Source organism: Mycobacterium sp. P2_H7 (assembly GCF_056403275.1).
On sequence record NZ_JBFUFU010000027.1, the window covers coordinates 1 to 45,903 of the forward strand.

The 45,903-nt window shown below is 64.8% G+C and carries 51 protein-coding genes and 4 pseudogenes; 12 read left to right on the plus strand and 43 right to left on the minus strand.

Annotated features, from left to right (window positions below; genetic code table 11):
- Nucleotides 1-204: pseudogene (locus AC1DY7_RS29460) on the plus strand (glucose-6-phosphate dehydrogenase (coenzyme-F420)); the annotation flags it as partial.
- Between the two features lie 372 nt (nt 205-576).
- On the opposite strand, the gene AC1DY7_RS29465 reads toward AC1DY7_RS29460, so the two are convergent.
- The gene (locus AC1DY7_RS29465; RefSeq protein WP_477497298.1) at nt 577-1,740 is read right to left on the minus strand and encodes an acyl-CoA dehydrogenase family protein; all 1,164 of its coding nucleotides are present in this window, start codon (nt 1,738-1,740) and stop codon (nt 577-579) included.
- A gap of 227 nt (nt 1,741-1,967) precedes the next feature.
- Here AC1DY7_RS29465 and AC1DY7_RS29470 point away from each other — a divergent pair, with 227 nt between their 5' ends.
- A complete protein-coding gene (locus tag AC1DY7_RS29470) occupies nt 1,968-2,807 on the plus strand; it encodes an enoyl-CoA hydratase/isomerase family protein (RefSeq protein ID WP_477497299.1) in 840 nt (279 codons plus the stop codon).
- A gap of 51 nt (nt 2,808-2,858) precedes the next feature.
- Here the strand turns inward: AC1DY7_RS29470 and AC1DY7_RS29475 are convergent, their stop codons facing one another.
- From AC1DY7_RS29475 to AC1DY7_RS29485, 3 genes are all read right to left on the minus strand, one after another.
- Complete coding sequence (locus AC1DY7_RS29475) at nt 2,859-3,917, minus strand: LLM class F420-dependent oxidoreductase (protein ID WP_477497300.1); 1,059 nt, start codon at nt 3,915-3,917, stop codon at nt 2,859-2,861.
- 771 nt (nt 3,918-4,688) lie between these two features.
- On the minus strand, nt 4,689-5,591 hold the full coding sequence (locus tag AC1DY7_RS29480) for an SDR family NAD(P)-dependent oxidoreductase (RefSeq protein ID WP_477497301.1): 903 nt from the start codon (nt 5,589-5,591) through the stop codon (nt 4,689-4,691).
- Nucleotides 5,591-6,211 carry an SAM-dependent methyltransferase gene (locus tag AC1DY7_RS29485; RefSeq protein WP_477497302.1) on the minus strand — a complete coding sequence of 207 codons (621 nt, stop codon included), beginning with the start codon at nt 6,209-6,211 and terminating at the stop codon, nt 5,591-5,593. The genes AC1DY7_RS29480 and AC1DY7_RS29485 overlap by 1 nt, the downstream gene beginning before the upstream one ends.
- 94 nt (nt 6,212-6,305) lie before the next feature.
- Between AC1DY7_RS29485 and AC1DY7_RS29490 the strand changes: the two genes are divergently transcribed.
- Nucleotides 6,306-6,992 (plus strand): TetR/AcrR family transcriptional regulator, encoded by a 687-nt coding sequence (locus AC1DY7_RS29490; RefSeq protein ID WP_477497303.1) that lies wholly within the window; start codon nt 6,306-6,308, stop codon nt 6,990-6,992.
- Between the two features lie 180 nt (nt 6,993-7,172).
- On the opposite strand, the gene AC1DY7_RS29495 is transcribed toward AC1DY7_RS29490, so the two are convergent.
- The 8 genes from AC1DY7_RS29495 to AC1DY7_RS29530 all read right to left on the minus strand — a co-directional run bounded on the left by AC1DY7_RS29495 (nt 7,173) and on the right by AC1DY7_RS29530 (nt 12,287).
- Nucleotides 7,173-7,790 carry a TetR/AcrR family transcriptional regulator gene (locus AC1DY7_RS29495; RefSeq protein WP_477497304.1) on the minus strand — a complete coding sequence of 206 codons (618 nt, stop codon included), beginning with the start codon at nt 7,788-7,790 and terminating at the stop codon, nt 7,173-7,175.
- Nucleotides 7,787-8,317 (minus strand): PPOX class F420-dependent oxidoreductase, encoded by a 531-nt coding sequence (locus tag AC1DY7_RS29500; RefSeq protein WP_477497305.1) that lies wholly within the window; start codon nt 8,315-8,317, stop codon nt 7,787-7,789. Before AC1DY7_RS29500 ends, AC1DY7_RS29495 begins: the two co-directional genes overlap by 4 nt.
- Nucleotides 8,318-8,329: 12 nt before the next feature.
- The gene (locus AC1DY7_RS29505; protein WP_477497306.1) at nt 8,330-8,848 is read right to left on the minus strand and encodes a nuclear transport factor 2 family protein; all 519 of its coding nucleotides are present in this window, start codon (nt 8,846-8,848) and stop codon (nt 8,330-8,332) included.
- Nucleotides 8,845-9,132, minus strand: a complete 288-nt coding sequence (locus AC1DY7_RS29510) for an enoyl-CoA hydratase/isomerase family protein (protein ID WP_477497307.1) — start codon at nt 9,130-9,132, stop codon at nt 8,845-8,847. The genes AC1DY7_RS29505 and AC1DY7_RS29510 overlap by 4 nt, the downstream gene beginning before the upstream one ends.
- Before the next feature lie 369 nt (nt 9,133-9,501).
- Nucleotides 9,502-10,401 carry an LLM class F420-dependent oxidoreductase gene (locus AC1DY7_RS29515; protein WP_477497308.1) on the minus strand — a complete coding sequence of 300 codons (900 nt, stop codon included), beginning with the start codon at nt 10,399-10,401 and terminating at the stop codon, nt 9,502-9,504.
- A gap of 47 nt (nt 10,402-10,448) precedes the next feature.
- On the minus strand, nt 10,449-11,183 hold the full coding sequence (locus tag AC1DY7_RS29520; RefSeq protein ID WP_477497309.1) for an NADPH-dependent F420 reductase: 735 nt from the start codon (nt 11,181-11,183) through the stop codon (nt 10,449-10,451).
- A gap of 25 nt (nt 11,184-11,208) precedes the next feature.
- Nucleotides 11,209-11,574 carry a MarR family winged helix-turn-helix transcriptional regulator gene (locus tag AC1DY7_RS29525; RefSeq protein WP_477497310.1) on the minus strand — a complete coding sequence of 122 codons (366 nt, stop codon included), beginning with the start codon at nt 11,572-11,574 and terminating at the stop codon, nt 11,209-11,211.
- 164 nt (nt 11,575-11,738) lie between these two features.
- On the minus strand, nt 11,739-12,287 hold the full coding sequence (locus AC1DY7_RS29530) for a TetR/AcrR family transcriptional regulator (RefSeq protein WP_477497311.1): 549 nt from the start codon (nt 12,285-12,287) through the stop codon (nt 11,739-11,741).
- Between the two features lie 358 nt (nt 12,288-12,645).
- On the opposite strand from AC1DY7_RS29530, the gene AC1DY7_RS29535 reads away from it, so the two are divergent.
- The 3 genes and pseudogenes from AC1DY7_RS29535 to AC1DY7_RS29545 all read left to right on the plus strand — a co-directional run.
- Complete coding sequence (locus tag AC1DY7_RS29535) at nt 12,646-14,130, plus strand: LVIVD repeat-containing protein (RefSeq protein ID WP_477497312.1); 1,485 nt, start codon at nt 12,646-12,648, stop codon at nt 14,128-14,130.
- Between the two features lie 35 nt (nt 14,131-14,165).
- Nucleotides 14,166-14,741, plus strand: a complete 576-nt coding sequence (locus AC1DY7_RS29540; protein ID WP_477497313.1) for a DUF305 domain-containing protein — start codon at nt 14,166-14,168, stop codon at nt 14,739-14,741.
- 387 nt (nt 14,742-15,128) lie between these two features.
- A pseudogene (locus AC1DY7_RS29545) lies at nt 15,129-15,363 on the plus strand (DDE-type integrase/transposase/recombinase); the annotation flags it as partial.
- Nucleotides 15,364-15,398: 35 nt separating this feature from the next.
- On the opposite strand, the pseudogene AC1DY7_RS29550 reads toward AC1DY7_RS29545, so the two are convergent.
- The 5 genes and pseudogenes from AC1DY7_RS29550 to AC1DY7_RS29570 all read right to left on the minus strand — a co-directional run.
- Nucleotides 15,399-15,648: pseudogene (locus tag AC1DY7_RS29550) on the minus strand (toprim domain-containing protein); the annotation flags it as partial.
- 102 nt (nt 15,649-15,750) lie between these two features.
- Complete coding sequence (locus AC1DY7_RS29555; RefSeq protein ID WP_477497314.1) at nt 15,751-16,728, minus strand: NADPH:quinone oxidoreductase family protein; 978 nt, start codon at nt 16,726-16,728, stop codon at nt 15,751-15,753.
- Complete coding sequence (locus AC1DY7_RS29560) at nt 16,725-17,750, minus strand: phosphotransferase family protein (RefSeq protein ID WP_477497315.1); 1,026 nt, start codon at nt 17,748-17,750, stop codon at nt 16,725-16,727. The genes AC1DY7_RS29555 and AC1DY7_RS29560 overlap by 4 nt, the downstream gene beginning before the upstream one ends.
- Complete coding sequence (locus tag AC1DY7_RS29565; RefSeq protein ID WP_477497316.1) at nt 17,747-19,048, minus strand: acyl-CoA dehydrogenase family protein; 1,302 nt, start codon at nt 19,046-19,048, stop codon at nt 17,747-17,749. Before AC1DY7_RS29565 ends, AC1DY7_RS29560 begins: the two co-directional genes overlap by 4 nt.
- A 2-nt stretch (nt 19,049-19,050) precedes the next feature.
- Complete coding sequence (locus tag AC1DY7_RS29570; protein WP_477497317.1) at nt 19,051-19,698, minus strand: TetR/AcrR family transcriptional regulator; 648 nt, start codon at nt 19,696-19,698, stop codon at nt 19,051-19,053.
- Nucleotides 19,699-19,864: 166 nt separating this feature from the next.
- Here AC1DY7_RS29570 and AC1DY7_RS29575 point away from each other — a divergent pair, with 166 nt between their 5' ends.
- Genes AC1DY7_RS29575 through AC1DY7_RS29585 form a run of 3 tightly spaced genes read left to right on the plus strand, consistent with a single transcriptional unit; the run spans nt 19,865 to nt 21,650 of the window.
- Complete coding sequence (locus AC1DY7_RS29575) at nt 19,865-21,145, plus strand: cytochrome P450 (RefSeq protein WP_477497318.1); 1,281 nt, start codon at nt 19,865-19,867, stop codon at nt 21,143-21,145.
- A gap of 11 nt (nt 21,146-21,156) precedes the next feature.
- A complete protein-coding gene (locus AC1DY7_RS29580; protein WP_477497319.1) occupies nt 21,157-21,354 on the plus strand; it encodes a ferredoxin in 198 nt (65 codons plus the stop codon).
- Nucleotides 21,351-21,650, plus strand: a complete 300-nt coding sequence (locus AC1DY7_RS29585) for a DUF1330 domain-containing protein (RefSeq protein ID WP_477497320.1) — start codon at nt 21,351-21,353, stop codon at nt 21,648-21,650. Before AC1DY7_RS29580 ends, AC1DY7_RS29585 begins: the two co-directional genes overlap by 4 nt.
- A 244-nt stretch (nt 21,651-21,894) precedes the next feature.
- Here AC1DY7_RS29585 and AC1DY7_RS29590 read toward each other — a convergent pair whose 3' ends face one another.
- From AC1DY7_RS29590 to AC1DY7_RS29655, 14 genes are all read right to left on the minus strand, one after another.
- Nucleotides 21,895-22,458 carry an isomerase gene (locus tag AC1DY7_RS29590; protein WP_477497321.1) on the minus strand — a complete coding sequence of 188 codons (564 nt, stop codon included), beginning with the start codon at nt 22,456-22,458 and terminating at the stop codon, nt 21,895-21,897.
- Nucleotides 22,455-23,684 carry a cytochrome P450 gene (locus AC1DY7_RS29595; RefSeq protein ID WP_477497322.1) on the minus strand — a complete coding sequence of 410 codons (1,230 nt, stop codon included), beginning with the start codon at nt 23,682-23,684 and terminating at the stop codon, nt 22,455-22,457. The genes AC1DY7_RS29590 and AC1DY7_RS29595 overlap by 4 nt, the downstream gene beginning before the upstream one ends.
- Nucleotides 23,681-24,853 (minus strand): cytochrome P450, encoded by a 1,173-nt coding sequence (locus tag AC1DY7_RS29600; RefSeq protein WP_477497323.1) that lies wholly within the window; start codon nt 24,851-24,853, stop codon nt 23,681-23,683. The genes AC1DY7_RS29595 and AC1DY7_RS29600 overlap by 4 nt, the downstream gene beginning before the upstream one ends.
- Nucleotides 24,850-25,260 (minus strand): hypothetical protein, encoded by a 411-nt coding sequence (locus AC1DY7_RS29605; RefSeq protein ID WP_477497324.1) that lies wholly within the window; start codon nt 25,258-25,260, stop codon nt 24,850-24,852. Before AC1DY7_RS29605 ends, AC1DY7_RS29600 begins: the two co-directional genes overlap by 4 nt.
- The gene (locus AC1DY7_RS29610; RefSeq protein WP_477497325.1) at nt 25,257-26,315 is read right to left on the minus strand and encodes an NAD(P)H-dependent amine dehydrogenase family protein; all 1,059 of its coding nucleotides are present in this window, start codon (nt 26,313-26,315) and stop codon (nt 25,257-25,259) included. Before AC1DY7_RS29610 ends, AC1DY7_RS29605 begins: the two co-directional genes overlap by 4 nt.
- Before the next feature lie 10 nt (nt 26,316-26,325).
- Nucleotides 26,326-27,378 carry an NAD(P)H-dependent amine dehydrogenase family protein gene (locus tag AC1DY7_RS29615; RefSeq protein WP_477497326.1) on the minus strand — a complete coding sequence of 351 codons (1,053 nt, stop codon included), beginning with the start codon at nt 27,376-27,378 and terminating at the stop codon, nt 26,326-26,328.
- A complete protein-coding gene (locus AC1DY7_RS29620) occupies nt 27,375-28,592 on the minus strand; it encodes a cytochrome P450 (RefSeq protein ID WP_477497327.1) in 1,218 nt (405 codons plus the stop codon). The genes AC1DY7_RS29615 and AC1DY7_RS29620 overlap by 4 nt, the downstream gene beginning before the upstream one ends.
- Before the next feature lie 12 nt (nt 28,593-28,604).
- Nucleotides 28,605-29,030 carry a hypothetical protein gene (locus AC1DY7_RS29625; RefSeq protein WP_477497328.1) on the minus strand — a complete coding sequence of 142 codons (426 nt, stop codon included), beginning with the start codon at nt 29,028-29,030 and terminating at the stop codon, nt 28,605-28,607.
- Between the two features lie 14 nt (nt 29,031-29,044).
- The gene (locus AC1DY7_RS29630; RefSeq protein WP_477497329.1) at nt 29,045-29,773 is read right to left on the minus strand and encodes a hypothetical protein; all 729 of its coding nucleotides are present in this window, start codon (nt 29,771-29,773) and stop codon (nt 29,045-29,047) included.
- Nucleotides 29,770-29,901 (minus strand): hypothetical protein, encoded by a 132-nt coding sequence (locus AC1DY7_RS29635; protein ID WP_477497330.1) that lies wholly within the window; start codon nt 29,899-29,901, stop codon nt 29,770-29,772. The genes AC1DY7_RS29630 and AC1DY7_RS29635 overlap by 4 nt, the downstream gene beginning before the upstream one ends.
- Before the next feature lie 15 nt (nt 29,902-29,916).
- The gene (locus AC1DY7_RS29640) at nt 29,917-30,711 is read right to left on the minus strand and encodes an AAA family ATPase (protein WP_477497331.1); all 795 of its coding nucleotides are present in this window, start codon (nt 30,709-30,711) and stop codon (nt 29,917-29,919) included.
- Entirely contained in the window at nt 30,708-32,243 is a 1,536-nt protein-coding gene (locus AC1DY7_RS29645; protein WP_477497332.1) for a nitric oxide reductase activation protein NorD, read from the minus strand. The genes AC1DY7_RS29640 and AC1DY7_RS29645 overlap by 4 nt, the downstream gene beginning before the upstream one ends.
- 151 nt (nt 32,244-32,394) lie before the next feature.
- On the minus strand, nt 32,395-32,997 hold the full coding sequence (locus AC1DY7_RS29650; RefSeq protein WP_477497333.1) for a TetR/AcrR family transcriptional regulator: 603 nt from the start codon (nt 32,995-32,997) through the stop codon (nt 32,395-32,397).
- 56 nt (nt 32,998-33,053) lie between these two features.
- Nucleotides 33,054-33,785, minus strand: coding sequence for a hypothetical protein (locus tag AC1DY7_RS29655; protein ID WP_477497334.1), 732 nt, complete (start codon nt 33,783-33,785; stop codon nt 33,054-33,056).
- 209 nt (nt 33,786-33,994) lie between these two features.
- Here AC1DY7_RS29655 and AC1DY7_RS29660 point away from each other — a divergent pair, with 209 nt between their 5' ends.
- Nucleotides 33,995-34,783 carry an SDR family NAD(P)-dependent oxidoreductase gene (locus tag AC1DY7_RS29660; protein WP_477497335.1) on the plus strand — a complete coding sequence of 263 codons (789 nt, stop codon included), beginning with the start codon at nt 33,995-33,997 and terminating at the stop codon, nt 34,781-34,783.
- A 25-nt stretch (nt 34,784-34,808) separates the two neighbouring features.
- On the plus strand, nt 34,809-35,882 hold the full coding sequence (locus AC1DY7_RS29665) for an NAD(P)H-dependent amine dehydrogenase family protein (protein WP_477497336.1): 1,074 nt from the start codon (nt 34,809-34,811) through the stop codon (nt 35,880-35,882).
- A gap of 24 nt (nt 35,883-35,906) precedes the next feature.
- Here the strand turns inward: AC1DY7_RS29665 and AC1DY7_RS29670 are convergent, their stop codons facing one another.
- From AC1DY7_RS29670 to AC1DY7_RS29710, 9 genes are all read right to left on the minus strand, one after another.
- Nucleotides 35,907-36,581 (minus strand): alpha/beta fold hydrolase, encoded by a 675-nt coding sequence (locus AC1DY7_RS29670; RefSeq protein ID WP_477497337.1) that lies wholly within the window; start codon nt 36,579-36,581, stop codon nt 35,907-35,909.
- Between the two features lie 2 nt (nt 36,582-36,583).
- Nucleotides 36,584-36,778, minus strand: a complete 195-nt coding sequence (locus AC1DY7_RS29675) for a ferredoxin (RefSeq protein ID WP_477497338.1) — start codon at nt 36,776-36,778, stop codon at nt 36,584-36,586.
- A gap of 61 nt (nt 36,779-36,839) precedes the next feature.
- On the minus strand, nt 36,840-38,042 hold the full coding sequence (locus AC1DY7_RS29680) for a cytochrome P450 (RefSeq protein ID WP_477497339.1): 1,203 nt from the start codon (nt 38,040-38,042) through the stop codon (nt 36,840-36,842).
- A 115-nt stretch (nt 38,043-38,157) separates the two neighbouring features.
- On the minus strand, nt 38,158-39,000 hold the full coding sequence (locus AC1DY7_RS29685; RefSeq protein WP_477497340.1) for an NAD(P)-dependent oxidoreductase: 843 nt from the start codon (nt 38,998-39,000) through the stop codon (nt 38,158-38,160).
- Nucleotides 39,001-39,007: 7 nt separating this feature from the next.
- Nucleotides 39,008-39,826: an NAD(P)-dependent oxidoreductase gene (locus AC1DY7_RS29690; protein ID WP_477497341.1), complete on the minus strand. Its 819-nt coding sequence runs from the start codon at nt 39,824-39,826 to the stop codon at nt 39,008-39,010.
- Entirely contained in the window at nt 39,826-40,674 is an 849-nt protein-coding gene (locus AC1DY7_RS29695; RefSeq protein WP_477497342.1) for an alpha/beta hydrolase, read from the minus strand. Before AC1DY7_RS29695 ends, AC1DY7_RS29690 begins: the two co-directional genes overlap by 1 nt.
- Nucleotides 40,667-42,325, minus strand: coding sequence for a thiolase C-terminal domain-containing protein (locus tag AC1DY7_RS29700; protein WP_477497343.1), 1,659 nt, complete (start codon nt 42,323-42,325; stop codon nt 40,667-40,669). Before AC1DY7_RS29700 ends, AC1DY7_RS29695 begins: the two co-directional genes overlap by 8 nt.
- Nucleotides 42,322-42,618 carry a ferredoxin gene (locus AC1DY7_RS29705; protein ID WP_477497344.1) on the minus strand — a complete coding sequence of 99 codons (297 nt, stop codon included), beginning with the start codon at nt 42,616-42,618 and terminating at the stop codon, nt 42,322-42,324. The genes AC1DY7_RS29700 and AC1DY7_RS29705 overlap by 4 nt, the downstream gene beginning before the upstream one ends.
- Nucleotides 42,619-43,890, minus strand: a complete 1,272-nt coding sequence (locus tag AC1DY7_RS29710; RefSeq protein WP_477497345.1) for an NADH-ubiquinone oxidoreductase-F iron-sulfur binding region domain-containing protein — start codon at nt 43,888-43,890, stop codon at nt 42,619-42,621.
- A gap of 45 nt (nt 43,891-43,935) precedes the next feature.
- Here AC1DY7_RS29710 and AC1DY7_RS29715 point away from each other — a divergent pair, with 45 nt between their 5' ends.
- Nucleotides 43,936-44,409 carry a hypothetical protein gene (locus tag AC1DY7_RS29715; protein WP_477497346.1) on the plus strand — a complete coding sequence of 158 codons (474 nt, stop codon included), beginning with the start codon at nt 43,936-43,938 and terminating at the stop codon, nt 44,407-44,409.
- A 37-nt stretch (nt 44,410-44,446) separates the two neighbouring features.
- Here AC1DY7_RS29715 and AC1DY7_RS29720 read toward each other — a convergent pair whose 3' ends face one another.
- The 3 genes and pseudogenes from AC1DY7_RS29720 to AC1DY7_RS29730 all read right to left on the minus strand — a co-directional run.
- A complete protein-coding gene (locus AC1DY7_RS29720) occupies nt 44,447-45,340 on the minus strand; it encodes an alpha/beta fold hydrolase (RefSeq protein WP_477497347.1) in 894 nt (297 codons plus the stop codon).
- Nucleotides 45,337-45,729 (minus strand): Rieske (2Fe-2S) protein, encoded by a 393-nt coding sequence (locus AC1DY7_RS29725; RefSeq protein WP_477497348.1) that lies wholly within the window; start codon nt 45,727-45,729, stop codon nt 45,337-45,339. Before AC1DY7_RS29725 ends, AC1DY7_RS29720 begins: the two co-directional genes overlap by 4 nt.
- Nucleotides 45,730-45,732: 3 nt before the next feature.
- Nucleotides 45,733-45,903 (minus strand): annotated as a pseudogene (locus AC1DY7_RS29730) (amidohydrolase family protein); the annotation flags it as partial.

A 45,903-nucleotide genomic window follows, 5' to 3' on the forward strand; every position in this document is an offset into this window, starting at 1 on the left:
AAGGCCGCCGACGAACTGCCCATCGAGCAGGTCGCCAAGCGCTGGATCGTCGCGTCGGATCCGGACGAGGCCGTCGAGAAGGTGGCCGACTACGTCAAGTGGGGACTGAACCACCTGGTGTTCCACGACCCCCGGCAGGATCAGCGCCGATTCCTGGAGCTGTTCCAGCGGGATCTGGAACCGCGGCTGCGCAAGCTGGGATAGCCGCCCGACTGGGGAACAGGCGTGCTCGCTGGGGATCGACATCGTTGTTCGCCGCTCTCACAACCGGTTTCGCCGCAGACCCAGGCACGTCCCGGTACTTCTGTGGAGAATACCCGCACACGGTTGGGATTACGCCGATGCCGGCCGTCTTCGGCATCCAAACACCACCGCCCTCCCGTCGGAAACAGGCTTGCTTCGTTGCTCGGCGTTGAGCCAACCTTCCGAGCGGGTGGCGACGTCGCGATTGCGCGGCTCAGTATTTCCTCGCCCCCCAACGGCCATGGCCGAATCGGTACGCCCAGGCGAGCTTGCGCGAGACAGGATCCAAGGGGTCGACACCCCTCACAGGTCAGTGGCAGGTTGGACGAAGGATTAGGTTTGCGGGAACTTTCGATTGGGGAAGAGGCCTGCAGCTACGCCGTTTCGCAAGACTGCCGGCGCGCCGCCGGCTACGACGTTGGTGACGCAATCGCGATGGATTCGCTGAATCGCGAAGTCGGTGGTGGGTCCGTAACCACCGTGTAGTTCCATCGCCTTGAGTGTGATCTGTGGACCTACCGTCGCGCCGAAAAGCTTGGCCTGGGTAACTTCCGCCAGCTGTGGAAACCGGCCGTCGATTGCGCCGGCCGCGGCTCGGTAGGCCAGTAGTCGAAGCGCCTCGATCTGCACCCACATGTCGGCAAGACTGTGATAAACGGACTGGAAGTCGATGATCGACTTCCCGAAGGCCTGCCGCTGCTGGGTGTAGCGGGCGGCCTCGTCGTAGGCCGCCTGGGAGAAGCCCAGCCAGAACCCGCAATTGTGTAGGCGTTCCAGGTTGAATGCGGTCATCAGTCGAGCGAACTGTCCTGGCCCGACGATCACGTTCTCGATCGGCACCCGAACGTTCTCAAGGATCATGTCCCCGTGGGCGATTCCCCGGTCGCCGATGAAAGTCGGACCGCGTTCGATTCGCACCCCGGGCATCGACGTCTCCACGATCACCGCGCCGATGCCCCTGGCGCCCGGTGTGTCGTCGAACCGAACGAAGGTGGCATTCAAGTCGTTCACGCCCGACCCGGTCAAAAAGTTCTTGGTGCCGTTGAGGATCAGTTCATCGCCATCTCGAACAGCGGTCGTAGTGAGGTGGGTCAGCGCGGATCCTGCGTCGGGTTCGGTGAGCGCGATGTTGCAGGCGCGGCGCCCGGAGACGATGTCGTGGAGGTATTTCTCCTTCACTATCGAGTCGCCCAGGAGCAGCATCGATGGGCCGGGCCCGCTGGTGCAGAACACAGGCTCGGGCGGTAACCATGACTGCGCGTGCCGGAAGAGCGCTTCCACCACAATCAGATAGTCGACCGCGTCACCACCCTTTCCGCCGTATTCCCGTGGCATCGCAACGCCAAGGAGGTCGGCGGCCGCTACGCGGTCGAAGATTTCAGAGTAAGGGGCGTCGTCCGTCTCATCCCAGCCTCGTGCCTCCGCGCGCAGTGAGTCGCCCACCTCGGCAGCGCGTTGCTGTAGCGCGCGCTGTTCTTGGCTCATCTCGAACTTCATCACACGCCCCGGTCCGCACGTCGGCGTGCCGGCAACCCGATGCTGTCATCGGTCCAGACGGGCGTCGCTATCGACTGCATATCCACCTCCGTTGTCAAAACGATCGTTCAATAGAGACGCTGTGTCGCTCGACGAGGCGGTCGTCGAAACACTTGCTTAGAAAGTCCACTTTATGGCATCGTTTCAGATTAGTAAACGATCGTTATCCGGCCTGGAGTGTCCGGTCGGTGGTGAAGGCGAAAGGCGGCGCCATGTCCAGCGTGCAATCGGACTCTGCGCCAGAATCGGGCGAGCTCCGTGAAACCCGGGTCTCTGCGGTCGCGGTGTTGACGATCAACCGCCCGGCGCGGCGTAACGCACTGACGCCGGAGGTGCTCGATGGGCTGCGCGTTGCCCTGCGACGCCTCGAAGGCGAGCCCGAGGTCCGGGCGGTTGTGTTGGCAGGTGCAGGCGGCGCTTTCAGTTCCGGCGCCGACCTGAAGTCGAGTTCGCTGGGAGCCAAGAGCTTGCTGCTCGACCACTACCACCCCTTGATATGCACCCTGCTCGACCTGGAGCTCCCAGTGATCGCGGCGCTCACCGGAGTCGCTGCGGGAGCCGGCGCGTCCCTTGCCATGGCATGTGACTTCAGAGTGGCGGATCCGCGGGCATACTTTCAGCTCTCCTTCACCAAGATTGGTCTCATCCCCGACGCCGGTTCTCTCTGGTTGCTGCCAAAGCTTGTCGGACGTGCCCGTGCTTTGGAACTGGCCATTCTGGCACGCGATCTGCCGGCCGGCGAGGCGCTCGGATGGGGCCTGGTGACTGAGGTATCCGAGGTGGATCGCTGCCTCGACGCGGCGATCGAGTTCGGACACCGGTTCGGCGCCCTCTCTTCGAGCGTGGGCGCCGTGAAAGCAGCCATGCATGAAGGCACCGACGCCGACCTTCGATATTTTCTCGGTTACGAGGCGGAATTACAGGAGCAGATGCAACAGCGACCTGACTTCGCGGAGGCCCTCGAGGCATTCCGCGAACGGCGGACACCCCGATTCGGGCCACGCCAGCGGCACGCCGGTAGTCGATAGACCAGCGACGTCGGGCCGGCCCCGGAGCAGTCCCTTAGGTGGACGCAATGTTCACGCGGTAGCTGGAACCGTGTCGGTACCCGCAACGATCTCCGCCATCAGTTCGATGGCGGCAGTCTGTGTGGTGTCAAGGTGTAGTGCGGTGATCCCGGAGTCGGCCCACATTTTGAATCGGTTACGGATCCGCGCCGGGGGGCCGAACAGGCCCTGGTCATCGACGAACTCGTCTGGAACGGCGGATGCCGCCTCTTCCTTGCGTCCTGCCCGGAACAGCTCCTCGATACGCGCCGCGGCATCCGTGTAGCCCTGTTGTTCCATGGCGCGCTTGTGGAAGTTGACCGTCGGGTGTCCCATGCCGCCGACATACAGTGAAACGCCAGCCTTGACGGTCCGCAGGGCGCTCTCCACGTCGTCGGTGACGGTCACCCCTGCCAATGCCTCGAAATCGAAGTTCTCCCAGGACTTGCCGTTGCCGGCACGCTGAAAGCCCTCCTCGATGTGTCGGCGGAAGCGCGGCATTTCGCGTGGGACAAATCGCGCCGGCAAAATTCCGTCGCACAGTTCACCGGTGAGTCGGAGCATCGAGTCCGAACGGGCCCCCAGGTAGATTGGGATCTTGTGGCTCGGGTGCAGGATTGAACGTAGCGGCTTGCCAAGACCGGTAGCGCCGATGCCGGTGTACGGGAGCGAGATCTCGCGACCGTCGTGCGACACCGGCCCTTCGCGGCGAAAGACCTTCTGCATGATTTCGATGTAGTCACGGAGACGCCAGTAGGGCTTGCCCCACGGTTGCCCGTACCAACCCTCGACGATCTGCGGTCCGGAGACGCCAAGACCGGCTATGAACCGGCCGCCGCCTGCGAGCGCGTCCACTGTCATGGCTTGCATCGCGCACATCGTCGGCGGCCGGCCGGCCAACTGCATGATGGCGGTTCCCAGCTTGATCCGCGAGGTTTGCGCCGCGATCCATGCCAGCGGCGTTATGGCATCGGTGCCATATGCCTCGGACGTCCAGACGGAATCGAAGCCGAGCCGTTCGGCACGCTTCACCAGATCGATCGAGAAGTCCGCGCGCGCACCCGAGTAGCCAAGGTAAAGACCGAGTTTCATGTGTTCTCCTCCATGCCGGTCGCGAGGCTACGACCGGTTTCTGGGGCTCCGCGCGGGCGGCGAACTACCCGCCAAGCCGGATGCGAAAGGCAACCCGTACCTCTTCACTGACCACCGTAGCGCAAGTAAGCGAACGTTTTTGACATTTTGTCGGTATATATGCCAGTCCACGCGGATATTTCTGTGCCGGTATGAACGATCGTTTATCGCAAGGAGACGCCAACTAAGGCGCTTGAATGTCGAGGAGCAGTGATCCTGCGTCACGCGAAGCAACGACAAGGGCAGGTCAGAAGGCCAGTCAGACGTGGGTCTTCGGAGACGTACTCGAAGTTGCGCCCGCCGGTGGCCTCCCGCACGAGGTTGGCCCCGCCTGCGAGTTGCACGGCAAAGCCCTTCGCCCTGGCTTGCCGCCCGACACTCCACCAAGAACCTGGAAGGCATGGGACGTGCCCTTCGAAGAACGCGTCCTGGCCCCCGGTAGCCGACACGCGGTGGACGGCTTTGCCTGAGTACGACATTCGTGGGGAGAGCAGGTGGCAGGTGACCAGTTCGCCGCGGAGCTGGACGCTGATCTCGCCGACGTCGAGTTCGGCTTCGCGGCCCGGTAGGTGTGTCTAGGAAATGAACGCCGAGATATCGGCGCGGCCGTGGTGAAGCTCTCGGCTTGACATGCCCGCGCGGGCGTCGCGGCGGATGACCGCATAAAGCTCGACCCGAGATTGTGGGCTCATCGAGGAGTCCTGTTCCATGTCGTTGGTTCCACCTGAGGCCCTATCGCCAATCAGGGTAGATATCCATGTAGCCCTTGGTGCCCAGGAGGTCAGCGGTAGCCTGCCACAGCTTTTGTCGGGTGGCGGGGTCGTTGGCTGGCGCGACGGGCGTGATGAGGCGAGCGGTCTTGCCGGAGTAGTAGCCCCCTGAGTTGAGGCCGCGTTCGGTGGTGACGCGCACGATGAGGCTGGCGCCGTTGTGCGGATTGCCGATACTGAAGGTGTGCAGGAGGCGTTCAAGTGCTGCCGCGAAGCGTAATTCGCGGCCCAGGCTGGTGGTGTTGTAGCCGGGGTTGAGGCACATCGCGTCGACGGTGGTGTCGGAGAGGCGTTCGGCTAGTTCGAGGGTGAACATGATGTCGAGCAGTTTGGTCTTGCCGTAGATCGGAGATGACTGCAGAGCCTTGAAGGGTTTGGTGCTGGCGAGATCTTGCGGTATTCGCAGAGTGCCGTGGCGGCGTGATGCCTCGGAAGCGACGGTGACGATTCGGGCGCGCTCGGCGCGCCGCAGGGCCGGTAGGACAGTGCCGGTGAGCAGCCATGGTGCGAGATAGTTGACGGCAACCATTTCGGGCAGTCCGTCGAGGGTGGTGCGTTGACTCATGGTGTGCACACCGGCGTTGTTGATCAGCACGTCGATGTGCGCGAAGCGTTCGTTGATCTCTGCGCCCGCGCGCTGTGTGCTAGCCAGATCGGTGAAGTCGGCGTCGACGACGTCGAGGACGGCCTCTGGTGCTTCCTGTCGGATCCGGCCGAGGGTCTGCTCGGCACGCTCCCTGCTCCTGGCGGTGAGCACGAGGTGAGCGCCGCCCCGCGCGAGGTCGATGGCGGCCAGTTGACCGATACCGCTGGTAGCACCGGTGATCACGATGACCGGTGCGGCGGATTCTGCCGGGTTCGTCATCATCGGGTGCGCGCCCCTGTTTCTGGGCGGGTGGCGCTGAGATACACGATGTCTGAGAACGGAACCTCGCCGCCGCTCACCAGCGGTGCCACACCGCACTTCGCCAGCAGCTCCGCGGTACGGACCGCGGCCACGTCCCATCCCCGATGAGACAGGTAGGGATCGACGTCGTGGCGGTTGCCGAGATAGACCAGTTCGCTCAGGTCGACGTCGAAGCCCAGCGGTCCCCATCGCTCGGCCAAGGTTTCGGTCATCGACTGGACGTCATGGGGACCCATCGTGGCAAATTTGGGCAGGCTGTCGGTGGCGAACTGGCTTCCTGGCGAGCTCTGGGGGGTGACCGCGTTAAGCAGGTGGTCCTGGAAGTCCGGCGGGAGGTAGCCAAGCAGACCTTCGGCGATCCAGGCCGTGGGCCGGGAGGGGTCAAAACCCGCGTTGGCCAGTGCCGAGGGCCAGTCGTTGCGCAGGTCGACACCCACCGCACGCACCGGCGACTCCGCGACGTGGTCCTTGATTTTCGCGTCTGGAGCCCTTGAGGCCACCGCGTGTGCTGCTGCCGCCATCGTCGCCGTCGCCCCGACGCCCGATGCCGGACTCCATGAGTCCCTGTCGGTTCGCAACTGTTACTTCCTTTCACGCAACCCGTAGGGCGCCCGCTTGGCGCATAGCGGCCCGTTCAGTGTCATAGACTGAGTCCAAGAGTAGACTGCATCTATGTTTGTGTCTTCGCCGTTGTTGGCTACCTCGGAGCCGCTGGGATTGCGGGAACGCAAGAAGCTGCAGACGTGGCGAGACATTCGTGCCGCCGCCACACGCTTCCTGAAAGACCGCGATTTCGCCGATGTCAGCGTCGACATGATCGCCGCCGAAGCAAACGTGTCCCGGGCAACGTTCTTCAACTACTTCGCTTCCAAGGATGCGGCGGTGTTCGATGCAGACCCTGAGGAGCTCGCGGCGTACACGGCGCTACTCGACGCCCGACCCGGCGACGAACCGGTCTGGACATCGGTGCAACAAATCCTCGTCACCACCATCGAGTCGGTCAGTGAACAAATCGTCGTCCAGCACCATCTCCTGCAACGCAACCCGACACTGGCCAGCAGCGGACGCACCTTCGGCGACCAGTTTCGCCACACGCTTATCCAGTGGGCGACCGAGCGAGCGGTAGCCGCAGGAAGCACAGAATTTGAGTCAGCCCTAGTTGTCGCGGCAGCGGACGCCGCGGCGACCACCGCCTACCGCTTCTGGGATCCCACCAGCGGCGCTCAAGCGTTACGCGACCTCATCACCGCCGCCTTCGACACCGCCGGCGCAGGCTTCTCAAACCTAAGCGGTGCCACCCGACCCCACCGGCCGCCGACCGCTGGCACTCCAGTCGGGAAACACCGGAGCGGTTGCTAGACCTACATTCTGGCCTCTCCTCGGGCTGGCATGCCGCGCCCGCCACTAACTGGGCACCAACCAGTCCATTGCCGATTCCGGCACCATTAGGGCTCGCCATCGTTATGGCCGGCAGCGCTCAAGCGGTCAGGAAGGTGTTGACGAGTGCGGCACCGGCAGCCGCTGTGTCACTCAGCACCGTCACTCAGCACCCGCGGACGACCGACGTCTATCCATCGGGCGGCCGCGGGTTGCTTCGCGGATGAGTGCGCGTAGTTCGCGGGCGACGTCGTCGATCGGTTGGGTGTCGTGCTCGACGCGGCTCAGTGCCACGGCGCCCTCGACCGCGGCGACGGTCAACGTTGCGAGGCGACGGGCGCGTGCCGGGGAGGCGCTGTGGGCGCGCAACAACGTATCCAGGGCGTCGCGCCAGCTGCCGAACGCGCGGGCCGCAGCCTGGGTCAGCTGTGGCGCTTCGTCGTTGGCTTCCACGGCGACCGCAAGAACGGGACAGCCGGCACGGAAGTTCGAGGCCTGCAGACTGGCCTTCCAGATGGCGATGAACGCGTCGAACGTTGCCAGGGGTGTCGCATCGCCGGCGTCGTGGAGAACCTCTCCGAGTGCGCTGCCGGCTCGGTCCACCACCTCCTCGACGAGCTGGGCCCGACCACCGGGGAAATGGTGATAGACCGATCCGCGGGGAGCGCGGCTGTGCTGCAGAACATCGTCCATGCTGGTGCCGGATGCCCCGCGTTCGCGGATGAGCGCCGATGCGCTGTCGAGCATTCTCTGGCGGGCATCGGAGGCACGTGGGCTCACGTTCGCTCTCCAGCTGTTGGGTTGCCGGCCGGGTTGATGGGCGTCAGCTCGATGTAGTGCACCGCGGTGAGCGGGCGTGATGCAGCCGCGAAAGCCGCACGTTTCCAGCCCCATTGGGACCGGATGACAGACTCTGCGTGCGCACGCTCGGTATCGGTCTCCAAAATGCGACCACGCGCGGCGATCGGCTGCCCGAGCGGCTTTCCGCGAAACGAGCACGGAGCGATGAGCACTTCGGGATTGCGGCGCAGGCGCTTGGCTTTGTATGCCTCCACTTCGGTCCACAGGTACACACGGTCGCCGTCGTAGCCGGGCCACACGGGTTGCGGCATCGGGGTGCCGTCCTTGCGATAGGTGACCACTAGGCAGTGCGTGTATCGCGACAACTCGGCAAAACCGGTGGGCCGGACTCGCATGTCCAGCACCGTACTCGTCTTCTCCGAGCGCATCGTCGCAAAGAGCCGCTTGTTGGCGACCACGAGGGCGCGCCTGAGCCGGTAGGTGGGGCCTGACTGTTCTTGTTGCATGTCAGTGCTCTTTCATTCAGGGTAGTGCGTGTTGAACCGAGAGTGGGTGCTGCGCGTCGGGGCGCCGAGTCCGGAGCGCCACCAGCGCGTCCATGCGCGCGGCCGGCGCGCGACCGCGGAGAACAGAGGCAATGGGTCCAGGTAGGTCGTACGGCCGATGACAAGTCCGCCGGCGAACCGGAACCGATCGCATGCGTCCCAGGTGACCGGCTTTCCGCCGAGCGTGCCCGAGAGCCGAACCTCGATGTAGACGCCGTCGTCGAAGACGTTGGTGTACAACACCTCGCCGCGCAGATCAGGGACAAGCGCATAGACCCGTTTGAACAGATCGAGGAAACCATCTGGCCCGTGGGCGTCCGGGGCCTGGGATTGCACCGCGTGATAGTCAGGGTGCACCAAGCGGCGCAGTGCGGCGACACTTGTGAAGTCACCGGCGGCAAACGCCGCCGCGAACAGCTCTACCCAATGCCCCGAACTCTCGATTCGTGTGGGTAGGGCAGACATTCCGTGATCGGTGGGCGGCGTCGTCATCGAGGTGTGCCTGCATCGAAGCGGCCGCGCGAGAGTGCTTGAGCCATGGCCGCCTTGGGACGGCGACCGAGACGGGTGGCTTCGGCGATCGCGACCTGCCGCAACTCGCTCGACGCGACAACCTGATCGACCAGGCCGAGATCCAGCGCCTCAGCGGGATTGAACGGCCGGCCCTCGATGACGATGCGGAGAGCGCGCTTGGCTCCACCGCTCCCGCCGCCGGTGCGACTTTCCATAATATGTAACATGACATAGAACATATATTGTTGTCGCGCGATCAACAAGAGCAACAACTTTCGATCGCCGCCAAGTGTGCCGATGAGAAACTCTTCGCGAGGAAAGGGTGGCGACGGCGGTCTGACTAGCAGGACAACTGTTCTAGTCAATGCGGGGCGACCAGCGATGTCGTCGACCGATGTCCACCACATCAACGAACGCGCGGTCTTCGATGAGGTTCCCCCCGGGTCTACTTCAGCTCACTTTCGTCGAACTCGCTCCTGACGGGGCGTAGCTGTCGACGTAAACGCCGCCAAACGCCCGAAAGCCATGGTGGGACGTCGAAGCCCGCTGCCGCGCTGCGGGCGGATTCACGTGTGCTCGCCGAAACCGCCCGCAATTCGAACTCGGGTAGCGACCGAATGGCGGCTACGCGGTCATCGGGTGCGTGCCCGGAGTTCCAGTGCCGGAGCCAAGGTCGTCAGTGCCGGTAGCAGTTCTTTGGTGCCGATGACCTGAATGGCGACGTGATCGGCGCCGGCTGCCCTGTGCTGTTGGAGGCGTCCCACAATGTCGTCGACGCTACCGTGGGCGATGACGGCATCGACGAGTTCGTCGCTGCCCGGTTTGGCGACATCGTTGTCGCGGAAGCCGAGTCGTTTCCAACTGTTGCGGTAGTTGGCCAGGCCGAGATACACGTCGAGTGCCGCGCGGCCTGATGCGCGGGACTCTGCGTTGTCCTCGGATAGCACGATCTTCTGGTCCGGTGCCAGGAAGGCGGCTGGCCCCATCACCTCGCGCGCCCGCGCGGTGTGCTCAGGGGTGGTCAGATAGGGGTGCGCGCCGGCCCCGCGCCGCGCCGACAGCTTCAGGACCCCGTCGCCGAGTGCGGCAAGGACCCGGCGGTCAGCGGGCACGCCGTAGCGATCCAGGTCGTCGAGGTAGGCATTGAGGGCATCGAAGGGCTTCTCCCACTCGGTAATGGCTTCGCGGTGGCCTGCGCCGATACCGAGCATGAACCGTCCCGGGTGACGATCTTCAAGGCGGTGAAATGCCTCTGCCACGCGTGCGGACGGGGAATTCCAGATGTTGATGATCCCGGTCGCGGCCTTCAATGAGGTGGTGCTGTCGAAGATCGGGTCGACCCAGGACAGGTCGTCGGGGGCGGCGCTACTGACCCACACCGCGCCGTAGCCCAGCTTCTCGATCTCATGGGCATCCTCCGGGGAGACCGGATTGGTCGTCCACACGCCGAACTTCCCGAAGTCGGGCTTGTCGGCCGCATCGTGCGATGTCGTCTGCTTTGTTGCCGCAGTGTCTTTTTCGTTGAGGTGCATGATCTTCCGTTCTGAGTGGAGCTGGGGAAACTATTGGCGTCCCGCCGTCACATGTTGAGGGCGCGATTGAGACGCACGCCATAGTCTTCGTCCGGGTTGGTGCCGTCCGCGCCGAATCGTTCGGCGACGGAGGCCATCCCGATGTCGCGGCGTTTGGGTGATCGGGCAGCGTCGGCCGTGGCCAGCGCGGCCGGCATTTCATCGCTGGTCAGGTCGGTGCAGTATGCCGGCATTCCGGGTTGCTGACGCCACGACTGGTCCAGCCCGCCGGCGTCGAAACCGTCGAAACCTGTCTCCTCGACCAGGGCAATGCCGAGGGCCCGCGACGTCGCATCATCGGCCGCGACGGGAATCGCTATTCGGCCCGGCATTCCCGCAGACGTGCCCTTGTTGGCGAACGACCCTGATCCAATGGCATTCCATGCCTTCACAACGGGGCGACCGAGTTGTTCAGCGACCCAGAGGCTTTCGATCTGGCCGTCCTCGATCGCCGGTATCCGGGAGTCCCAGGCAGGGTAGTAGTTGGAGGTGTCTATGACCACGGCGCCCGGTGATGCGTCTTGCAGGATCGGCGCGATGCCGGGAACGCGGTTGAGGGGGACTGAGAGGATTACGACGTCGACACCTTTCACCGCGTCGGATGCCGTTACTGTCCGCAGTGCGTCGGCCTCGACCGTTTCTGGGCCTCGCGAGTTGGCCACCTTGACATCGTGCCCGGCGCCGGCGAGCCGCTGGCTGAGCGTCTTGCCGATGTGGCCGACGCCGATGATTCCGATCTTCATGGTGAGTCCTTTCGTGGCGCGTGGCCTAGTCGACCGCGGGGTGTGCCAGTCCTTCGAGCGTGCGCCGAAGGTCATCGATGCCCCTGTCGGTGAGTTGGCAGGCAGACTTGATTTGGTCGGTGATGCCTCGGATCTCGGGTTCGAGCGCGCGGCCACGGGCAGTCAGATCAACGAACACCCTGCGCTCGTCGGCCACGTCCCGTGTCCGCGTCACCATTCCGATGGCCTCCAATCGCTTGACCAATGGCGTGATCGTGCCGGTGTCCATATCGAGGCGGGCGCCCAAAGCGCCGACCGGAAGCGGCGCGTCATCAAGTAACGCCAGGACCACGAGGTACTGCGGAAACGTCAGGCCCAGCGGTTCCAGGAATGGCTTGTGCTGGCGGATCATCCGGTTGGCGGCCCCGTACAACGCGAAAGACAGCTGCCGACCCAAGTGATCACGAGATGCCTGTGGCACAGTCGACACCTTCCCTAGTAGACCGTCTGCTTACATGCTAGATACTAGCACGCTAGATATCTAGTGCATGTCTGATGCCTTCAGGTTGCTCCCCGTTAAGCCTCCGGCGCGGCGACCCGCTTCGGTTCGGACGGGGTGCCAAAGGGATTCGGAGGGGATGTGCTCCGGCCGGGGTCGAGGATGTGGCGAATTTGTGAGTCGAGGTGTTCGGCGGTGGAGACCACGGGGTAGCCGTTGACGAAGCTGGTGATGACGCCGCTGATGAAGGTGAGGACCATGACGGCGCGCTCCTCGATCACCGATGGTGCCATGGTGTGATCGTCGTACCACCCGGCGACGACATTACGGGCCAGTTTGTAGAACCGGATGCCATAGGCAGCCATGGTGGCGTTGAGATCAGGATCCTGGTGGGCGGTGATGATGAGCTCGAAGCGGGCGCGGGTTCGGGTGAGGTACGGCGCGGTGCCGGAGAGCATGACGAGTCTGGCCAAGCCGAGGGTTCCGGCGTAGCCGGTGCCGGTGTGGTCGTTGAGCTCGTCCATCATCGTCAGATCGGCGAGGTCGAGTTCGGTGAGCCGTTCAGCGACGGCCAGTAGAAGGGATTTGCGGGTCCGAAAATAGTACGACGTGGTGCCCGCCGGCATGCGCGCATGCTTGTCGACCCGAGGATGGGTGAGCCCGCGCGAGCCGTGGGTGCCGAGCAGCTCAATGGCAGCGTCGGCGAGATCGAGGCGACGCTGGGCGCTGTTGTACGTGCGACGTGCGGTGATGGTGGCAGCTTAGCGTGCCGAGCGCGCCCGAGAATGCCGAGTAGGGCACTCTTCGGATGGTTGCGAATCGCTGCCAACCTGCCCGGGATTTCTCAATATATTCCTCTAAGTCCATAGAGGATGTTACGGTCCGGCCATGGGGAGGATGTCATGCACCGTGTCCGCTAATAGCCGATGCGGCGTTTGCTGCACCTGTCGGATGTCGGCGCGGTGGGCAGCTTTGGCGGCCCTGATGGTGCTCACGTTGGGTGTTGCGGTCACCCAGGCGGCTATCGCCGCAGCCAGCCTGCCGCCGGGTTTCGACGAGAACAACGACGTCTGGTCGGTGGCGGTGCCGGAGGCCTCGTGTCGGCCCGGCGACCGCGTGGAGACCGGGCTACAGGGCGAGGTCCCCGTCGGTGATCGCGACTCCCGGCGCAGCACGCTGGGCTACGCCTGCAACATCGATCTCGTCGGCCAATTCCAGGGCCCGGGAGCAGGCTGGACCAGCGCCGCCTACAAGAACTGCGTGTACATCGGGTCGACCTTCCCTCACACCAGCGGCGTGCAGGTGCTCGATGTGTCCGATCCTGCGAATCCGCGGCCCACCGTGATGCTCGCCGAGCCGGCGATGATCAACGGCACCTGGGAGTCGCTGAAAGTGAACGAAACCCGAGGATTGCTTGCCGGCACCGGGGTGCCCTTCCTCTTCGGCCTGGGCTACATCTCGCTCTACGATGTCGCCACGGACTGCGCCCACCCACGCTTGCTCAACGAAGGACGCGGCTCCCTACCGGGGGTGCGGATCCCGATGCTCACCCACGAGGGCAACTTCTCACCCGACGGCAATACCTATTGGGCATCCGGACAGATCTGGGCCAGCGCGGTCGATGTCTCCGACCCCACGGACCCTACGGTCGCGTGGAGCGCGCCGGCCGGATTCGCCAGTCATGGAATGGATTTCACACCCGACGGGAACACGATGTTCATGTCCACTGCCGCCGGGATGAACATCCTGGACACCTCGGCCATCCAAGACCGCGCCGCCCCCGGAATGACGATGCACCAGCTGTTGCCCAGCCGCGGGTACAAGCACTGGCACGACGGCCTGATCAGTCAGCACAGCATCTACGTCACCTACGGCGGCCATCCCTACGTGTTCAACGTCGACGAATTCGGCTCCGGCGGAGTCAAACTCTTCGATGCCGGCGACCTGAACGATCTGCGGTTGCGCACCACGATCAAACTCGCCATCAACCTGCCCGAGAACCTTGATCGGTGGGCTGCCAGCGCATCCAGCAGCGGTGCGTTCGGCTACGAGTCGCATTACTGCAACGTCGATCAGCGCCAAGATCCACAAGCCATGGCATGCGGATGGGCGCAATCGGGCATCCGCGTGTTCGATATCCGAGACCCGGACCACATCCACGAGATCGCCTACTTCAATCCGCCGGCCCAGACCGGGAAAAACGATCAACTTCCCAACTCGCAACACGTTCGCTTCGGCGGCGTGGTCGTTCCGCCGGCCAGCAGCGTGATCTCGATCGCCCAAGCCATCCTCAACGGCCAAATCAACGGCGACGACATCGTGCGCGACGGCCGGATCATCGGTCTGGACCTGTCCGCCGACTGGTGCATGTCGCCGCCGGAATTCCGCGGCAACCTCCTCTACGCCACCTGCACCGACAACGGCTTCATGGCCCTGCGCCTGGATCCTGCCGTCTACCCGCCACGATGACGCGTCCACACCTTGGGCGTGTCGCAGCGCTCCTGATGTCCGCGGTCTTCGGCGCGGCGATCTGCGCGGCGGCCTACCCGCGGACCGAATTGCCGCCGGTGTTGTCCAGCATGGAAATCGGCTTCGCCCAAGATATGTCGGCCCACCATCAGCAGGCCGTCACGATGACCGACATGCTCGCCCCCGACGCCACCGCCGATGTGAAAGCCCTCGCCGAACAGATCCGGTTCACCCAACTCACCGAGATCGGCCAGATGACCGGCTGGCTCCAACTCGCGGCTGCCCCACCAGCCGGCACGCACCCGATGGCATGGATGATGGCCCCCTCCGCCGACCACCACGCCGCCATGAACGAGCCGATGCAAATGCCAGGCATGGCCTCACCAGCTGACCTGAAACAACTGCAACACAGCACCGGCCTGGCCAATCAAACCCTGTTCCTGCACCTGATGACCCGTCACCATCAAGGCGGAATCACCATGGCCGCCTACGCCTTCCAGCGCACGACCAACGACACCATCCGTCGGGCGGCCAGTGTCATGGTCGATGAGCAGACCCAGGAAATCCAGATCATGACCGCCATGCTCGCCCAACATGGTGCTACCCGGTGATCCGTACTGGTGCCCGCCGATTGAACCGATATCTGATCGTCGGATCCGCATCGCCAAATCCTCTAGAGATATCAAAGCCCGGGTGCCATTCCCGTGGCCAGCCTCGCCGTGTTGGTCGAAACTAATTCAGATTGTGAAACTGATCGGGTTGGTCGACGGAGGTCCTGGAATGAAGCGCGTACGTGTGACCAGTGCCTCCAACCGGCCGGATGTCGCCGGGTTATGTGGTCGTGGGGTCCGGCAGTGTCGGCGCCACCGTGGCCGGCGACTGGCCGATGCCGGAGCTGTTGTGACGCTGCTGGGTCTGCAGCACGATCACGTGAATCTTGACCTGCCCACCCGCCCAAATCGATCCACCCGGTGATCGACAGACTGTGATCCCCATGCGTCAACCGCACGTTCCATCGGCTTTCCCCGAATGAGTTGTGGGCCACGATATCGCCAGCGCCGCACCCGCGAAGGATGACTGTACTGCTGCGCTGTCCTCGACGCGTTCAGTCGCAGGATCGTGGGCTGGTCGATGGATTCGAAGGCCGATGACACCTTGGTGGTCAACGCGTTGGATATGGCCATCCGGAACCGCCGACCATCACCGGCCGGTATTGTGGATGCCGATCACGGAACCGTGTGAACGCTTGGTTTTATGCCAGGCAAACCTTCACCGTCATCGATGTGCACCCGAATTACGGTGCGCCGCTCTGGATCCAGCGCGGTATTCCAGAAATCGTCGGCATCCGTCTCGCCGAGGCCTTTGTTGCGCTGCACCTCCACCTTGCGCTTGGAGGTGGCTTTCAACTGAGCCACGGCGGCGTCGCGTTCGGATTCCTCCTGACAGTAGATCCGCTGCGTGCCGTCTTTCACCCCGAACAGGAGGCAACGTCACATAGACCATCCCGGCTTCCACCACCCCTGGGTGGTGCACGACTCGCTCACACTCGCATCTCATTGTGACGCCTGTAGCTTTCAACAGCACATCGCCGCGCCCGGCGTGGCCGTCGACTCGACGCAGTCAGGAGCGCTGAGAGTCGATTTCCACGACCACCTTGCCGACGGCCACCCCGTCGGCGACGTGCCGTAATGCGGCGGCGGCCTCATCCAGCGGATAGACCGCTCCGACATGTGGGACGACCGCATGGGTGGCCAGCAGGGCGGCCAGTTCCTCGTCATTGCGAGTGAACTCGTCGGGCGGGATGTCCTGAAATTGGAACCCGAGCAGGGCAATACCCTTGACCAGCAACAGGTTCAGTGGAATGCGGGGGATGGTGCCGGAGGCATAGCCGATGGTGACGAACCGCCCGCCGCGGCGGAGCGCACGCAGCGCGGGTTCGGACAGGTCACCACCCACGGGGTCCAGCACGGCGTGCGCACCGTCGGGCACCGCCTCGCGCAACGCGGCACGCAGGTCGGCGCTGCGATGGTTGATCAGCTTGGCCGCACCGTATTGCGCTGCGGTGGAGAGCTTCTCGTCGGAGGAAGCCACCGCGGTGACACGGGCGCCGAGTGCCGTCGCCAGCTGTACCGCCGCCAGCCCCACCCCACCGCCGGCCCCGAGCACGATCACCTCATCGCCGGAACGGATCCGCGCCACCGACCTCAGCGCGTGATAGGCCGTCCGATGCGCGACCCCGAACGCGGCGGCGGTGCGATCGTCGACACCGTCGGGGATGGGCGTCACAGCGGCGCTCGGCAGACACACCTGCTCGGCGAACGTGCCGAACATGGCGGTTCCGGTCACCCGGTCACCGATCGTCAAACCCGTGACATCACTGGATATCTCGATAATGACGCCGGCGCACTCGCTGCCCGGGACGAACGGGGGCGGCACCTTGACCTGATACTCACCAGCGACCAGGAGCACGTCGGGGAAGTTCACCGCCGCGGTGCGGACCCGCACACGTACCTGACCGGAGGTGAGTGCAGGGGCGGGGATCTCCTGGACCCCCACCACCTCCGGCGGTCCGAAGGCCGGGCAGACGGCCGCTTTCACCGGTAGTCGCTGGACTCGGCAAGGTCGGCGGCCGATGTCATCAGATCGGTGACCACCGGTCCGAACGCCAGCAGCTTCTCGTCGTTACCGGCGCGCTGGAACCCCTGCTCCAGCACGATCGCGAGCTTCCACTTGGCCAGCACCAGGTAGTAGTCCAGGTCCTCGACCTGACGGCCGGACACCTCGGCGTAGCGGGCGACCACCTGGTCTCGGGTGGGCGCGCCGCGCATATCGACATAACTCATCGCGGCATGATCATGCTCGTCGGCGGGCCAGCTCTGCACCATCCACGCAAGGTCGAGTTTCGGGTCGCCGACAGTGCCCATCTCCCAGTCCACGATGGCGGCCAGCCGCGCCGGCGCGCCGTGCTCGTACATCACGTTGGCGAACTGATAGTCACCGTGCATCAGCCCGGGGATGAAGTCGAGCGGTTTGCGCTCCTGCAGCCACGCGGTGGCGACGTCGAGTCCGGGCAGATCGCGCTGTTTGATGCGTTCCAAGAATGCGATCCAGCGGGCGACCTGGCGTTCGTGGAAGCCCTCCGGGCGGCCGAGATCCTGTAGCCCCTTGGCTTTCCAGTCCACCTTCGACAGCAGCGCAATGCCCTCGGCCAGTTGGTAACTCAGCTCGGCCCTGGTGGCCGGGTCGCTGTTGAAGGGCTCGGGCCAGACGGCGTGCTGATCCATCGGAGACCACCCGTCGACAAAGCCCATCAGGTAGAACGGCCGGCCGAGCACGTCGGGGCTCGCGCACACCCCGATGGCCTTGGTGTGCGGCACGTCGGTGCCGTCGAGTGCCTCGATGATGCGCCACTCCCGCAGGATTCCCTTGTCACGGTCTGCGGGTGCGTCCGGTGGTGGCAGCCGAATCACGCTCTGGTGCTCACCGCGGGTGATCGAGAAGATGACGTTCTGCGTGCCACCGGAAAGGTAGCGGGCTTCGGTCGGTTCGCCCGTGCCGGGCAGCCCCGCCGCGTCCATCCAGTCCGCAAGGCGCGCAACGTCGATCGTCGGGGTGCTCATAGGTTGCCCACCTCCAGTTCCAGGTACTGGGCGTATTTCGCCTGTGCTGCTTCGCGTTTGCGGGGAATCCACTCGGTCGGCCACAGATCGTCGGTTGCCGAGTAGTCACGCAGCACCTGCTTGGCGACCGTCGTCTTGTGCACCTCGGTGGGTCCGTCGGCCAGGCCCATGACGGCGGCTCCGGTGACCATGCCGAGGAACGGCATCTCGTTGGTGACGCCGAGGGCACCGTGAATCTGCATGGCCCGCCAGGCGATATCGTGCAGCACCGTCGGCATCACCACCTTCACGGTGGCGATGTCCTTGCGTACCTTCTTGTAGTCGTTGTACTTGTCGATCTCCCATGCGGTGTAGAGCACCAGCAGCCGGAACTGCTTGAGCTGGGCGTAGGAGTCGGCGATGTAGGCCTGGATGGCCTGCTTGTCGGCGAGCAGGCTGCCCGCGGTCTGTCGGCTGAGCACCCGTTCGCACATCATGTCCAGCGCTTTCTGGGACAGCCCGATGGTGCGCATGGCGTGGTGGATGCGTCCGCCGCCCAGCCGGGTCTGGGCGATGACGAACGCCTGCCCCTCGCCGCCGAGCAGAGCGGAATCCGGAACGCGCACATTGTCGTAATGGATCAGCGCGTGCGAACCCTGACCGTCGGACTCGCCGTACAGCCCGCAGTTGCGTTCGATGGTCACCCCGGGTGTGTCGGTGGGGACCAGGAACATCGACATGCCTTGGTACGGGCTGACATCCGGATTGGTCACCACCATCACGATGAGGAAGGACGAGGTGGAGGCGTTGGAGGAGAAGAACTTGTAGCCGTTGATGACCCAGTCGTCCCCGTCACGCACTGCGGCGGTCTTGAACTGGGTCGGGTCCGCTCCACCTTGGGGTTCGGTCATCGAATAACAGGAGAAGACCTCGCCGTCGAGCAGTGGACGCAGGTAGCGTTCCTTCTGTTCAGGCGTGCCGTAGTGGGCGATGATCTCGGCGTTACCGGTGTCGGGGGCCTGGCAGCCGAAGATGATCGGCGCCCACTGCGACCGGCCCAGGATCTCGTTGAGCAGCGCGAGTTTCAGCTGCCCGTAACCCTGGCCGCCGAGATCGGGTCCGAGATGGGTGGCCCACAACCCTTTCTGGCGCACCCGATCCTTGAGCGGGTCGATGACAGCGCGCCGGGTGTCGTCGAGAGGGGTGAACTGCAGATGCGGCCAGACGAGGTCCAGTGGTTCGACTTCATCGCGCACGAACGCGTCGGCCCAGTCCAATAGTTCCTGGAACTGCGGGTCGGTCTCGAAATCCCATGCCATTGCTAACTCCTTCGTTGTCCGGCGATGAGGGTGAGAATGTCGGCGCCGACGACGTCGGCGAACGAACGGTCCCCGAAAGCGCCCGCGGCCCAGTGCCGGGCGCCCTCGCTGACCAGCGTCATGGCCAGGTAGGCCAGATGGGGGACGTCGGTGTGCACGGGCAGCTTGCCGTCGGCGACGGCGCGGTCGAACAGCGCGGTGAACATGCCCCCGTCGAGGTCGGGGGCGTCGGCGGTAGTGAGGATGCGGTGCTCGTGACGGTAGCCCTCGAGGATGGTCTCGATGATCAGCTCGCGCGGGTTGCGGGCCATGGACCGCCCCAGGTCGGACAGCGCCGCGGCGATCACCGTGGGCACGTCATAGTCACCGTCCAGCATGTCGACGATGACCCGTTGCGCCGATCGGGTGGACATCACACCGACCTCGAACAGCACGTCCTCTTTGCGCGGGAAATAGAAGTAGAAGAGCGCCTTGGAGACGCCGGCGGCCCGGCAGATCTGGACCACGGTGGTGTTCGCGTAGCCGTTGGTGCGCCACAGCGCCATCGCGGCCTGCACCAGCATGCGCTTTGTCTCCTTGGAACGGGCCTGCGCAAGTGATGCCCGGCGCTGACCACGGTCAGGCGCGGTGACATCGCTGGAACCCGGCATACCTGCACAATAACGCCGAACATAAAGTTTGACCAGGGTCAGCTTTACGGATGCGGCGAGGGGAAACTGGACCCGCCCGTTGACGGACCCGACCCGCTGTGGAAATCTGATACGCAAAGATGAGAATCACATTCTCGTCGAGAGAGATCGCCGAAACGGAGCACAGATGGCGGACGGCCTGACCGAGTTGGATTTCTTCCGGGACCCGCAGCTGGTGGAGGACCCCTATCCGTATTTCGAGGCGCTGCGCAGCGGCTGCCCGGTGCATCAGAACGGCCCTCACGGCGTGACCATGGTGACCGGCTGGGACGAGGCCGTCCAGGTCTACAACGACGCCGACACCTTCTCCTCGGTCACGTCGGTCACCGGTCCGTTCCCCGGCTTTCCGGTCCCACTGGACGGGCTGAGCAAGGACGAGGTCACCGCGCTCATCGAGAAGCACCGTGACGAGTTGCCGTTCAGCGATCAGTTGCCGACGCTGGATCCGCCCACCCACACCGATCACCGCGCGCTGTTGATGCGCCTGATCACGCCCAAGCGTCTCAAGGAGAACGAGGACGCGATGTGGAAGCTGGCCGACGAGGTGCTCGACACCTATCTCGAGGGCGATCAGGGCGAGTTCATCAAGGGTTTCGCCGGGCCGTTCACCCTGCTGGTCATCGCCGACCTGATGGGCATCCCACCCGAGGACCGGGATGAGTTCGTCAAGAACATCGCGGGCAATTCCGGCGGCGGGGTCGGCGGTACCAGCGAGGAATCGCTGTCGCACAGCCCGCTGGAATTCCTGTACAACATGTTCGCCGACTACGTGGTGGACCGCCGCGCCAACCCGCGCGACGACGTGCTGACCGGGATGGCCGAAGCCACCTTCCCGGACGGTTCGATTCCCGACCCGGGCGATGTCGCACGCGTGGCCGCCAACGTGTTCTCGGCGGGTCAGGAAACCACCGTCCGCCTGTTGGGCACCGCGCTCAAGGTCATCGCCGAGCAGCCCAAGGTCCAGGCCGCCCTGCGCGAAGATCGAAGCCTCATCTCGAATTTCATCGAGGAGGCCCTGCGCATCGAGAGCCCGGTCAAGGGTGACTTCCGGCTGTCGCGCTGCCCTGTCACGGTGGGAGACGCCGAGTTGGGTTCGGGTACCACTGTGATGGTGCTCAACGGTGCCGCCAACCGCGACCCTCGCCGCTTCGATGATCCCGACACGTTCGACCCGGCACGCAAGAACGCCCGGCAGCACCTGGCGTTCGGCCGTGGCATCCACAGCTGCCCGGGCGCGCCGCTGGCCCGTGCGGAAACCAAGGTGGCGCTGGAGCGGTTGTTGGACCGCACCACCGACATCCGGATCGCCGAGAACAAGCACGGACCCGCCGACGACCGTCAGTACCGGTACATCCCGACCTTCATCCTGCGCGGGCTGATCGACCTGCATCTCGAGTTCGACAAGTAGGAGTCACTGTCTTGAAGGTGGTTGTCGACGAGGATAAGTGCCGCGGCCACGGGATGTGCCTGACGGCGTGCCCCGAGGTGTTCACCCTGGCAGACGGGGGGTATGCAGAGGTCCTTCTCGATGAGGTTCCCGACGAATACGCCTCGGGCGTCAGGGATGCTGTCGAATGGTGTCCGGAACAAGCAATCAGAATCACTGAAGGAGAATGAGAAGCGTGCCCAAAGGTTATGTCCTGCTGACCGAGACCATCACCGACCCGGCCGGGATGGGTGAGTACGCGAAGGTGGCCGGCCCGGCGATGGCAGGAGCCTCCATCCTGGTCGTGGACCAGAAGCCGACCGTTGTCGAGGGAGCATGGGAATGCACACAGACCGTGCTGCTCGAGTTCGAATCCACACAGGCCGCCAACGACTGGTACTACTCCGACGGATACCAGGCCGCGGTCAAGCTCCGGCAGGCCGCAGCGACGTGTAATGCAGTGATCCTCAACGGCTTCGGTCGCTAGGAGTCGCGCCCGCTGACGGTGGCGGTTCCGGCTCGAAGGGTTGGTGCTACCGCCATTGGGCGCGTTCGCCGGTGGTTCCGGGCATGGTGGGACCGCGGGTGTGGTCGGTGGGCGGGGCAGCGCTGTACCGTTGAGTGGCTGGCCGTCGCTGCCGGTGACGGTGAGTTGGTGGGCGCAGCAGCCAAAGATGCTGCGGTCGTGGACATGTGATCATTGTCGCAGGGGGTCCGACAAGTCGGGACCTCTACTTCTTGCGTAATCGCCGGCCGACAAGCTTGGCGAACTCGGCCGTCGAACGTCGCACCGATTCGAACTCCAGGGACATCAGCAGCGTGTCCACCATCGCAAAGGGCAGCGTGGTGGCGACCGCCCCGCGGCCGTACTCGATGTGCCAGGAGCCGGGGTGGATCGTGAGGCCCCTGGCGTGCCCCCGCTGCAGGCAGGTACCTTCTCCCGGTCGTAGCGGGCGGAGCGGGGCGGTGTCGTCGGACTCGAGATCGTAGGAGTCGATCTGACCGGCGAGCAGGAACTTGTGGATGTCGACGTGTTTGTAGCGTCCCGAAAAGCCCTGTGTGCCAGTCGGAGAACCGAAGAGCACGACGTATTCGCGGGGACTGAAGTACAGGAAGCGGACCTTGCCGAGGATCCCGCCGGCCTTGCTGCCCACCCACCGGCCCGGTGCCGGGTCGATGAGATCCGGATATGCCTGCGCGAGTAGCGCGACGGCGCGGGCAATGGGCTCTTCTCGGCCGCCGGCCACCTCTTCGGCGACGCTGTGCAGGACGGCGGGGTCGATCTTGTAGGTCATCGGCCGAACTCTATCGGCAGGCTGGTAGGCCCACTCAGCCCGAGCAATGGCTTCCACGGCGCCTGGCCGACGACGCGAGGGTTGGACAGACGGCGGGACAGGATCGCCAGTGCTTCAGAAAGCTCGAGACGAGCCAGGTTCGCGCCCAGGCAATAGTGCACTCCGCCACCGAAGGTCAGGATCGGCGGGGGAGCGTCGCGAGTGATGTCGAAGCGCGTCGGCTCGTCGTAGATGGTGCTGTCCCGGTTCGCCGCGTAGGTATTCACCACGATGAATGTGCCTGCCGGGAAGGTGTATCCGCCGACGGCCACATCCTCGACAGCGCTACGCACGGTGCTGCACATCGACGGCGAATGGCGCATGGTCTCCTCGACGGCGCTCATCGCCAGCTCTGGCCGATCCCGCAGTAGCGCCCACTGGTCGGGATGGTCGCACAGCACCTGCATCGATGCGGCCAGCTGGCTGCGAGTGGTGTCGGTGCCGGCAGTCATGATGCTGAATGCCAGCATGCGCAACTCGGCGGTGTTCAGCCGGTCACCGCTGTCCTCGATGCGGATCAGATCCGACAGCAGATCGTCGGTCAGGTGCCGGCGTCGGTCGGCGACCATCTCGTCGATGTAGACGTCGAATGCGTCCCAGGCATTGAGGACGACAGGTTCTTCCGCGGCGAGGTCGCAGTCGAAGCTGACGATCTTGAAGATGTCCTCGGCCCACCGGGAGAACTGTTGCCAATCCCGCCGAGGCGCTCCGAGCAACGCACAGATGATCGGAATGGGATAGGGCCGGGCGATGTCATCGACGAACTCGCACCGGCCCGCGCTCTCGACTCGATCGACGAGTTCGTTGACGACCGTATGAACAGCATCGTGCATGCGTGCTGTCGCGCGCGGAGTGAAGGCGCGCGATACCAGGCTTCGCAGCCGGCGGTGCTCCTCGCCCTCCATGTTGAGGATGCTGCGGGTCACCCTGTCCCACAAGGGTCCTGAGGTGATGCCGTGCGCCGAAAGGTGGATGCCCGCGGGGACGACGAAACGCGGGTCGCGTAACACCGTACGGGCCAGCTCGTATGACAGTATTTCCGGTCCGATCGGACCCAGCGCGATGGGGGCCTTCGACTGCGCGGCGCGGAACTGCGGATAGATCTGCTGTGGGGTGTCGGTGAAGTCGTATTCGAGCGTCGGCAGCCCGGCCTCGAAGACGCTCGGCTTGGTGGCAACGACGGTCATGTTGTCTCCCTGGTGATCCTGATGGGCAGCCTCGGCAGGACGCAGGTGGCAGCGGGCCAGGTGATCTCCGGGATGAATCCGGGCGCGAGGTCGAACTCGGGTATCCGCGAGAGCCATTCGGAGACGACGAGTCTGAGCTCCATCCGGGCCAGGTGCGCCCCGAGACACCGGTGGGGGCCGCCGCCGAACCCCCAGTGTTTGTGCAGTTTGCCGTCGAGAACGAAATCATCGCCGGACTGCGCGTCGCTGCCGTCGCGGTTGATCGCCCCGAGGCAGAGTCGAACCTCGGCGCCGGCAGGCAGCGTGACTCCCGAGATCGTCACCGCCCGGGTCGTCACTCGGCCGATCACCGGTGCCGCGGGCTCGAGCCGGATGATCTCCTCGACAAACCCTGCGATATCACCGGGGCTTTCCCGCAACGAATCTCGCAGCGAAGGGCGCCGAGCGAGCTCTAGCATGGCGGCACCGATCGAGGCAGTGACGGTGTCCAGGCCGGCGAGTACGAACACCAGCGAGAGCCCTACCGCTTCATCATCGGTCAATGGATCCTCGCCGTGGAGCAGCTCGGATAGGATGCCCGCGCCGGGGACTCGGCGCTGATCGTGTACGGCTTCGGTCAAGTACGCGAAGAGTTCGACAGCCGGGGTGAGGTCCACGCTTTCAGGGTCGTCGAGGCTGAAACCGATGACGGCATCCTTCCAGGCGATCAACCGTGTCCGGTCCTCCAGCGGTAGACCGAATAGGGTGAGGAACACCTGGGACGGATAGGGCGTGGCGAGGTCGGCCATCACTTCGCACTCGCTGCGTGGCGCGATCCTGTCGACGATCTCGATCGCCTGTGCCTGCAACGACGGCAAGATCGAATTGAGTGTCTGCGGGCTGAAGAACGGATGCAGCAGCCGGCGGTAACGGGTGTGCTCAGGAGGGTCGAAACCCAAGGGCACCAACGGAACCGGGCTGATCATGTCGTCGTACCCGATTCTGGAGGAAAAGGACTCGGTATCACGCAGAGCCGCGAGAACGTCTTCGCGACGGGTGAGGTAGTACCAGCCTTCGCCGTGGAGCACCGGCCCGAGATCGCGCAGCTTTGCCCAGCCCGCTCCCCGGTCGTGTGCCATCGGAAGTTCGGCATAGTCCAGGTGGGGAACACCGGTGATCTGCGGTGTCATGGCACGTTGGTGGACAGCAGGGTCAGCGGTAGGCCGAGCACCGACAGATCGATCTCATCGAGGTAGGACCCGTCACCGGCAAAGCTCTGCCGGAAACGCGTTGCCGAACCGTATCTTTCGGCCACCCGCTCTCCAGCTGCAGCATTGGGCAAGCGGACCACCACGGTGAAGACACCGGCACCGTTGCGCTCCAGGAACTCGTTCACCGATATCGCCACCTCGGCGGTGGCACCGGGCAACGGGCTGATCAACTCGATGCCCCCGTCCCAATCCAGGTGAACGTGGATGCCGAGGTCAGTGAGTTCGGTTTCGCTGAAGGAGAATCCGAGTTCGGTGAACATCTGTGTCGTTTTCGCTAGGCGCTGCGGTTCCACCGCGAACACGACATGGTGCAGCGAGGTGGTCATGGCCGCACCAACCCGCGGGGCCGGACCAAGCCGAGGTCCAGGTGATTGAGCCAACCGGGCGGGGCGTCGCAGACATCGGGGATGGCGTTGATCGCGCCCATTGCCGTCCAGTTGTATCCGGGATGGGCCACGGTGCCATCCGGGCGTCGCACGCCCTTGAGGGTCAGTTCGGTCGGTGGATCGCCTTCGATGACGATTTCATAGCGGGTCTCGCCCCAGTTCCATGGAGGATCGAGCCGTTCCGGTCCGGCGGTGACATAGATGGCGTGAAAGACGATGAGTGGCTTGCCGTCGACCCAGGCCGTCCACTCGTGCCGTTGGGCGGCGACCATGCCCGCGGCGATGACGCCCTCGTCGTGCGGGATGTCGGAGGTGGCGGTGGCGACCTCGATCTCGGCGGCGGTGACCTCGTCGATGGTGACACCGAGTCCGTCGGCGATCATGTACATCGACTGCGCGAAGAACGGTAACCCGAGTCCCAGAATCGTCGGCTCGGTGAGGAACTTGTCCTTGTCCTTGCCGAATCCCATCCAGTCGATGTGGTCCAGCGGTGCGTCGTTGAGCACGTCGACGACCTCGTACACACCGATGGTGTCGATCCTGCTCACGACACGGGCCAGCGTCAACGGCAGGATGTCACCGGCGTAACCGGGGTGGATCCCACCCCCGTGGAACGAGGATCCGCCATCCCGGCAGGCGGCGCGGATCTGGTCGCCCGCATCGCGGAAATCCGCGGAGGGGTGGAAGAACCCACTCGTGGTCACCACATTCTTGCCCGTGCGCAACAGTCGGCACACCGTGTCGACGTCCATGACGATCGGCGTGTAGAACACGCAGTCGGCGTCGAGGTCGACGACCGCGTCCACGTCGTCGGTCGCGATGACACCTGTCGCTGCGATGCCGGCGATCTCGCCGGCGTCCTTGCCGACCTTCGTCGCGGAATGCACCAGAACTCCGGCAAGGTCGTAGACCGGATTGTCAGCGAAGTGCCGGATGCCGACCTGCCCGACATCGCCGGTCATCCACTGGATGACGCGGTAGGTCTTGTGCGGCATGGTTCACCCTTCACTGTGTGGCCAGCACGCCGCGCGGAAGTAGCAGCGGTAGGTCGTTGTACGTGGCGATACCGGGGGCCGCTGTGACGACCGCAGGTATGGCGGTGATCGCGGGCATGGCCGTGATGGTCAGGCCGAGCATGATGTAGTCGTCCAGCGTGTCGCCCACGAAATCCGGCGGCGGTTCGAAACTCAGGGTGCTCTTGATCGTCGGGCGGCCCTCGACGGTGATGGTGTAGCCGAATGACGTCTCCCATGCCGGTTCCAGGGTTTGACCTTTCGTCCAGACGCCCCGGATGTCGATCACCTCACGGCCGTTGACGACCCCTTTCCAGCTGACGTCGATACCGGCGACGCAGCCGGCCGCAATGGTCCAATCACCAGGCAGTAGTAGATCTTCGGTGGTCTGTGCGTAGGCGGCTGTACAGCGCACGTCGTCGAGCGTCACCCCGAATGCGTCGGCCATCAGCAGCACTGCCTCCCGGAAGATCCCCGAACCCTTCTCGGTGATCGAAGGTAGGTCGGGATGATCGACGGGGTACCCGAAGCCCATGGGTATCTCGGTTGCCGGCGAGTTGTAGATGGTGGTGTCGAAGGATTCCAGGATGCTGATCCGGTCTACCCGATCAGACAGGCCCGCAGAAACGACGGCGAACAACTGGATGAAGCCAGGGTTGATACCGCTGCCGAAGATCGTCGACTCGCCCCGCAGACAGGCCTCCACGATCCGCTGGCGGTCCTCACCCAGACCGTGGCCGTTGATGAACTCCGACGTCGTCACCACGTTGACACCGGCCGTGAGGATGCGCACCAACTCGCCGACGTCGGCGAACATCGGGTTGTAGACCACGCAGTCCGGGCGCAGCGCGAGCAGGGCGTCTGCATCGTCGGTGGCGAGCACTCCCAGCGGTTCGATCCCGCAGAGCTCACCAGCATCCTTGCCGACCTTGTCCGGCGACCACGCGTAGCACCCCACGAGTTCGAGATCCGTGTTGGCGGCGACGGCATGGATCGACTTCTTTCCGACGTTGCCTGTCGTCCACTGCACGACGCGGTAGGTCATGCCGTTGTCCGCGCGCCGAAACCGAAGACCACCGGGATGCTGCGGAACCCGCGGGTGACGGAGTTGCCGTGGAATACGGCTTCGGCGTCGGGTGCCAGGGCGTAGTCCGGCATCCGGGACAGGACCTGCTCGAGCGCCACCTGGAATTCCAGTCTGGCCAGATTCGAGCCCAGGCAGCGGTGCACACCCGCGCCGAACCCGAGGTGCCGGTTGTCCTGTCGGTCCAGGATGCACCGGTCGGCATCGGCGAACTGATCGGGATCCCGGTTGGCTGCGGCATAGTTCACCAGGACCGATTCGCCTTGGCAGAAGCTATGCCCACTGAGTTCGACGTCTTTGCGTACGGTCCGCGGAATGCCGTGGATGGATCCGGCGAACCGGATGAACTCCTCCACCGCGCGGGGGCGGAGCTCGGGCTCGGCGATCAGCCTGTCGCGTTCACCCGGATGCACCGCGAGGTAGTGGAACGCGAAAGACATTGCGTTGGCGGTGGTTTCCAGACCTGCTTGGACCAAGAGCATGGCATTGGCGACGACGTCGTTGAATGGTAGCTTCTCACCGTCGATTTCGGCCGACAGAAGGACGTCGATCATGTCATCGCGCGGTGGCTGGGTAGTACGCGCCGAGATGGCTTCGTGCAGGTGCTGATACAACAGGCCCCAAGCGCCCATCCGGTCCTGCTCGGACTCGCCGTTGAGCGCAGTGTCGGTCAGTTCGATACAGAGCGGTACATCGTCGGTAGGCATACCGAGCAGGTACTTGAAGAAGACGACACCTGGTTGGCGCCACGCCACCTGGGCCAGATCGCCGGACCCTGACTCGATGAAATCATCGATCAGCCAATCGGTTTCGCACTTGATCTGTGATCGCAACGCTTGCATCCGGGCCGGCGAGAAGTAGGGGTTGAGAACCTTCCGGAATTTCTGCTGCCGCGGTGGGTCCAGAGTGATCACGAGGTCGCCGGCGAGTTGCTGCGCCCCTTCCGGGGTGGGATTGCTGGAGAAGCTCTCCCAGTCCTGAAGGATCCGATAACACTCTGCGTAGCTCACGGCCACCCATGCGCCGCCCGGAGTGGCGCTGAGGAATGGAGTATCGGTATGGGCAAAGGGTCCCCGCTCCCGCATCAGCCCGTAGACCTGGTACAGGAAGTCATTGTCGTTGAAATCCGGATGGCGCAGATCCCAATTGCCGGCATGTGTCTCGGATGTGGACATTACCGTGAATTCCTATGGCCCGTGCTGCTGCTCGGCCGCTTGTCGGGCCACCCGCTCATCATGGATACGTACCAGCTCGCGGAATCCGAGACGGTGGTACTTCGGAGTCGGCTGGATACCCCACACGTCCTTGGCGGTGTCCTTCCCTTCGGCGCCCTCGGGCGGTCCGAAGGCCGGATAAGGCACTTTGCACTCCAGGGTGTCATCGGAGTAGCGCACCTTGAGCAGCTCGCTGCAGACCTGAGTGAGGCTCAGGGTGGGGTAGCCGTAGTAGACCGCCATGAACGGCAGGGTGAACGCTCCCTCGACGACCAGAGCGATCAAGCACACCAACACCGCGCGCTTGATCCATTTGTGCATGCGCGCGTAGTAGGGAGTGGTGCCCGGTGGCAGATCGTCGGCCTTGGGGTCATCGGTAGGGGCGGGTGCGGAAGTCACTGTGGCACTCCTTTTCAGTCCGTGAAGATTTCGCGGTTGACCGTGTGCAGGTACGGGATCGCGAGGAAGGGGGTGATATAGAAGATGTCGTAGAGCCACCAGCCGATGACGGGGAACACCACGCCCGCGTAGCGGACGTCGGCGAACATTGTCATGTTGAAGATGTAGGCGCACCAGATGACCACGCCCATCCAGCAGGTGATGACGAGATACTGGTGGCCCCAGCGCTTCATCTGCAGGAAGCCGATGGCAGCAGCCACCCGCATGGCGAAGACCGTGAGAATCAGCCCTGCCACATAGCCCTTCTCGCCCGGACCGGCGGCGCCGCCGATCCACAGTTCGTTGTAATGCCAGAAGTAGCCTGCATCGAACATGTTGCCCCACCCGACCATCAGGACGCGGTTGATCAGGGTGTGATTGGCCACCAGATCGAGCGCCCAGCCCAGGCTGTTGAGCATGCCGTCGATGAGTACGAGGTATCCGATGAGCGTGACGATCATCGGCCGTACCGAAAGACCGGATCGCAGGGCTTGGCGTTGTAGCCACACGCCGCGCATGAAGATGGGAAAGCCGATGAGGCCGGGCGCCCACATCCCCATCAGGCCGGCCCCGACGATCATCCATTTGTCGGCCCGGCGCTGCGCGAGCCGGGACTCATCGTGATGCTCATCCAGTCCTACAGACCTGTCCCGCGGCGCAGGGGCCTTGTCACCGTTGAACCGGCTCAGCAGTGGCAGGTTCACAGATCCCACCACCCACGCGCGAACGACATGTAGAGCTGGATGAGGAACATCGTCAGCAGGTAGCCGTAGATGACGACCTGGAACACGATGAGCGCTTTCTTACGGTTCTTCTCTTTCTGATCCACCATTGCGGTGCCACCTTCCTAGAGTGTGCGTTCGGTGTCGGCGAGGATGGCCGCGGCCACCTCGTGGAGGCCTTCGGTGATGGCGCCGTCGCTGGACAACGGCGCCAGGATGCAGGCCTGCGCGGCTTCCAGTTCGGTGGCACCCGCGGCGATGAGCTGCGCCGCGGTGACCAGAACCCGGGTGGACGGAGGCTCGAAGTGGAATGCCTGGTCGGCTGTGCGAATTGCGGTGGCGCAGTGCACCAGCCGCTGAGCGGTCGCCAGTCCGACCTGGGTTTCGGCGACGATGACCTCGGCCTCCCGGTCGGCCGGCAGATAGTGCATGGGAAGAGTGACGAACCGCTGCCGAAACGATGGCTTGAGCTCCTTGAGAGAACTGCGGTACGCGGGGTTGTAGGAACACACCAGCATGAAGTCCTCGGGCGCTTGGACCACTTCACCGGCCCGGTCGAGGTACAGCGCGCGGCGGTGATCTGTCAGTGAGTGCAGGATGGCCAGAGAGTCGTGCCGCGCCTCGACGACTTCGTCGAGATAGCAGATGGCACCGGCCTTCACGGCCCTGGTCAGGGGGCCGTCGGTCCACATGACGTCTCCGCCGGTCACCATGAACCGGCCCACCAGGTCCGAGCTGGTCAGGTCGTCATGGCAGCTGATCGTCACGACGGGCCGACCCAGCAGTAGCCCCATGTGCTCGACCAGTCGTGTCTTCCCACACCCGGTAGGCCCGGTGAGCATCACCGGCAGTCGACGCTGATAGGCCTGCTCGAACAATTGGACTTCATTGCCGTTGGCAAAGTAGGTCTGACTGATCATGCCGTCACCAACTCTCGGTGGACGTGGGCGAGGACACGGGGGAGTTCCTCAACCCGGCGGATGCGCTGAGAACGGCGCGGCCCGAATACTTCCGGGAGCGGATCGACCCGGGCGGGCCCCACGCCGACGTAGTAGATGGACACCCCGGCCTCGCGGGCCTCCTCGACGGCATGCGCCGCATCTGCCCATGCGTAACGCCCTTCGTAGCCTTCATCGGAGATCAGGCCGTCGCCGATGACGATGAGCAGCCGGCGTTCCGACGGTTGATCGAGCAGGCGGCTGGTCAGATGACGCAGCGGCGCGCCGAGTCTGGTGTAGCCGCCGGTGGACAGGCCCAGGCTGCCGGGAGGGACGAAGCGGCGCTCCGCGAAATCCTTGAGGCAGCTGACTTCCACCCGGTGCCGGGTGTTCCCGGTGAACAGGAAGATCCCGTGCCGCTCGTGCGCGGATGCCATGGCCCGCGACAATGCGTCGGCGCAGGCCAGCTCCAACTGGAAGATCGTGCCGCCGTGCACGCCGAGCGACGAGCTGCCGTCGAGCAACAGCGCTGTGGTGACATCGCGGCTGCTGGGCAACAACTCTCGGAAGATCCGCGGTTCGTCAGCCTCTCCGGTGGAGAGGTTGATGTAGTGATCGACGTACTGTTCGATATCGAGGTCGGAGCCATCTTCGAGCCTGTCGCGCATCGCGCGATGGGTGTTCTCCTCGAACCATTTTCGGACATCGACCGATACCGCACCCTGGCGCCGGGTGCCACCGACCATTGCCCGCTCGACGACGGCGACGTGGTCGGGCAGGAAACGCTTCGTCCACTCGTTCCACTCCGGATACGGAATTCCCGGGCGGTGATCGGGTGTGACGTCCAGGTCGTTGTCCTGTGGCCGGCTGGGAGGCGGCAGGTTGGAGTTGCGGACCCCGCCGTCGCCGCCGACGGGCACGGAATAGGGTCGCGGCAGCCGCTTCTGGGTGGTGGTCCAGGGCATCCGCCCGAAGGTCCGGCGCAGTCTGTCGGACAGGTCCTGCGGCGATGTGTATGCCGCGGGCAGGCAGCCCAGAAGCGGGTGCAGGGTCAGGTTCCGCGGCGTCCGCGCCAGCTCGATGGCGCGGTTGATCATCTCCTCGGCACCCATGGCGGCGTCGGCGGGATCAAGGTTGGGCAACACGGTGTTCAGTTCGGGCAGCAGACCGGGCCACTGTCCCGCGATCCAGCCGAGCGCCACCCTGGCTTCGACGAGGGTGAGTGCGCCGAGCTCGCGCGTGGACAGCTCGTTGAGCCGGTAGTCGACGATTCTGTCCTTCGACGGTGAGCATTGCAGTGCCACTCCGCATGTCAGCGTCCTGCGGGTCCAGCCACGGGTGGGGGCGGGATAGGGGACGTGGACGAAGTCGAGCTGGGAACTCAGGCCGAAGTGCCGGTGCTGCCCGGTCACCAGACGGGCACCTGAGCGGCGTTGACCGCTCAGCGCCATGGCCGTCACGGCGCAACTGCGCTCGGTCGCCATGGCATGCGCGTCGGAGAGTTCGGCGGCCATCGGGTCAGAACGTGCCGATGTTGGAGAACATCCAGTACCAGAACCAGATGATCAACGCGGTGCCGCCCCATGCGGCGACGTAACGCAAAATCTCCCAAACCCAGTCCACTTCAAGCCTTTCTGTCGTCAGTGTGTCGTACGCGCGGCGATCTCATCGGACTTCCAGACCGCGCAGGGCGGTTGCCACCAGGCCACTGAGCATGGCGTCGCGGGTATCGGCGTTGGACGTTGTGGTGAGCACTCCGTAGATGCCGAGCAGGAAGAAGGTGGCGCTGTAGAACGCATCGACTTCTGCGGGCACCTGACCGTCACCGCGGGCCCGCTCGATCTCGCGGACCAGCAGCACGATGACCGGGTGGTCGGTCCATTCATCCTGGCTCGGTCGGGTCGGTGAAAAATGCAGTGCAAGAAGCTCTTTGAACAGCGATGAGCCCAGTCGTTGCTCGAGGCCGGTGATCTGGCGCACGACGTGGTCCAAGGTTGTCGCGAGATCGTGTGTGTTGACGAGGTAACGGGCGAACTCTGTGGCCATCCGGGCCTCTTCCCGATTCTCCAGTTCCAGCAACACGTGTTCCTTGCTGGGGAAGTGGAAGAAGAACGTGCCATGTGCCACGCCGGCGGCGGCCACGATGGCGCCGACGTCGGCACCGGCCATTCCCGACGAGGTGAATTCGGCGATGGCCGCGCCGAGGATGCGCTCCCGCGTCTGCAACCGGCGCAGTTCGCGCGTCGATTGGCGGACCTGCGGTGTCATAGCTGCCCTTTGTAGTCGTAATACTGATTTAAGTCAATGAGTGAAGTCATCAAAGGTCAGTCGGAGAAGATCTCGCGGTTGACCGAATGCAGGTAGGGAATCGCCAGGAAGGGAGTGATGTAGAAGATGTCGTAGAGCCACCAGCCCACGACCGGCAGTACCACGCCGGCGAAGCGGACATCGGCGAACATCGTCATGTTGAAGATGTAGGTCGTCCAGATGACCACGCCCATCCAGCAGGTGACGACCAACCATTGGTGGCCCCAGCGCTTCATCTGCAGAAAGCCGATCGCAGCAGCGATCCGCATGGTGAACACCGTGAGGATCAGGCCGACTTCAAGTGCCTTCTCGCCGGGGCCCGCAGCGCCGCCGATCAGCAGCTCGTTATAGTGCCAGAAGTAGCCAGCGTCGAACATATTGCCCCAGCCATTCAACAGGACTCGGGCCAGCAGAGTGTGATTGGCGAAGAGATCCAGAGCCCATCCGACGGTGTTGATGGCGGCGTCGATGATGATCAGGTAGCCGAGCAGGGTGACCAGCATCGGGCGCACCGTCATCCCATCCCGTTGGGCTCTGCGTAGCAGCCATACCCCGCGGAGGAAGAGCGGCAAGCCGAAGATGCCGAGCGCCGCAGTGCCGATCAGCAGGCTGCCGGAGATCAACCACTTGTCAGCGTGACGCTGCGCCTGCCGCGACGCTTCCAGATGTTCGTCAAGTCCACTTGCGGAGGTCTCAGGCTTTGAAGTGACGCGACGACTTCGGGCGCCACCAAAGGCCGGCACGTTCATGGCAGCTGACTCTAGTCAATTTCATTGTGGAGTCAAGAAGGCCTCGATCCTGTCTCTCGACAGGATCGATGGGAATAACCTGTCAATACTCGCTCCTCAAAGTTGCTGTGGGGCAATACTGTTGCGGTATATGGTGCATCTACCGCGCCTAGTCCATTGACTTAAGTCAGAGTTAGTCGTTCAATAACACCACTTCCAAGGAAGGAACCATGGCACTGGAACAGTTCGATCTGAAGGGTCAGGTCGCGATCGTGACCGGCGCAGGAAAAGGGGTCGGCCAAGGCATCGCGCGGGTGCTGGCCGAAGCGGGTGCGGCAGTCGTCGGGACCGCGCGCACCGAATCCGACATTGTCGGCACGATTTCCGGCATCGAGCGGGAAGGTGGAACCGGGCTTGCCGTCGTCGCTGATGCGATGAGTCGCTCCGACGGCGAGCGCGTGGTTCAGTCGGCAGTCGACCACTTCGGCAAGATCGACATCCTGATCAACAATGTCGGTGGTTCGAGTTACGCGCGCTTCCTCGACATCACCGACGAGGACTTTCGCCACACCTTCGACTGGTGTGTCACATCGGCGTTCATCATGAGTCAGCTGGTTGCGCCCCACATGCTGGAAGCCGGCCGCGGCTCGATCGTCAACATCTCTTCGGGCTCGGCGCGATTCGGCATCCGCGCTTTGACTGCGTACTGCGTGGCCAAGGGTGGGCTGGAAGCGCTGACAAGAGCCATGGCACAGGAGCTGGCACCGAAGATTCGGGTGAACGCCATCGCGCTCGGCTCGTTCGCGACCGACGGTCTGCAGGGCAGCCTGGACATGATGCCAGGGTCGCGGGAGAAGATGGAGGAGACGACCCCGTTGCATCGCCTCGGCGATGTCGAGGACCTCGGTCGCCTCTGTGTCTACCTGTCCACCCGCGACTGCTACGCCACCAACGCGACCTTCCACGTCGATGGTGGTATCGACTCCAACAACTCACCGCTGCCGATCCCTGATTACTGATTACTGAGCAGAAGGAATTCTCACGATGCGCAGAGTGGTCCAGTACGCCACCGGGAATGTCGGCAGGCACTCATTGGAAGCCATCATCGGAAGACCTGATCTGGAACTGGTCGGTGTGCATGCCTCGAACAGGGACAAGGTCGGCCGGGACGCCGCCGATCTGTGCGGGCTCGCCGAACCGACCGGCATCATCGCCACTGACGACGTCGACGCACTCGTTGCGCTGCAGCCGGATTGCGTGGTCTACACAGCTCTCGGCGAAACCCGACCGATGGAAGCCATCGAAGAGATGTCCAAGCTGCTGGCCGCTGGGATCAATGTCGTAGGGACGTCGATGATCTGGCTGGTGACCCCGCGCCAAGCCGACGACTGGTTGCGGCGCCCGCTGGAACGGGCGTGCGCGGCGGGCGACTCATCGCTCTACGTCAACGGCATCGATCCGGGGTTCTCGGGGGACACTGCGGTGCACGCCGCATTGAGTTTGGTGACCAGAGCCCAGTCGATCACCGTCAAGGAGATTTTCGACTACGGAAACTACGACGACTACGAATACACTGGTACTGCAATGGGTTTCGGTAGTTCACCGGAAGATGACCCGCCGATGGCATTTCTGCCGGGCGTGGTCGCATCGATGTTCGGCGGCTTGATTCGCAATCTCGCGGGCCATCTCGGTGTGAAGCTGGATGAGGTACGTGACCGATTCGAACCGTGGTACACGAGTGAGCGTATCGAATGCACGATGACCACTGTCGAGCCCGGGCAGCTGGCGGCGGTGCAGTTCGCCGCAGAAGGGGTGATTGCCGGCGTTCCCGTCATCACCGTCGAGCACACCACCCGGCTCACCCCGGCTGCGGCGCCGGGCTGGGAGTATCCGCCCGAGGGGCAAATTGGTGTGCACAAGGTGATCGTGGAGGGAAATCCGCGAATCGAGATGAGTACCCACCTGTCCCACCCCGTCTTCGATGTCACCGATGCCGGATGTATTTCCACCGCCGCGCGTGTCGTCAACGCCATCGACTGGGTGTGTTCGGCCCCGAGTGGGCTGATCTCGATCGAGGACATTCCGCCGACTGCATTGCTTCCTGGCCTGATGTGGTGATGTGTGGAGTCGCACCCGTCATCATTACGGGTGCGACGTATCGATGGACAACTGCTCGACGCCGAGCCTGCGGGCCACGGTGTCGGCCAGCCAGCGCGGCATGGACCGATCCTGCTCGCACACGATGAAACTGCGCGGCAGGTCGGCGGCCCAGAAGTCGGGCACCGACACCGGTGTCACGGTGGTGTCCCCGAACCGTTCGGGACCGAGCCGGCTGAACGCCCAACGGGCGGTCGACTCGTCGCAGTCGTGGTAGAAGTACTTCCACGCACCGTCGAAGTCCGCGAACGTCATCGCGCCGTCGTCATCGAATCTCAAGTAGCTCAACATTTCTCCGACGTCCCCGTCGAACTCACCATCTTCGGAGTCGCGCATCGCCATCGCCTCCGGATAGGTGCGTCCCTCGCGGGGCAGCGCCGCGGCCAGATAGGCGATGTGGCGCACCAGTTCCGGTGCGGCATCGGCGGCCAGCGTGGCGTCGAAGCCGCCACCGGAGTGCCCGACCAGCACGTCGCCGGGTTGCAGCACGGCAAGAATGGCGTCGCGCCGGTTGGCCAGGGTGGATTCCTGATCGGCGACGGCCCCGTGGCCGGGCAGGTCGACGGCGACGCCGTCATGGCCGAGGTCGGCCAGTTCGGCAATCACCCGATCCCAGCACCAGGCCGCGTGGAAACCGCCGTGTACGAACAGAAATCGCACGTTCAGTCGACGATCGCGATGGCCTGGCGGGGACACTGCCGGACGGCCTCGCGCACCTGGTCCTCGTTGGACGGGGTGACTTCGTCGGACAACACGTGCAGGTAGTCCTGGTCGTCGAGGTCGAACACCTCGGGAATGACCCCCATGCAGACGCCGTTACTCTCACAAAGCCCGAAATCGACCTCTATGCGACTCATTCGATTACCTCGCAGGCTCGGTCATCGAATGACGATCCATGATTCGCTCCGCAAGCGTCGCTCATTTCAGCACCTTCACCGGAACCCGCGCATAGCCCGCCACGTTCTGCATCCGCACCCGCTCCAGGCCATCGAAGTCGACCTCGTACCGCGGCATGAAATCGAGCAGCTTCTCCAGCGCGATGACACTCTCCATGCGGGCCAGGGCCGCCCCCAGGCAGCTGTGGATCCCGTACCCGAGCCCGAGGTTCTGCGCCTCGGTGCGGTCGCGTTCGATATCGAACGTGTCGGCATCGGTGAAGGCGTCGGTATCGCGGTTGGCGGCGGCGCTGATGAGGAACACTGCTTTGCCGGCCGGGATGACACCGCTGGGCACGCGGGCGTCCTTGAGCGTGTAGCGCACGTTGTACTGCACCGGGCCTTCGTACCGCAGCAGCTCCTCTACGGCGGCCGGGACGAGGTCGCGGTTGTCGAGCAGCTTCTGCCACTGGTCCGGGTTCTTGGCGAACAACACCACCGCGGTACCGATCAGCTTGGTGACGGTCTCGGCGCCCGCGCCGCCGAGCAGCGTTGCGAACCCGGTGATCTCGATGTCGTCGAGCTTGTGCAATTGGCCGTCTTCGCGCAGGATCTCCGCGGCGATGAGCCGGCTGATCATGTCGTCCTGCGGGTTCTCCCGGCGCCTCTGCACCAGCCCGTAGTAATAGACGCCGGTGTCGATGTTGGCCTGTACCCCCGCCTCGGAGGTGCCGATCTGCCCGGGCTCACGGGACAAGCTGGTGTCGATCCAGTGTCGCACCATCTGACGGAAATCAGGTTCGACACCGGCCATCCGGGTGATCACCTCGACCGGGAACGGCCCGGAGAAATCCTGCACCACATCGAATTCGTCGGAATCGATCTGCCCCAGGTAACGATCGATCTGCTCGACGATGGTGTCCTTCTGGGCCTGTACGGCACGCGGGGTGAAGGCCTTGTTGAGCAGGCTTCGCATGTGCCGGTGGTCCGGCGGATCCATGAAGATGATCGACTTCTGCGGCGGGACCGGACTCTGCACCATGGCCAGGTCGCACCCGCGGGACGACGAGAAGGCGTCGTGGTTCTTGAGCGCCGCAGCCACGTCCTCGTGCCGGGTGAGTGCGTAGAAATCCTGATCGGCGTTGTAGTAGATCGGCGCCTCGGTGCGCATGCGTCGGTAGATCTCGAAGGGGTTGTTGAAGAACTCCTCGGAGAATGGATCGAAAACGAGTTCGGCGGTCGTCATCCCTGGTCCTCCTTCGGGTGGAGCTGCCACCCCAAAACATTACGGAACTCTATAAAACTGTAACGCTAACAGTAAAGCCCCCAGGGCGCGCCGAAATGCTCGATTTCACCGTCGCTCAATCGGGCACGACGGCGTTGACCACCGGTTCCAGCGCGCCGAGTCCGAAACCGAGTTCGGCGAGCGTCCGTTGCACCACGGCGACGTCCTTGACGAGGAACTCGCTCACGGCCCCGACGAATCGCTGCGTCGATCCGGCCCGCTCGATCAAGCCCAGCGCCCGGCTCGCACCGCTGCCGTGCGCGAGTGCGCCCAGCAGCGCGGATTCCTCGATCGAGAGTCGCGCGCCCATCTGTACGGCTTCGGCAAGCAGCCCGATCTGCGCGGCGAACATGGTGTTGTTCACCAGCTTCATACCCTGCCCGGCGCCCAGGGGGCCCATGTGCAGGACGGGGTCGGCGTAGCTGTCCAGCACGGGCCTCACCCTGCCCACCACGTCATCGGCACCGCCCGCGAACACCGTGACGTGACCGGCGGCGATATCGTGCGGCCCGCCGCTCACCGGCGCATCCACCACTCCGATGTGCGGGGCCCGCTCGGCGATGCCTTGGGCCGTGCGCGGGCTACCGGTGGTGTGGATGATCAGCGTGGCACCGGCCGGCATGGCGGCCGGCAATGGACCCGCACACACCTCGAGAACCTGGTCGTCGGTGAACACGCACAGCACCACCACATCTGCGGTGGCGAAACCGATGGCGTCCTCGGCGACGGCCGCGCCGAGCTGCAGGATTTCCGCACGCTTCTCCGGCGTGCGGGCCAGCACGGTGACCTGATGTCCGGCCGCGAGTAGCCGGCCCACCATCGGTGCGCCCATCCGGCCGGCGCCGATGAAGCCGACGCGCATCAGCGCCTGATCTTCTTCGCGCAAGCGCTCATCGGTGTTCGGTTCTTCTTCGCGCAAGCGCTCATCAGCGCGGGTGGCCCATGATGGCCAGTGCGGTATCGGCCGCGGTGAAGACCGAACCCTGTGCCGCGGAGGCCTCTTCGGCGAGTGCGGTCGCGTGCCGGCAGTCCTTCTGCAACAACGCGCCCGCGATCGGGGCGAGCCGGTCCAGCGTCCCGCCGAATGCCGCGATGCTGCCCATGGCCTTGCTGTTGGCCGAGCCGCGGGTGATCACCTCGCACAGGCGTTCACGCGGCACGCCGAGCGACTCGCCGAGCTCCAGAGTGCTCATGGCCGCACCGAGATTGGCGCTGAACAGCAGGTTGTTCAGGATCTTGGCGACCTGCCCGCTGCCCAGCGGGCCGAGGTGCACGATCGGGTCGGCGTAGGTGGCGAACACCGGCCGCGCCTTCTCCACGTCGGTCTCGTCGCCACCGAGCATGACCAGCAGTTGGCCGGCCTCCACCGCGGGAGCGCCGCCGCTGACGGGGGCATCGATCACCGAAACACCCTGCGCTGCAGCTTTTTCTGCGATCTCACGGCAGGTGTCGGGGTGGATGGTGGAGTGGATGGCGACGATACCGCCCGGCGCCAGGCCTTCCAGCACGCCGTTCTCGCCGAACAACACCTGGCGCACGTCGTCGTCACCGACGACGCACAAGCAGACCAGATCGCTGGCCGCGCCGAGTTCGGCCGGGGTGCCTGCGGTCTTCGCCGCGGTGTCCGCATAAGGCTCCAGAGATGCCGCCCGGCGTGCCCACAGGGTGGTCTCGTAACCGCCCTCGACGATCCGGCGGGCCATCGGCCCACCCTGGCTGCCCAATCCGATGAATCCGACGCGCATCAACCCGCCTCCGCTTCCACATCGTTCGAAACACACTGCCCGGCGAATGCCAACACCCGCCGGTGATACTCGGCCGCTGACAGCCCGACACTGAGATTGTGGCCACTGTCGGCCATTTCGTTGAGTTCTACCTCGGGTGCACCCGAGAACAGGGCCGCGATCGCCGCCAGCGCCTCGGGGCCGGATTCCCATACGCTCTCGTGGTCGGCGGCACTGAACTGCACCGGCACCCGCACGGCCGCGGCGGTGTCGGCGAAGTCGCGGCGTGGCCAGTTCGCCGACACCGCTCCCTCGTAGGCCACCCCGGGCGCCGACAGGCCGCCGATGAGCACCTCGTCGGGGTAGAGCGCCGTCGGCTGCCACAGCAGGTCCCGCAGCCCGGCCGGCGTGCGGGACAAGGTGGCTTGGCTGAGAAGGGTTTTCGCGTCCGGGTGATAGTTCAGTCCGGTGCCGGCCAGTGAAACGCCGACGACGCGGTCATGATCGGCCATCCGCAGCGCGAGTTCGCAACCCAGCGAATGGCCCAGCAGGAACACCTGCCCGGCCGGCGCGATCTTGTCGACCGCATCCCAGGCCAAGGCGACCCGGTTCGCCGGGACGTCCATGGTGTCCTGGTACAGCGAGGACGCACCGTATCCCGGCCGGTCCAGCGCGATGGCGGTGAAACCCTGCGCCGCGGCCTGGCGCAGCAGCGAGAGCTCCGGCCGGCCCGGGCAGTCGAAATACACCGATGATGTTGCCCCGCCGTGGATCGCGACGATGACCGCACGGGGCTCGGGGACCGTCGCGACGAGGGCCGTCATCGGCACTGTGCCGGCCATCACCATGCGCCGCTGGACGTTAGTCATCGGTCCGCAGCAGCAGCACGCCGCTCGGGGTCAGGCCACCGCTGCTGGCGACGGCCACCTTGGCGCCGGCGACCTGCCGCTCGCCGGCCTCGCCGCGCAGCTGGGTGACCGCCTCGTGGATCAGGCCCATCCCGTGGGTGCGGCCGTGCGAGAGCTGCCCGCCGTGGGTGTTCAACGGGATGACACCGTCACGCGCAATGGCCTTGCCCCCGTCCAGGAAGTCCTTGGCCTCGCCGATCCCGCAGAAGCCCAGGGCCTCCAGCCAGGACAGGCAGTTGAAGCTGAAGCCGTCATACAGCTCAGCGACATCGACGTCCTGGGGCCGCAGCGATGTCCGGCTCCACAGGTGCGCGGACTGGCCGAGCACCTGGGGCTCGTGGGTGAGGGTGGTCTGGTCCCAGTCGAGGCGTTCGATGATCTGGGTGCCGACCGCTTCCACCCGTACGGGTTTCTTCGGCAGGTCCTTGGCGGCATCGACCGCCGACACGATCACCGCGACAGCGCCGTCGCAGGGCACGTCGCAGTCGTAGAGCCCGAACGGGGTGGTGATCATCCGGGCTGACAAGTAGTCGTCCATCGTCATCGGATCGCGGTAGATGGCGGTGGGGTTGAGCGCGGCGTTGGCCCGCTGGTTCAGGGCGATCCAGCCCAGCGTCTCGCGGGTCGTGCCGTATCGGTGAAAGTGCCGGGAAGCGTTCTGCGCCAGCGTGTGTGCCGCCGAGACGCCGCCGAACGGTTGCTGCCAGCTGGACGTGCGGGCGCCACCGGGAGGTGACATCCGGCCTTCCTTCATCAACTGCTGGAAGGTGGCTTCCCACAGGGTGCGGAAGCACAGCACATGCCGGGCCATTCCGGTCGCCACGGCCATCATCGCCGCGATGACCGATCCGCCGGGACCGAAGGTGTCCATGCCGCCGTTGATCCAGGTGGGGCGAAGTCCCAGTGCGCCTTCCAGCGCGGAGACGCCACCCTCGCCCATGCCTGCGATGTCCAGCCCGGGGTAGGTGGACAGGCCGTCGATGTCGTCGAAGGTCAGGCCGGCGTCGGCGACGGCCGCCTTGCACGCCTCGATGGTCAACGACAGCGGGGGCACCATCAGCCGGCGGCCCATCTTCGACGCGCCGATCCCGGTGATGGCCGAGCGATCCTCGAACTTCGCAGCGGTGAGCATCGGGCGGACGTACTTCGCGAAATCCGTTGGGGCGATCTCGTCTTCGGGCATCGCGGCGGCCGCCGTCTGGTCGGCCGCGGGAGTGAACACCGGCAGATAGACGTCGTCGAACTGCTGAAAGAGCACCTCGACCGGCTGGCCGAGTTCCAGCTTCTCCGGGTCACAGTCGACGATGTTCGTGGTCAGCCGGACCCGCGGATCCTCGGCGATGGCCACTTCGGCGATCACGTAGGGCGGCGGGAGGTCGGGGAAACCGAACCGGTGATTGATGCTGACGCCGGCCAGGGTGGCCCGGCCCGAGACCGCACGCACGCCGAGATCCTGGCCGCGACAGTAACGGCAGATCGGTGCGGGCGGATGGATGAGCGCTTTGCAGCTCTGGCATTCCTGGATGCGGAGCTGCCCGTCGGCACCGGAGGTCCAGAAGAACTCGTTCTGCGAAGTCAGTTGGGGGAGTGGGCGTCCCGGGATCGCGGTCATCGGGTGAACCCCCATTGTGCTTCGTTGTCTTCGGTGTTCAGACTGTCGGCCGGGTCGGCGGCGTCGACGAGCGGGCGGTGATCGTCGTCGGGCCGCCGTTCGCCGAGCTCGAGGATGGCGTGCACCGGGCAGTCCAGCAGTGCCCGCAGCACCGCATCACGATCCTGCTCGGGGACGTCGCCGCTGCCCTCCAACTTCGCGTACCCCCAGTCGTCCAGGGAGAAGTACTCGGGTGCGTGCTTGGCGCAGATCCCGAATCCGTCGCACAGCGTGCGGTCCAGCTTGATCCTCATCTAGATCGCCTCGACTTCGTAGGGCCGCAGCGCCTCGAAGGTGCGGCAGCTGTCGCATGATCCGTCGAGATGTGTCTGGACCAGATCGGCGAAGTGGGCCAGCAGGCTGGCGGCGATGTTGGCCGCGCCGTCCAGCGTCGCGCAGGCGCCGCGCCCCCGTAGCACCACCGACCAGCGCTGCAGCCGCGCGAGATCCTCGGCGGTGGCCGAACCGTCGCGCAGTGCTCCGGTGACCGCGGCCATCGCCGCGGTACCGTTGAAGCAGGAGCCGCACTGTCCGGCATTCTCCCGGTCGAAGTAGTCGAGCACCGAGGCCGCCACCGCGACGGGGCAGTCGGTGGTGAGCACCGCGACCGCTCCACAGCCCAGACCGCTGCCGAGAGCGCGCAGCGATTCGTGGTCCAGCCCGGCACTCACCGCGTCGGGGCCGAGCAGGCCGGCGAAATACCCACCCATCAGCAGTCCGGACACGTCGGCGGGGGAAACCCCGTGCAGCGTCAGCAGATCGGTGATGGGCGTGCCGTGCGGAAGTTCGTAGAGCACCGGTGCCTTGCCCGCGCCGGTGATCGTGGCCAGGAAGGTGCCCGGCGAAGCCTCGGTGCCCGCGGACCGGAACGCGTCCGCCCCGTGTCGCAGGATGTAAGGCAGGTGAGCCAGGGTCTCGACGTTGCTCACCAGCGTCGGCAGTCCGGCCACGCCCTCCTCGAACACGCGCGGAGGTTTGTCGGTGGGTTTGGCGGGGCCACCGTTGATCACCCGGACGGCCGCGGATTCCTCACCGGCGATGTACGCGGGCGAGACGGTGACGACGGTGATGGCCGGTGCGTTCTCGATGGCGGCCAGCGCCGTCTCGATCGCGGTGGCGGCATGTGGGTCGGAGACGTACACGAAAGCCTGTTCGGCGCCCACGATCCGGGCGGCCAGGCGCAATCCGTCGAGCACCAGATGGGGCCGGTTACGCAGCAGCCAGCGATCTTTCACCGACGCGGGCTCGCCCTCCTCACCATTGGCGACGATGACCGTCGGCCGGCCGGCGAGATGGGCGGCGCGCACCGTCTGCAGTTTGACCGCCAGCGGGAAGGCGGCGCCGCCGCGGCCCAGCAGCCGGGCTGCGGCGATCTCGCCCAACAGTCGTTCCGGATCGTCGAGATCCTGGTAGCCGCCGGCGCCGGTGTAGTCGGCGAGGTCTTCGGGGCCGTGTTCGGTCAGCAGCAGACGCGGTGTCAGGCCGGGCCAGACCTGCGTGCTGAGATCCGTTGCGGTCGTGGTCATGAGCTGAGCCCTTCCCGCTCGTCACATCCGGTTAGGCTGGCGGCCGTGAGAACCGCGGTGGTGCGAGTCGATGTGGATCCGTCCGGGCAACTGCCCCCGGCCAGGCTGGTCGACGGCATGGCGGCGCTGCGCGAACTGGCGGGCCCGGCCGGTGCCGACATCGTCGAGACCGACCTGAGTGCGCTACCGGCCGGCCGGCGCCAGGTCGAGGTGCTGCTTGCCGGTGATGATCCCGAAGCGCTCACGACCCGAGCGATCATGCTGTGCGGCAAGGCATTCGGCACCGATCCGGTGGCGGGCGTGCTGACCTTCGTCAGCCGCGGTACCGATGACGACGCGCACGGCGTGCTGGCGGGCTTCGGCCTGACCGGCCGGGTGCACCGGTTCCCCAGCGGCGAAGGCTGGGACGTCGTCGAGGTCACGCTGCAGCGCGCCGACCTGGCACGCGTGCCCGAGAGCCGGATCCACACCGCGCTGGAGGCGTCACTCAACAGTGAGGTGCGCATCCTGCTGGAGTAGCCCGCGTCAGGGCCGATGTTCTTCGCGCAAGCGCTCATCAGCTTTCCAGGAACCCGAGAATGGCCGGCGCGGCCTGCACCCAGGTGTCGAACAGGCAGAACGTCTTGCCGCCGCTCTGCGCGAACCGTTCTCCTGCGCGCTCCCAGGCGTCCTCGGGCCACGGCGGATCGATCAGCGTGGAACCCTTGATCAGGCAACTCACTTCGAGCGAGGTGCGCTTGGGGTGATCCCAGTCGTTCTCCCCGCCCCGGATGATCAGGGTGGGCACGGTGATGTTCTCGAACATCTCGTCCGGCACACCGGGAATGGTCTGCCCCGGCTTGGAGACGAAGGCGTTGAGCCAGCGCAACATCACCTTGAGGAACTCGTCGGTGTCCAGATCGAGGAACCGCTGCCGATTGGCGGGGTTCTGCTCGATGCGTTCTTTCCACTCCGGAACATGCAACAGACCCTTGATGCCCAGCCCGCGCGCGGCCAGGATGCTCGGGGTGATGTAGTGCCCGCCCAGAACGAACGATCCGTACACGCCGCCGACGATGTTCCACACGACGAGTTTGGTGACGATCTCGGGGTAGAGCATGGTGGTGATCATCGAGTCGCGGGCACCGCCGGAGCCGCCGGCGATGATGCACGGTCCCACACCCAGTTTCGAGATCAGGGTGTACAACGTCTCGGCACGCATGTGCGATTCGCTCTGCCCGTAGAACTGAACCTCGGATTTGCCGCAGTTGGGCCGGTCCCACAGCAGCACCCGGTAGCCACCCTGCACCAGGGCCTCGGCCAGCGGGCGCAGCCCGGGAATGTCCTTGCTGAACCGGCCGCCCGGTGTCAAGGCGATCAGATCGCCTGTGTCGCCCAGGATTTCGTAGACGACGTTGCCGCCGTTGATCTCGATGAGCTGCTCGCCAGGCCCAAGTAGCAATTCGCTCATGCCTGCACCAGCACATCGTCGCCGACAACCCGGACCGGGTAGGTGCGGATGCTCCACTCCGGCTTCACGGCGGTGGTGCCGGTGGCCAGTTCGAATCCCCACTGGTGCCAGGGGCAGAAGATGTACTCCTTGTCCCGCACCATCACGGCGTCGCCCGGCACGCTGTCGTCGACGACGTTGAGCCCCCGCGCGCGTCCAGAACACAGCGGACCGCCCTCGTGCGGGCAGTAGTTCGCGATGGCGTAGAAGGTGCCGTTGACGTTGTACACGCCGACGCCGTGGCGGCCGATCGGCACCAATTTGTGTGTGCCGGGCGGGATTTCGTCGACAGTTGCAACGGCATGCTCGCGGCCCTGGGCCAGCCGGGGCGGTGTGGTCTCGTCAGCCATGAGTCAGAACACCCGGACCTGTCCCTCGAGGGCGGGGACGGTGTCGGGGAGTTTGTAGGTGTTGATGCCGTTGCGGAACATGATGTTTTCGCGGGCGTGTTCGGGGAGGTGTTTGACCAGCCAGCGGGGGTCGTCGAAGGTCCAGTGGGGGTAGTCGCTGGAGTAGAGCAGGAT

What these genes read in the sequence shown, in the direction of transcription:
- AC1DY7_RS29575 (WP_477497318.1), top strand. Translation starts at nt 19,865, where the DNA reads ATGGCGGACGGCCTGACCGAGTTGGATTTCTTCCGGGACCCGCAGCTG.
- AC1DY7_RS29615 (WP_477497326.1), bottom strand. Translation starts at nt 27,378, where the DNA reads ATGACCTACCGCGTCGTGCAGTGGACGACAGGCAACGTCGGAAAGAAG.
- AC1DY7_RS29595 (WP_477497322.1), bottom strand. Translation starts at nt 23,684, where the DNA reads ATGACCGTCGTTGCCACCAAGCCGAGCGTCTTCGAGGCCGGGCTGCCG.
- AC1DY7_RS29475 (WP_477497300.1), bottom strand. Translation starts at nt 3,917, where the DNA reads ATGAAACTCGGTCTTTACCTTGGCTACTCGGGTGCGCGCGCGGACTTC.
- AC1DY7_RS29590 (WP_477497321.1), bottom strand. Translation starts at nt 22,458, where the DNA reads ATGACCTACAAGATCGACCCCGCCGTCCTGCACAGCGTCGCCGAAGAG.
- AC1DY7_RS29620 (WP_477497327.1), bottom strand. Translation starts at nt 28,592, where the DNA reads ATGTCCACATCCGAGACACATGCCGGCAATTGGGATCTGCGCCATCCG.
- AC1DY7_RS29525 (WP_477497310.1), bottom strand. Translation starts at nt 11,574, where the DNA reads ATGATCCGCCAGCACAAGCCATTCCTGGAACCGCTGGGCCTGACGTTT.
- AC1DY7_RS29465 (WP_477497298.1), bottom strand. Translation starts at nt 1,740, where the DNA reads ATGAAGTTCGAGATGAGCCAAGAACAGCGCGCGCTACAGCAACGCGCT.
- AC1DY7_RS29505 (WP_477497306.1), bottom strand. Translation starts at nt 8,848, where the DNA reads ATGACGACGCCGCCCACCGATCACGGAATGTCTGCCCTACCCACACGA.
- AC1DY7_RS29720 (WP_477497347.1), bottom strand. Translation starts at nt 45,340, where the DNA reads ATGAGCGAATTGCTACTTGGGCCTGGCGAGCAGCTCATCGAGATCAAC.
- AC1DY7_RS29565 (WP_477497316.1), bottom strand. Translation starts at nt 19,048, where the DNA reads ATGGCATGGGATTTCGAGACCGACCCGCAGTTCCAGGAACTATTGGAC.
- AC1DY7_RS29690 (WP_477497341.1), bottom strand. Translation starts at nt 39,826, where the DNA reads ATGCGCGTCGGATTCATCGGATTGGGCAGCCAGGGTGGGCCGATGGCC.
- AC1DY7_RS29610 (WP_477497325.1), bottom strand. Translation starts at nt 26,315, where the DNA reads ATGCCGCACAAGACCTACCGCGTCATCCAGTGGATGACCGGCGATGTC.
- AC1DY7_RS29535 (WP_477497312.1), top strand. Translation starts at nt 12,646, where the DNA reads ATGGTGCTCACGTTGGGTGTTGCGGTCACCCAGGCGGCTATCGCCGCA.
- AC1DY7_RS29640 (WP_477497331.1), bottom strand. Translation starts at nt 30,711, where the DNA reads ATGATCAGTCAGACCTACTTTGCCAACGGCAATGAAGTCCAATTGTTC.
- AC1DY7_RS29710 (WP_477497345.1), bottom strand. Translation starts at nt 43,890, where the DNA reads ATGACCACGACCGCAACGGATCTCAGCACGCAGGTCTGGCCCGGCCTG.
- AC1DY7_RS29480 (WP_477497301.1), bottom strand. Translation starts at nt 5,591, where the DNA reads ATGACGAACCCGGCAGAATCCGCCGCACCGGTCATCGTGATCACCGGT.
- AC1DY7_RS29645 (WP_477497332.1), bottom strand. Translation starts at nt 32,243, where the DNA reads ATGGCCGCCGAACTCTCCGACGCGCATGCCATGGCGACCGAGCGCAGT.
- AC1DY7_RS29520 (WP_477497309.1), bottom strand. Translation starts at nt 11,183, where the DNA reads ATGAAGATCGGAATCATCGGCGTCGGCCACATCGGCAAGACGCTCAGC.
- AC1DY7_RS29680 (WP_477497339.1), bottom strand. Translation starts at nt 38,042, where the DNA reads ATGACGACCGCCGAACTCGTTTTCGATCCATTCTCCGAGGAGTTCTTC.
- AC1DY7_RS29655 (WP_477497334.1), bottom strand. Translation starts at nt 33,785, where the DNA reads ATGAACGTGCCGGCCTTTGGTGGCGCCCGAAGTCGTCGCGTCACTTCA.
- AC1DY7_RS29705 (WP_477497344.1), bottom strand. Translation starts at nt 42,618, where the DNA reads ATGAGGATCAAGCTGGACCGCACGCTGTGCGACGGATTCGGGATCTGC.
- AC1DY7_RS29695 (WP_477497342.1), bottom strand. Translation starts at nt 40,674, where the DNA reads ATGACTAACGTCCAGCGGCGCATGGTGATGGCCGGCACAGTGCCGATG.
- AC1DY7_RS29650 (WP_477497333.1), bottom strand. Translation starts at nt 32,997, where the DNA reads ATGACACCGCAGGTCCGCCAATCGACGCGCGAACTGCGCCGGTTGCAG.
- AC1DY7_RS29665 (WP_477497336.1), top strand. Translation starts at nt 34,809, where the DNA reads ATGCGCAGAGTGGTCCAGTACGCCACCGGGAATGTCGGCAGGCACTCA.
- AC1DY7_RS29600 (WP_477497323.1), bottom strand. Translation starts at nt 24,853, where the DNA reads ATGACACCGCAGATCACCGGTGTTCCCCACCTGGACTATGCCGAACTT.
- AC1DY7_RS29490 (WP_477497303.1), top strand. Translation starts at nt 6,306, where the DNA reads ATGTTTGTGTCTTCGCCGTTGTTGGCTACCTCGGAGCCGCTGGGATTG.
- AC1DY7_RS29500 (WP_477497305.1), bottom strand. Translation starts at nt 8,317, where the DNA reads ATGCAACAAGAACAGTCAGGCCCCACCTACCGGCTCAGGCGCGCCCTC.
- AC1DY7_RS29725 (WP_477497348.1), bottom strand. Translation starts at nt 45,729, where the DNA reads ATGGCTGACGAGACCACACCGCCCCGGCTGGCCCAGGGCCGCGAGCAT.
- AC1DY7_RS29560 (WP_477497315.1), bottom strand. Translation starts at nt 17,750, where the DNA reads ATGAGCACCCCGACGATCGACGTTGCGCGCCTTGCGGACTGGATGGAC.
- AC1DY7_RS29515 (WP_477497308.1), bottom strand. Translation starts at nt 10,401, where the DNA reads ATGCACCTCAACGAAAAAGACACTGCGGCAACAAAGCAGACGACATCG.
- AC1DY7_RS29530 (WP_477497311.1), bottom strand. Translation starts at nt 12,287, where the DNA reads ATGCCGGCGGGCACCACGTCGTACTATTTTCGGACCCGCAAATCCCTT.
- AC1DY7_RS29585 (WP_477497320.1), top strand. Translation starts at nt 21,351, where the DNA reads ATGAGAAGCGTGCCCAAAGGTTATGTCCTGCTGACCGAGACCATCACC.
- AC1DY7_RS29605 (WP_477497324.1), bottom strand. Translation starts at nt 25,260, where the DNA reads ATGACCACCTCGCTGCACCATGTCGTGTTCGCGGTGGAACCGCAGCGC.
- AC1DY7_RS29700 (WP_477497343.1), bottom strand. Translation starts at nt 42,325, where the DNA reads ATGACCGCGATCCCGGGACGCCCACTCCCCCAACTGACTTCGCAGAAC.
- AC1DY7_RS29660 (WP_477497335.1), top strand. Translation starts at nt 33,995, where the DNA reads ATGGCACTGGAACAGTTCGATCTGAAGGGTCAGGTCGCGATCGTGACC.
- AC1DY7_RS29635 (WP_477497330.1), bottom strand. Translation starts at nt 29,901, where the DNA reads ATGGTGGATCAGAAAGAGAAGAACCGTAAGAAAGCGCTCATCGTGTTC.
- AC1DY7_RS29570 (WP_477497317.1), bottom strand. Translation starts at nt 19,698, where the DNA reads ATGCCGGGTTCCAGCGATGTCACCGCGCCTGACCGTGGTCAGCGCCGG.
- AC1DY7_RS29540 (WP_477497313.1), top strand. Translation starts at nt 14,166, where the DNA reads ATGTCCGCGGTCTTCGGCGCGGCGATCTGCGCGGCGGCCTACCCGCGG.
- AC1DY7_RS29675 (WP_477497338.1), bottom strand. Translation starts at nt 36,778, where the DNA reads ATGAGTCGCATAGAGGTCGATTTCGGGCTTTGTGAGAGTAACGGCGTC.